The organism is Stenotrophomonas sp. CFBP 13718 (assembly GCF_014842145.1).
In the GTDB taxonomy this organism is placed as follows: Bacteria; Pseudomonadota; Gammaproteobacteria; order Xanthomonadales; family Xanthomonadaceae; genus Stenotrophomonas.
Genome location: NZ_JACYVC010000008.1, coordinates 1 through 57,671, shown reverse-complemented (window position 1 = coordinate 57,671; position 57,671 = coordinate 1). Strand labels below are relative to the sequence as shown.

The 57,671-nt window shown below is 66.5% G+C and carries 43 protein-coding genes and 2 pseudogenes; 23 read left to right on the top strand and 22 right to left on the bottom strand.

Annotation, left to right across the window (positions count from 1 at the left end):
• Window positions 1–46 precede the first annotated feature (46 nt).
• The 3 genes from recF to dnaA all read right to left on the bottom strand — a co-directional run bounded on the left by recF (window position 47) and on the right by dnaA (window position 4,659).
• Window positions 47–1,141: a DNA replication/repair protein RecF gene (gene recF, locus IFT58_RS13395; RefSeq protein WP_192095456.1), complete on the bottom strand. Its 1,095-nt coding sequence runs from the start codon at window positions 1,139–1,141 to the stop codon at window positions 47–49.
• Between the two features lie 786 nt (window positions 1,142–1,927).
• Window positions 1,928–3,028, bottom strand: a complete 1,101-nt coding sequence (gene dnaN / locus IFT58_RS13390) for a DNA polymerase III subunit beta (protein WP_192081942.1) — start codon at window positions 3,026–3,028, stop codon at window positions 1,928–1,930.
• A gap of 275 nt (window positions 3,029–3,303) precedes the next feature.
• Window positions 3,304–4,659 (bottom strand): chromosomal replication initiator protein DnaA, encoded by a 1,356-nt coding sequence (gene dnaA / locus IFT58_RS13385; protein ID WP_188325542.1) that lies wholly within the window; start codon window positions 4,657–4,659, stop codon window positions 3,304–3,306.
• 254 nt (window positions 4,660–4,913) lie between these two features.
• On the opposite strand from dnaA, the gene rpmH reads away from it, so the two are divergent.
• The 6 genes from rpmH (at window position 4,914) to IFT58_RS13355 (ending at window position 11,080) form a co-directional block, all read left to right on the top strand.
• Window positions 4,914–5,054: a 50S ribosomal protein L34 gene (rpmH, locus tag IFT58_RS13380; RefSeq protein ID WP_006404565.1), complete on the top strand. Its 141-nt coding sequence runs from the start codon at window positions 4,914–4,916 to the stop codon at window positions 5,052–5,054.
• A gap of 5 nt (window positions 5,055–5,059) precedes the next feature.
• Entirely contained in the window at window positions 5,060–5,554 is a 495-nt protein-coding gene (gene rnpA, locus IFT58_RS13375; protein WP_188325541.1) for a ribonuclease P protein component, read from the top strand.
• The gene (gene yidC / locus IFT58_RS13370) at window positions 5,554–7,257 is read left to right on the top strand and encodes a membrane protein insertase YidC (protein WP_188325540.1); all 1,704 of its coding nucleotides are present in this window, start codon (window positions 5,554–5,556) and stop codon (window positions 7,255–7,257) included. The genes rnpA and yidC overlap by 1 nt, the downstream gene beginning before the upstream one ends.
• Window positions 7,258–7,332: 75 nt before the next feature.
• A complete protein-coding gene (gene mnmE, locus IFT58_RS13365; protein WP_192081941.1) occupies window positions 7,333–8,679 on the top strand; it encodes a tRNA uridine-5-carboxymethylaminomethyl(34) synthesis GTPase MnmE in 1,347 nt (448 codons plus the stop codon).
• Window positions 8,680–8,871: 192 nt separating this feature from the next.
• Window positions 8,872–9,921, top strand: a complete 1,050-nt coding sequence (locus IFT58_RS13360; RefSeq protein ID WP_192095454.1) for a PDDEXK nuclease domain-containing protein — start codon at window positions 8,872–8,874, stop codon at window positions 9,919–9,921.
• Window positions 9,922–9,988: 67 nt separating this feature from the next.
• Entirely contained in the window at window positions 9,989–11,080 is a 1,092-nt protein-coding gene (locus IFT58_RS13355) for a glycerophosphodiester phosphodiesterase (RefSeq protein ID WP_192095451.1), read from the top strand.
• Between the two features lie 96 nt (window positions 11,081–11,176).
• Here the strand turns inward: IFT58_RS13355 and IFT58_RS13350 are convergent, their stop codons facing one another.
• Both IFT58_RS13350 and IFT58_RS13345 read right to left on the bottom strand, forming a co-directional pair.
• Window positions 11,177–11,956 carry a rhomboid family intramembrane serine protease gene (locus tag IFT58_RS13350; protein ID WP_192095449.1) on the bottom strand — a complete coding sequence of 260 codons (780 nt, stop codon included), beginning with the start codon at window positions 11,954–11,956 and terminating at the stop codon, window positions 11,177–11,179.
• 136 nt (window positions 11,957–12,092) lie between these two features.
• Complete coding sequence (locus IFT58_RS13345; protein WP_188325535.1) at window positions 12,093–13,049, bottom strand: TerC family protein; 957 nt, start codon at window positions 13,047–13,049, stop codon at window positions 12,093–12,095.
• 319 nt (window positions 13,050–13,368) lie between these two features.
• Here IFT58_RS13345 and IFT58_RS13340 point away from each other — a divergent pair, with 319 nt between their 5' ends.
• Window positions 13,369–14,535: a class I SAM-dependent rRNA methyltransferase gene (locus IFT58_RS13340; protein ID WP_192081937.1), complete on the top strand. Its 1,167-nt coding sequence runs from the start codon at window positions 13,369–13,371 to the stop codon at window positions 14,533–14,535.
• A 146-nt stretch (window positions 14,536–14,681) separates the two neighbouring features.
• Entirely contained in the window at window positions 14,682–15,911 is a 1,230-nt protein-coding gene (locus IFT58_RS13335) for a dipeptidase (protein ID WP_192095447.1), read from the top strand.
• Window positions 15,912–15,971: 60 nt separating this feature from the next.
• On the opposite strand, the gene IFT58_RS13330 is transcribed toward IFT58_RS13335, so the two are convergent.
• From IFT58_RS13330 to IFT58_RS13320, 3 genes are all read right to left on the bottom strand, one after another.
• Window positions 15,972–17,399 (bottom strand): amino acid permease, encoded by a 1,428-nt coding sequence (locus tag IFT58_RS13330; protein ID WP_188325532.1) that lies wholly within the window; start codon window positions 17,397–17,399, stop codon window positions 15,972–15,974.
• Between the two features lie 140 nt (window positions 17,400–17,539).
• Window positions 17,540–18,172, bottom strand: coding sequence for a leucine efflux protein LeuE (gene leuE / locus IFT58_RS13325; RefSeq protein ID WP_192081935.1), 633 nt, complete (start codon window positions 18,170–18,172; stop codon window positions 17,540–17,542).
• 191 nt (window positions 18,173–18,363) lie between these two features.
• Window positions 18,364–19,284, bottom strand: a complete 921-nt coding sequence (locus IFT58_RS13320; protein WP_192095577.1) for a LysR substrate-binding domain-containing protein — start codon at window positions 19,282–19,284, stop codon at window positions 18,364–18,366.
• A 94-nt stretch (window positions 19,285–19,378) separates the two neighbouring features.
• Between IFT58_RS13320 and IFT58_RS13315 the strand changes: the two genes are divergently transcribed.
• From IFT58_RS13315 to IFT58_RS13300, 4 genes are all read left to right on the top strand, one after another.
• On the top strand, window positions 19,379–20,386 hold the full coding sequence (locus tag IFT58_RS13315) for a zinc-binding alcohol dehydrogenase family protein (protein WP_188325530.1): 1,008 nt from the start codon (window positions 19,379–19,381) through the stop codon (window positions 20,384–20,386).
• A 259-nt stretch (window positions 20,387–20,645) separates the two neighbouring features.
• Window positions 20,646–22,208 (top strand): DNA recombination protein RmuC, encoded by a 1,563-nt coding sequence (rmuC, locus tag IFT58_RS13310; RefSeq protein ID WP_192095445.1) that lies wholly within the window; start codon window positions 20,646–20,648, stop codon window positions 22,206–22,208.
• Between the two features lie 55 nt (window positions 22,209–22,263).
• The gene (locus IFT58_RS13305) at window positions 22,264–22,626 is read left to right on the top strand and encodes a hypothetical protein (protein ID WP_192081932.1); all 363 of its coding nucleotides are present in this window, start codon (window positions 22,264–22,266) and stop codon (window positions 22,624–22,626) included.
• 52 nt (window positions 22,627–22,678) lie between these two features.
• Window positions 22,679–23,221, top strand: a complete 543-nt coding sequence (locus IFT58_RS13300) for a glutathione peroxidase (protein ID WP_192095443.1) — start codon at window positions 22,679–22,681, stop codon at window positions 23,219–23,221.
• A gap of 155 nt (window positions 23,222–23,376) precedes the next feature.
• Here IFT58_RS13300 and IFT58_RS13295 read toward each other — a convergent pair whose 3' ends face one another.
• The 6 genes and pseudogenes from IFT58_RS13295 to IFT58_RS13270 all read right to left on the bottom strand — a co-directional run bounded on the left by IFT58_RS13295 (window position 23,377) and on the right by IFT58_RS13270 (window position 27,536).
• Window positions 23,377–24,387: a VacJ family lipoprotein gene (locus IFT58_RS13295; RefSeq protein WP_192095442.1), complete on the bottom strand. Its 1,011-nt coding sequence runs from the start codon at window positions 24,385–24,387 to the stop codon at window positions 23,377–23,379.
• 1 nt (window position 24,388) lies between these two features.
• Window positions 24,389–24,718, bottom strand: a complete 330-nt coding sequence (locus tag IFT58_RS13290; protein ID WP_188325525.1) for an STAS domain-containing protein — start codon at window positions 24,716–24,718, stop codon at window positions 24,389–24,391.
• Window positions 24,708–25,370, bottom strand: a complete 663-nt coding sequence (locus IFT58_RS13285; protein ID WP_192081928.1) for an ABC transporter substrate-binding protein — start codon at window positions 25,368–25,370, stop codon at window positions 24,708–24,710. Before IFT58_RS13285 ends, IFT58_RS13290 begins: the two co-directional genes overlap by 11 nt.
• A 56-nt stretch (window positions 25,371–25,426) precedes the next feature.
• Window positions 25,427–25,900, bottom strand: a pseudogene (gene mlaD / locus IFT58_RS13280) (outer membrane lipid asymmetry maintenance protein MlaD); the annotation flags it as partial.
• Window positions 25,901–25,998: 98 nt separating this feature from the next.
• Window positions 25,999–26,748: an MlaE family lipid ABC transporter permease subunit gene (locus IFT58_RS13275; RefSeq protein ID WP_188325522.1), complete on the bottom strand. Its 750-nt coding sequence runs from the start codon at window positions 26,746–26,748 to the stop codon at window positions 25,999–26,001.
• Window positions 26,748–27,536 carry an ATP-binding cassette domain-containing protein gene (locus IFT58_RS13270; RefSeq protein WP_188325521.1) on the bottom strand — a complete coding sequence of 263 codons (789 nt, stop codon included), beginning with the start codon at window positions 27,534–27,536 and terminating at the stop codon, window positions 26,748–26,750. Before IFT58_RS13270 ends, IFT58_RS13275 begins: the two co-directional genes overlap by 1 nt.
• A gap of 236 nt (window positions 27,537–27,772) precedes the next feature.
• On the opposite strand from IFT58_RS13270, the gene recC reads away from it, so the two are divergent.
• Genes recC through recD form a run of 3 tightly spaced genes read left to right on the top strand, consistent with a single transcriptional unit; the run spans window position 27,773 to window position 36,611 of the window.
• Entirely contained in the window at window positions 27,773–31,120 is a 3,348-nt protein-coding gene (gene recC / locus IFT58_RS13265; RefSeq protein WP_192095440.1) for an exodeoxyribonuclease V subunit gamma, read from the top strand.
• A complete protein-coding gene (locus IFT58_RS13260) occupies window positions 31,117–34,767 on the top strand; it encodes an exodeoxyribonuclease V subunit beta (protein WP_192095438.1) in 3,651 nt (1,216 codons plus the stop codon). The genes recC and IFT58_RS13260 overlap by 4 nt, the downstream gene beginning before the upstream one ends.
• A complete protein-coding gene (gene recD / locus IFT58_RS13255) occupies window positions 34,764–36,611 on the top strand; it encodes an exodeoxyribonuclease V subunit alpha (protein ID WP_192095436.1) in 1,848 nt (615 codons plus the stop codon). Before IFT58_RS13260 ends, recD begins: the two co-directional genes overlap by 4 nt.
• 330 nt (window positions 36,612–36,941) lie before the next feature.
• On the opposite strand, the gene IFT58_RS13250 is transcribed toward recD, so the two are convergent.
• The 6 genes from IFT58_RS13250 to IFT58_RS13225 form a co-directional block, all read right to left on the bottom strand.
• The gene (locus IFT58_RS13250; protein ID WP_188325517.1) at window positions 36,942–37,340 is read right to left on the bottom strand and encodes a hypothetical protein; all 399 of its coding nucleotides are present in this window, start codon (window positions 37,338–37,340) and stop codon (window positions 36,942–36,944) included.
• Between the two features lie 98 nt (window positions 37,341–37,438).
• Window positions 37,439–39,481, bottom strand: a complete 2,043-nt coding sequence (locus IFT58_RS13245; RefSeq protein ID WP_192095434.1) for an FUSC family protein — start codon at window positions 39,479–39,481, stop codon at window positions 37,439–37,441.
• Window positions 39,482–39,486: 5 nt separating this feature from the next.
• Window positions 39,487–40,953, bottom strand: a complete 1,467-nt coding sequence (locus IFT58_RS13240; protein WP_192095432.1) for an efflux transporter outer membrane subunit — start codon at window positions 40,951–40,953, stop codon at window positions 39,487–39,489.
• Window positions 40,954–40,958: 5 nt separating this feature from the next.
• Window positions 40,959–41,873 (bottom strand): efflux RND transporter periplasmic adaptor subunit, encoded by a 915-nt coding sequence (locus tag IFT58_RS13235; RefSeq protein WP_192095431.1) that lies wholly within the window; start codon window positions 41,871–41,873, stop codon window positions 40,959–40,961.
• Window positions 41,870–42,079 carry a DUF1656 domain-containing protein gene (locus IFT58_RS13230; RefSeq protein WP_188325513.1) on the bottom strand — a complete coding sequence of 70 codons (210 nt, stop codon included), beginning with the start codon at window positions 42,077–42,079 and terminating at the stop codon, window positions 41,870–41,872. Before IFT58_RS13230 ends, IFT58_RS13235 begins: the two co-directional genes overlap by 4 nt.
• 100 nt (window positions 42,080–42,179) lie before the next feature.
• Complete coding sequence (locus tag IFT58_RS13225; protein WP_192081919.1) at window positions 42,180–42,635, bottom strand: MarR family transcriptional regulator; 456 nt, start codon at window positions 42,633–42,635, stop codon at window positions 42,180–42,182.
• Between the two features lie 160 nt (window positions 42,636–42,795).
• Here IFT58_RS13225 and folE point away from each other — a divergent pair, with 160 nt between their 5' ends.
• From folE to IFT58_RS13205, 4 genes and pseudogenes are all read left to right on the top strand, one after another.
• Window positions 42,796–43,407, top strand: a complete 612-nt coding sequence (gene folE, locus IFT58_RS13220) for a GTP cyclohydrolase I FolE (RefSeq protein WP_188325511.1) — start codon at window positions 42,796–42,798, stop codon at window positions 43,405–43,407.
• A gap of 94 nt (window positions 43,408–43,501) precedes the next feature.
• Complete coding sequence (locus IFT58_RS13215) at window positions 43,502–44,971, top strand: DUF3375 domain-containing protein (RefSeq protein ID WP_188325510.1); 1,470 nt, start codon at window positions 43,502–43,504, stop codon at window positions 44,969–44,971.
• 97 nt (window positions 44,972–45,068) lie between these two features.
• Window positions 45,069–45,659: pseudogene (locus IFT58_RS13210) on the top strand (DUF4194 domain-containing protein); the annotation flags it as partial.
• Window positions 45,660–45,675: 16 nt separating this feature from the next.
• Window positions 45,676–49,050, top strand: coding sequence for an SbcC/MukB-like Walker B domain-containing protein (locus tag IFT58_RS13205; RefSeq protein WP_192095429.1), 3,375 nt, complete (start codon window positions 45,676–45,678; stop codon window positions 49,048–49,050).
• Between the two features lie 1,140 nt (window positions 49,051–50,190).
• Here the strand turns inward: IFT58_RS13205 and IFT58_RS13200 are convergent.
• Entirely contained in the window at window positions 50,191–50,964 is a 774-nt protein-coding gene (locus IFT58_RS13200) for a TSUP family transporter (protein WP_188325507.1), read from the bottom strand.
• Between the two features lie 91 nt (window positions 50,965–51,055).
• Here IFT58_RS13200 and IFT58_RS13195 point away from each other — a divergent pair, with 91 nt between their 5' ends.
• The 4 genes from IFT58_RS13195 to IFT58_RS13180 all read left to right on the top strand — a co-directional run bounded on the left by IFT58_RS13195 (window position 51,056) and on the right by IFT58_RS13180 (window position 56,020).
• Window positions 51,056–51,445, top strand: a complete 390-nt coding sequence (locus IFT58_RS13195; RefSeq protein ID WP_192095427.1) for a YchJ family metal-binding protein — start codon at window positions 51,056–51,058, stop codon at window positions 51,443–51,445.
• A gap of 129 nt (window positions 51,446–51,574) precedes the next feature.
• Window positions 51,575–52,813 (top strand): ergothioneine biosynthesis protein EgtB, encoded by a 1,239-nt coding sequence (egtB, locus tag IFT58_RS13190; protein ID WP_192095575.1) that lies wholly within the window; start codon window positions 51,575–51,577, stop codon window positions 52,811–52,813.
• A 10-nt stretch (window positions 52,814–52,823) separates the two neighbouring features.
• The gene (gene egtD, locus IFT58_RS13185; protein WP_192095425.1) at window positions 52,824–53,804 is read left to right on the top strand and encodes an L-histidine N(alpha)-methyltransferase; all 981 of its coding nucleotides are present in this window, start codon (window positions 52,824–52,826) and stop codon (window positions 53,802–53,804) included.
• 101 nt (window positions 53,805–53,905) lie between these two features.
• The gene (locus IFT58_RS13180) at window positions 53,906–56,020 is read left to right on the top strand and encodes a lytic murein transglycosylase (protein WP_192095574.1); all 2,115 of its coding nucleotides are present in this window, start codon (window positions 53,906–53,908) and stop codon (window positions 56,018–56,020) included.
• A gap of 191 nt (window positions 56,021–56,211) precedes the next feature.
• On the opposite strand, the gene IFT58_RS13175 is transcribed toward IFT58_RS13180, so the two are convergent.
• Complete coding sequence (locus IFT58_RS13175) at window positions 56,212–57,396, bottom strand: benzoate/H(+) symporter BenE family transporter (protein ID WP_192095423.1); 1,185 nt, start codon at window positions 57,394–57,396, stop codon at window positions 56,212–56,214.
• Window positions 57,397–57,671: the final 275 nt, after the last annotated feature.

Genomic DNA, 57,671 nt, shown 5'->3' with positions numbered 1-57,671 from the left:
ATACAACCTGAATTATACCAGCCGGGCAGGTCTACCCCGTGGACCACTATGGCACACCGGTCACTTGGCCATGTTCCACGTGGAACCGCGCGATATCGGTACGATCCAGCAGTGGTGATGGGGTTTCGGTGGCGGTGATGAATATCTGCGCCGGGCCAGCCAGTAGTCGGTCCAGCACCCGGCCTTGATGGTTGCGATCCAGCTCTGATCCCAGGTCATCCAGTGCAATAACCGGCCAGTGCCCGCGTTGCACCGCGTAGTCTTCGGCTTGGGCCAACAGGCAGGTGAGGGCAGTCAGCTTGGCCTGTCCACGCGACAGTGCGTCGCGCCCCGGGATGCTGCCGAAGCCAACCGTCCAATCCGCACGGTGCGGTCCCACCGAGGTATAGCCCGCCTGCCGGTCTCGTTCGCGCGCAAGCAGCAACGCATCGGCGAGGGACACCTCGTGGCGGCGCCAGCCAGGGCTGAGCGTCATTGACTGCACGTCCAGTTGTGGCGCCAGTTCGGCGGCCAGTTCCACGGCTCGGGCCTGCAGGCGCTCCAGGTAATGAAAACGCCGACTGGTTAGCGGTTCTCCCGCCTCCGAGAGCTCATGATCCCATGTATCCAGCATTCGCGGCGCTCCCCCTTGCTTCAGCAGGGCATTGCGCTGTTTCAGCGCCCGGGAGTAGCGCCGCCACAGGGAGAGAAAGTCTGGTTCCACGTGGAACAGACCCCAATCCAGGAATCGACGCCTGGGCTCGCCGCCCCCGCTCACCAGTGCGTGGCTGCCGGGCTCAAAGGTCACCACGGCCAAGGCTGCGCACAGGTTTCCCAGCTGCGCGACATCTTCTCCGTCCAGCCGGCCTTTCCAGTCCTGTCCAGAATGACGAAGACCCGCGCGACGCCGGATTTCCCTGCCTTCGGCGTTGGATTCGTCCCATTCCACGAAAACGTCCAACGATTCCTGGCCTTGACGGATCAAACCGTCCCGCACGCGGCCGCGGAAGCTGCGCCCGTAGGCCATCAGGTGCAGCGCTTCGAGCACGCTGGTCTTTCCGGCGCCGTTGTCGCCCGTCAGCAGGTTGATACCCGGCTGTGGCAACAGGTCTGCCGACTCGAATCGACGTACGTGCTGAAGGGAAAGGCGGCGGATCTGCATGAAGGGAGGTTGCCGGAATCGACGGCGCGGGAGGGTGAGCGATCTACCAGCTTACTGCATCGGTCAAGGGCATCGACTGGCCACGGAGATCGGGCAGCGATGCAGCTCAATTGGCTCAAATCCGCTGCGTTCTGTGGTCTCGCTGGTCGCGCCAACCGTCAGATTTCAAGAATCTGCGCCCTTCGCGGGTCGCGGTTCCACGTGAAAGGCGTCGAATCCTTGAATTCTGCTGGGTCCCAACCCGCGCGCCCCATCAGATTTCAAGAAATTCACGGCGTAGCCGGAGCCGTCTTGAAACCCTTGGGATTACTTATACACAACCTCTGCGCAAGCTGTGGATAAAAAAGCGGTTTTACCAAGGCTCGAAATCTATCCACAGGTATTCCCCCAGCCCACCCCCCACTTGGAAGGGGGGTTTCAAGGCTAATAAACGTATATAAATCATACAGATAGGCCAGTTATACATGAAATCTGGCCCTACCATCACCACCATGCTTTAGATTTATACCCAGATTTAAAAGCTTGGCAGCCCCTCCGATCGGGTCCCACCGGGATGTGGATAATCGAAAACAGGGAAGTGCGACGGACATGGCAAACCATCGTGATCTGGCCCGCCGCACCAGGGCAGCTGACGAACGGCGGGCCAACAAACACCGCACCGAAGACCCCATCGGTCCATCGGGCGATTCAGTGGCACGACGTTGCACCCGCTACGGATGATCCACGTGGAACAAAAAAAAACGCCCGAACATGCCGGGCGCTTCTTGTTCCACGTGGAACCGGATGTCAGAGACGCAGCGGCATCACCACGTGGCGAGACTTCTCGCTGCTGGCTTCGCGGACCAGTGCGGAGGAGTTCGAATCACGCAGCTGCACGATGATGAACTCGTCGCGCAGCGCTGACAGGGCATCCAGCACGTAATTCACGTTGAACCCGATCGCCAGATCGGAGACCGTGGTCTCGGCTTCGATTTCTTCCTGGGCTTCTTCTTGTTCCGGGTTGTGCGCGCTGATCTTCAAATTGCCCGGCGAGACTTCGACGCGGATGCCGCGGTACTTCTCGTTGGACAGGATCGCCGCACGCTGCAGAGAGGCGCGCAGTGCTTCGCGGTCCACTTTGACCTCACGGTCGGCGCCAATCGGAATCACGGCCTCGTAATCCGGGAACCGGCCGTCGATCAGCTTCGAAGTGAAGGTGACATCGTCGCGCTTGACGCGGACATGGCTGCGGCCCACTTCCAGCTCGATCTCGCGATCACCGCTTTCCAGCAGACGCTGAAGCTCGGTGACGCCCTTGCGCGGCACGATGATCTGGCGCTTGGAACCGCTGGGCTTGGCCAGGTCGGTCTCGCACAGGGCCAGACGGTGTCCGTCAGTGGCCACCGTGCGAAGCGTATCGCCACGCAGGTCAAACAGCAGACCGTTGAGGTAATACCGCACGTCCTGCTGGGCCATCGCAAACGCGGTGCGCTCGATCAGCTCCTTCAGCGTGGCTTCGCCGATCACCACACGCTCGGTGGCCTCGACCTCGTCGACCGACGGGAAATCATTGGCGGGCAGGGTAGCGAGCGTGAACCGGCTGCGGCCGGCCTGCACGGTGATCTTGTCGCCGGTCTGCGAGACCGTGATCCGGCTGCCGTCAGGCAGGGCCCGGATGATCTCGAACAACTTACGGGCCGGAATGGTTGTCTCGCCGTCCTGAGCATCTTCAACCGCGATCCGCGACACCATTTCAACTTCCAGATCCGTACCGGTCAGCGAAAGCTGCCCGTCTTTGACCTGGACGAGGAAATTTGCCAGAACCGGCAGGGTCTGGCGGCGTTCGACCACGTTGACGACCTGTGCCAACGGCTTGAGAAAGGCTTCGCGCTGCAGTGTGAAACGCATGTGGTTCCGTGCCCCTATGCTTTAAAAGATGTGGAATAAATCAAAAGCTTGGTGGTGATGGTAGAGCCAGAATTAAGGGAAAACACATCTAAGTATTTGTTTCCAAACAATATTTCATGCTCGAAACCCTCTGGAATACCGCCCCTCAAGGGGTGGGGAAAGCTGTGGATAAAATCCGAGGCGTCTACAGCAGGCTTTTTATCCACAACATGCCCCACGCTTGCCCCCGGATTCTGCACCGTTTTGTGCGATGACGCCTCAATGGCGTCCGTGCATTATTCGCTCAGCTTGCGGATCAGCTTGTCCCAGTCTTCCCGCAGCTTGCCGTCGGTTTCCATCAACGTCCGGATCTGGCGGCAGCCATGCAGCACCGTGGTGTGGTCACGTCCGGCGAAGGCGTCTCCGATCTCGGGCAAGCTGTGCTCGGTCAGTTCCTTGGTCAGCGCCATCGCCACCTGGCGTGGCCGGGCCAGTGAACGGGTCCGCCGCTTGGACAGCAGATCCTTGATCTGCAGCCCGTAGTAGTCGGCGACGGTTTTCTGGATGTTGGGAATGCTGATGGCCTGCTGCTGGGCCCGAAGCAGGTCGCGCAGGGTTTCCTGGGCGAAGTCGGTAGTGATCGCACGGCCAGTGAAATTGGCCCGGGCGGTCAGGGTATTCAGCGCGCCCTCGAGGTCGCGCACATTGGAGCGCATCTTCTTGGCAATCAGGAACGCAACATCGTCGGGGATTTCAGTACCGCGCTCGCGTGCCTTGGCCAGCACGATCGCCGCGCGCGTTTCGAAGTCCGGCGGCTCGATGGCGACCGACAGGCCCCAGGCAAGCCGCGACTTCAGGCGCGCTTCCAGGCCCTCGACTTCGCGCGGATACCGATCGCAGGTCAGGATGATCTGCTGCTTGCCGTCGAAGAGCGCGTTGAACGTATGGAAGAATTCTTCCTGCGTCCGGTCTTTGCCGGCAAAGAACTGGATGTCATCGATCAACAGCGCGTCCACCTGCTGGAACTGGCGCTTGAACTGATCCATGGTCTTTTCCTGCAGGGCCCGGATCATCGCGCTGAAGAACTGTTCCGAGCGCAGGTAGAGCACCTTGGCATGCGGATTGGCTTCGCGCATCGCATTGCCGGCGGCAAACATCAGGTGGGTCTTGCCCAGACCGGTGCCGCCGTACAACAGGAGCGGATTGTGCGCACGATCACCCGGCTTCTGCGCGGCCTGGAAAGCGGCGGCCAGACCCAGCTGGTTGCTCCGGCCTTCGACGAAATTGGCGAAGGTGTAGTGCGAATCCATGTTGCCGGCGAACGGCACCACCGGCTCACTGGCCAGCGGTGGCGCAGCGGGCGAGGCACCGCCGGTGAACAGCCCCGGATTCGGCGCGATCTGCGTCTCCATGGGCCGCGGACGCGAGCCGATTTCAAGAAAAACGTCGCCAAACCCTGCGAAATGGGTCAGCAGCTCGCGGATGCGTGGCAGGTACAGGGCGCGTACCTGGTCCACGATGAAGGCATTCGGAGCGAAGAGGATCAAGGCGTCAGCGCGCAGATCGGCCTGCAGCGGCTTCAGCCAGGTGTGAACATCCTCGGGCGGGAATTCCGCCTCAAGGCGTTCGAGACAACGGGACCAGGCATCCATCGGCAATAATCATCTTGGGCCGGGGGGAGGGCGCAGGAAAGCACCGTCCCGACTGGCCGGAAAGGGGGAAAAGGATGACTCAGACTACCACCGCGCGGCAGGCTCTGGAATGGTTGTCCCCCAGTTATTCACAAAATCATCCACAGCTATTGCACAGCCCCATGAAATAACGTAGTCACAAGGGCTTGACTTGAGGGGGGTATGACCTCCAGAATTGCCGGTTCTTTCCGTCCATTTCATACGAGAGGCCCAACATGGCCACCAAGCGCACTTTCCAGCCCAGCAACCTCAAGCGTAAGCGCGACCACGGTTTTCGTGCCCGTATGAAGACCGCAGACGGCCGCAAGATCCTGTCGCGTCGCCGCGCCAAGGGCCGCAAAGTCCTGAGCGCCTGATTGCCATGCCGCTTCCCGCGGCAGACGCAATCCTTCCGATAGTGAGTAATGCCGACCCGCGCAAGCGATTCCCTCGCTCTGCGCGTGTTCGCACGCGTGCCGAATATTCTACGGTCTTCAACGGCGCCCGCCGGGTGTCCGAACCGCTGATGACCCTTCACTGGCTGCCGGGAGACCGGCCGGCCAGAATGGGTCTGGCCGTTTCACGCAAGGTGGATCCGCACGCCGTAGGGCGTAACCGGATCAAGCGCGTCCTGCGCGACGCCATGCGTCATTGCCGTGCCGATCTGCAGCCAGGCGATGTTGTCGTCGTGGCCCGCAGTGCGGCGCGCGCAGCCAGCAACGACGAGATCCGTCAGGCCTTCCTGCGCCTGTTGCGTCGCCTTGGTGCATTGCCCGCTCCGGTCCTGGACGGCACAATGCCGCCTCCCGACGGCGTCGCATCGCCTTCTTCGAATGAGCCGGCACCACGTCCCGGCAACGCAGAGCCTGTCCGCTGATGAACCAGACCCGTATTTTCCTGATTTTTGCCTGGCTGATGGTAGCCGTGCTGCTGTGGATGGAGTGGGGCCGTGAAAAGGCTGCCCCGCCGGTCACCGCCGCCACGACGTCGGCCCCGGCAACCCAGCAGGCTGTGCCGGGTACCACCCCGGGCGGCGTGCCCGGCGCGCAGGTCCCCGGCGCCAATGGTGCCCCGGCTGCCGCCACGGCACAGGCCACGGCCGCGCCGGCCAGCCAGCGCATCACCATCACCACCGACGTCCTGCGTCTGGTGCTGGATGGTGGCCGCGTACTGGATGCCGAGCTGCTGCAGTTCCCGCAGACCAAGGACGACAACAGCCCGCCGGTGCGGCTGCTGACCGAAGATGCCGTTCACCCGTACAGCGCCGTCAGTGGCTGGGCCAGCGAAGACAAGAGCGTGCCGGTGCCGGGCGCAGAAGGCTTCAAGCTGGTGGGCGAGCAGCGCGACTTCGTGCTGGCCGACGGCCAGAACGAGCTGCAGGTCCCGTTTGTCTGGAATGGCCCGAATGGCGTGGTCATCGATCGCACCCTGACGCTGTCGCGGAACCATTACGCCGTGCAGGTGAAGGACGTGGTCCGCAACAATGGCGCGGCGCCGTGGAGCGGCTATGTCTACCGGACGCTGGACCGCAGCCCGACCATCCTGTCGCGCAGCATGACCAACCCGGACTCCTTCAGCTTCAACGGTGCCACCTGGTACGACAACGACAAGAAGTACCAGCGTCGTGCGTTCAAGGATTACCTGGACGATGGCGCGCTGAACCAGAACATCACCGGCGGCTGGCTGGCGATGCTGCAGCACCACTTCTTCACCGCGTGGATCCCGCAGAAGGATCAGGTCGCCCACTACGTGCTGTCCCAGCATGACGGTCGTGACCAGATCGAAGCCCGCGGCCCGGCCTTCAACGTCGCACCTGGCCAGCAGGTCAGCAGCGAAGCACGTCTGTGGGTCGGCCCGAAGCTGGTCAGCCAGATCGCCAAGGAAGACGTGCCCGGCCTGGACCGTGTCGTCGATTACAGCCGCTTCTCGCTGATGGCCGTGATCGGCCAGGGCCTGTTCTGGGTGTTGAACCAGGTGCACAAGCTGGTCAACAACTGGGGCTGGGCGATTGTCGGCCTGGTGGTGCTGCTGAAGATGGTGCTGTATCCGTTGTCGGCGGTGCAGTACAAGAGCGGTGCGAAAATGCGTCGCTTCCAGCCGCGCATCGCGCAGTTGAAGGAACGCTACGGCGATGACCGCCAGAAGTTCCAGACCGCGATGATGGAGCTGTACAAGAAGGAAAAGATCAACCCGATGGGCGGTTGCCTGCCGATCCTCATCCAGATGCCGATCTTCTTCGCGCTGTACTGGGTGCTGGTCGAATCGGTGGAACTGCGCCAGGCCCCTTGGCTGGGCTGGATCCAGGACCTGACCGCGCGTGACCCGTACTTCATCCTGCCGGTGATCAACGTGGCGGTGATGTGGGCGACGCAGAAGCTGACGCCGGCACCGGGCATGGACCCGATGCAGCAGAAGATGATGCAGATGATGCCGATCGTGTTCGGCGTCATGATGGCCTTCATGCCGTCCGGCCTGGTGCTGTACTGGGTGGTCAACGGTGGCCTGGGCCTGCTGCAGCAGTGGTGGATGACCAAGCGCCATGGCGGCGACCCGGTCCCCGCCGTCGCGACCAAGAAGTAAGCCACACAGGAACCCGCCGAAAGGCGGGTTTCCTGCTTCTGGCTCCCCGTGAAGCAACGCCGCACAATGCACGCCATGGATACCACTGCAACCGACACCATAGTTGCCATCGCCACCGCTGCCGGTGCCGGCGGCGTGGGCATGCTGCGCCTTTCCGGGCCGCGCTCGGCGACCATCGCCCACCTGCTCGGCGCGCCGGTGCTGCGGCCGCGCCATGCGCACTACGCGCGCCTGCGCGATGCGCACAACGACGTGATCGACGATGGCATCGTGCTGTGGTTCCCTGCACCGAACAGCTTCACCGGCGAAGAAGTGGTGGAACTGCAGGGACATGGCAGCCCCGTGGTGCTGCAGCAACTGGTTGCACGTTGCATCGCACTCGGTGCGCGCCAGGCGCGACCGGGCGAGTTCAGCGAACGCGCGTTCTTGAACGGCAAGCTGGACCTGGCCCAGGCCGAAGCCATCGCCGACCTGATCGCGGCCGGCGACCATCGTGCCGCGCGCGCCGCGCGCCGTTCCCTGGATGGCGTGTTTTCGCGCCGCGTAGATGAGGTGGCCGAGCAGTTGGTGAGGCTGCGCATCCATGTGGAGGCGGCCATTGATTTTGCCGACGAACCGCTGGATACGCTGGGCGGTGAGCAGGTGCGGCGTGGCCTGCTGCAGGCACGTGAAACGCTGTCGCTGCTGCGCCGCGATGCCGAACGTGGGCGCCGCCTGCGCGACGGCCTGCATGCGGTGCTGATCGGCCCGCCGAATGCCGGCAAGAGCTCGCTGCTCAACGCGCTGGCCGGTAGCGAACGGGCGATTGTCACCGACATTGCCGGCACCACCCGCGACACCCTGCGCGAGACGATCCGCCTGGACGGGCTGGAGCTCACGTTGGTCGATACGGCTGGCCTGCGCGATGGCGGCGATGCGATCGAGCGTGAAGGCATGCGACGCGCACGCGCCGAAATCGAACGCACCGATCTTGCGTTGATCGTGCTGGACGCGCGCGATCCCGCCGCGGGCGAAGCGGCCATCGGTGCGTCGTTGCAAGGCGTGCCGCACAAGGTCTACATCCATAACAAGTCCGATCTGTTGCCGCCGGGTTCTGGCAGCAACGATGCGGACCGCGTCTTCGTTTCAGCGGCCACCGGTGCCGGTCTGGACGAGCTGCACGCACGACTGCGTTCGATCGCCAGCGCCGGTGCGGGCGAACAGGTGGACGGCGAGTTCTCCGCGCGTACCCGCCATGTCGATGCCATCGAGCGCGCGCAGGAACATGCGCTGCAGGCCGATGGCGAGCTGGCACACGAGCATCTGGAACTGGCGGCAGAAGAGCTGCGTCTGGCACACGACGCCCTGGGCGAGATCACCGGCGCGATGAGCGCGGACGATCTGCTGGGCCGCATCTTCTCCAGCTTCTGCATCGGCAAGTAGGCCGCCAGGTTGAGCCACCTGGTAGAGCCGACTTCAGTCGGCTGCCTTCCAACGGCACCACGACATTCGACGATAAGCGGACGACAGGAATTCGTCCGCAATCCTCAGTAAGAACGATGATCAGTTGAAGATAAACGCATGGTCTGACCCTTCCTCGCATCACACGCTGGTGTGACCGCCGGAAGCCCGCCCATGACCCCATATCCCGTTTCCCTCATTGCCCCACCAGAAGGCTATGCCGATTGGCTGGACGAGCTGAAACACCGCATCAACTCTGCCCAGCAACGTGCCGCGCTGGCCGTAAACCGCGAGCTCGTCCTGCTCTACTGGGAGATGGGACGTGACATTCTTGTTCGGCAAGCCGAGCAGCGTTGGGGTAGCAAAGTCATTGACCGTCTTGGCCATGACCTTCGCCTGGCCTTTCCGCAGGCAAAGGGCTTCTCGCCGCGAAACCTGAAATACATGCGTGCCTTTGCCGAGGCATGGCCGGACCCTGCATTTGTGCAACAGGTGGTTGCACAATTGCCTTGGGGCCATCAACTCATGTTGCTGGACAAGCTATCGACGTCTTCGGAACGTATCTGGTACGCGAACCAGGCCATACAGCACAACTGGTCGCGGAGCGTGCTGGTGCTGAACATAGAAGGAAAACTGCTCGAACGCACCGGCTCTGCCGTCACCAACTTCGAGCTGCGCCTTCCCAAGGCACATTCAGACCTCGCCCGCGAAACACTCAAAGACCCCTATCGATTCGACTTTCTCGCGGTAGGACGCGAGGCCAGCGAGCGCGAGTTGGAAGACGGCCTGGTCCGGCACGCCACTGATTTTCTCCTGGAGCTGGGTGCCGGCTTCGCATTCGTAGGCAGGCAGGTGCTCATCGAAGTGGCGGGGGAAGAGTTCTTCATCGATCTACTGTTTTACCACCTGCACCTTCGCTGCTATGTCGTCGTAGAGCTGAAGGCGGGCAAGTTCAAACCCGAGCATCTGGGGCAGCTGGGCTTCTATCTGACGGCCGTGAACCAGCAGAAAAAGCGGGCCGATGACAATCCGACCCTCGGATTGCTGTTGTGCAAGGAGCGCAATAAAGTCGTGGCGGAGTACGCTTTGAGTGAGAACGTGCAACCGATGGGTGTTGCCGAATACAAGGTGCTGGGACCGCTGCCCGAACCGCTGCAGACAAGCCTGCCCAGCATCGAACAGCTCGAGAAAGAGCTTGCAGACGGTCCGACCAAAGCCGGGTGACGCGCAACCTCCCCCTGTCATATTGCCGACGCATACTCGCCGCATTCATCACCCAAGGGGAAAGTCTGTGAAGTCGTGGGGTTGTGCGTTGCTCCTCTCGCTGGCCGTGGCACCATCGGTGGCCATGAGCGCCGAAACTTCTTCAGCTGCACCGGGCAAGGCATCTGTCTATGCCCACCGCGGGGCCAGTGCCTTGCTGCCCGAGCACACGTTGGCCGCGTATGCGCAGGCCATCAGCGATGGCGCCGACTACATAGAGCCCGACCTGGTCATGACCAGGGACGGTGTGCTGGTGGCGCGCCACGAGAACGAGATCGGCGGTACGACCGACGTCGCGTCGCGCAAAGAGTTCGCTGACCGCCGCACCAGCAAGACGATCGATGGCCAGCAGGTGGATGGCTGGTTCAGCGAGGACTTCACCCTGGCCGAGCTGAAGACGCTGTACGTGCGCGAGCGCCTGCCGGCCCTGCGCAGTACCGCGTTCGATGGTCAGTTCCGCATCGCCACCTTCGACGAGATCCTGGCCTTCCTGGTGCAGCAGGCCGGGCGCGCGAACAAGGGCATCGGTCTGGTACCGGAGATCAAGCACCCCAGCTACTTCCAGTCCATCGGCCTGCCGATGGAGGACAAGGTGCTGGCCGCGCTGCAGGCCAACCCCTACACCAAGGTAGGGCCGGTCACGCTGCAGTCGTTCGAGACCGCCAACCTGCGCTACCTGCGCGGGAAAATCGGACGTGGCAGCAACATCCGTCTGCTGCAGTTGACCTGGAAAGGCGATGCGCAGCCCGCGGACATCGCCAGGGCCGGTGGCACGCTGACCTATGCGCAGATGCTGACCCCGGCCGGCCTGAAAGAGATCGCCACCTACGCCGACGGCATTGGTCCGGAACTGCGCTCGATCATTCCGTTGGACGCAAAGGGAGCGCTGGGTGCGCCGACCACGCTGGTGCGCGACGCGCACGCGGCGGGGCTGATGGTGATCCCCTATACCTTCCGGCCAGAGAACTCGTTCATTGCCGCGAATCTGCGCACCGGTGAGCCGAACGCCCGCAACAACGAGGGCTCCGTCGCGGAGATGCGGGCCTATCTGGCCACCGGCATCGATGCGTTCTTCACCGATGATCCAGCACTGGGCCGTAAGGCCGTCGACGGCCCCTGACGTCGCACAGTAGCGCCGGGCCACGCTCGGCGGAATCCATCGGAACGCGTGCAAAGCTCCCGGCGAGCACGCCTCGGCGCTACCCCAGGAGCAGGGTCAGTCCTGGCGCGCGTCGTCCTGGCCCGGGCGGCGGAACGGCAGCACCACGTAGTCTTTCCCCTCGCGCGGCTGCCACAGCACCGGCACCTGGCGCGGTGAGGGGGGCTCCAGTTCGTCATCGGGCAGGGCTTCGATGGACTCTTCTTCGTCTTCCCAGCTGTAGCGTGGCCGTACGGCCATCGGGTCGCTGTGGCGGAACAGCAACGCCGCGATGATGCCGGCGAATGCTCCGCCCATGTGCGACTGCCACGACACCCCCGGCGTATGCGGCAGCACCGTCATCAACATGCCGCCGTAGAACAGCATGCCGATCAGGCCGGTGGCGATGGCGGCACGGTCGCGACGCAGCAGGCCCAGGCTGGCCAGCAGGAACATCAAGCCATGGGTAACGCCACTTGCGCCCAAGTGCAGGCTGCCGGGGTCGCCCAGCAACCAAGCGCCAATGCCCGAGCCGATCCACAGCAGCGGCAGCGCGCGCAGTGTCGCCTTCGGGTACACGCTGCCGGCCAGCGTGCCCAGGATCAGCAGCGCCACGCTGTTGGCGGCCACGTGTTCCACAGAGCCGTGCAGCAGCGGCGCACCCAGCAGACCCAGCAGGCCGGCGATGTCGAGTGGCGCGACGGCCCAGGGCCGCCAATCGAAGTAGCTCTGCAGGGCGAAGATCGCCACCAGCAGCACGACCGTTCCCAGGCTCAGGTTGAAGGCGCGCAGGATGCGCAGGCGTTCAGGAGGCGGGGCCGGGGTCTTGCCGGCTGGCACGGGTGCGTTGGCGTTCATATCCAAGCAATGGCGGTGGCCGGGGCGAAACCAACCCCGGCAGGGTGGGAAAGTAAAACGGGCCGGCGGGACAATCCCCGCCGACCCGTCAGAACAGCGCGCGCTGCCGGCCCCGCAGGACCGGCGACGCGGGGGATCACACCTTGTCGTGCTTGGGCGGGATCTTCAGGCTCAGCACCACGGTGATGGCGATGATCAGCGCGACCACGCCCAGCGAGATCGGGGTCGGGATCTTGAACAGGTCAATGATCATCATCTTGATGCCGATGAAGCCCAGCACCAGCGCCAAGCCGTACGGCAACAGGTGGAAGCGATCGGCCATGCCGGCCAGCAGGAAGAACATCGCGCGCAGGCCCAGCACCGCGAACACGTTCGAGGTGAGCACGATGAACGGGTCGGTGGTGATGGCGAAGATCGCCGGGATGCTGTCCACCGCGAAGATGACGTCGGTGACCGCGATCAGGATCAGCACCGCGAACAACGGGGTGTACCACCGCTTGCCGTCACGCATGACGCTCATGGCGTTGCCGGCATAGTCCGGCAGCAGGCGCAGGTGCTTGCGCATCCAGCGCAGGGCAGGATTGCTTTCCAGGTCGGGCTCCTGGCCCGCAGAGAACCACATCTTCCAACCCGTGAACAGCAGGAAGGCGCCGAACACGTAGAGCAGCCAATGGAACTGGGTGATCAGCACGCTACCGGCGAAGATCATGATCGTTCGCAGCACGATCGCGCCCAGGATGCCGATGATCAGCACCTTCTGTCGCTGTTCTTCGGGCACCGCGAAGTAGCCCATGATCATCAGGAAGACGAAGATGTTGTCGACTGCCAGCGCCTTTTCGACCAGGTAACCGGTCAGGAACTCGAGGCCGACCTTGTTGGCCACCACTTGGCCCGCGGTCTCATTGAGGTAGTACCAAAGGCCGCCGTTGAAGGCCAGGGCGAGCAGCACCCAGCCGATCGACCACCACAGGGCTTCCTTGAAGGTGACCTTGTGCGGGCCGCCGTGGCGCATCAATACGAGGTCGACGAGCAGCGCGATGATCACCACCGCGCCGAAGCCAAGCCATAACCACAAATTGCCGATCGTCTGCATGGGTTTGTCCGTTAAGAAAAGGAAACATCTCAAGCCGGACGGCGAGGGTCTGCAACGGAGGATCGGGAGGGGATCCAGGGACAGAGCTTCGCCAGTACGGCGAAGGTCTCGCTCGCAGCCCCGGTGTACTGGGACTGCCGTTGCACCGGAGCCTGCGGGCTCGAATTGACGGCGACAACGTTGGGAGCTACTCCCCTTCTGCGGCCGATTCTGCGGGCATAACGGCGCTGCGTCAATCAACCGCAGGTGAAGGCTGCTGGGCCAGCGGCCATCACTACCCGACTGCGGCCGCCCCTGCCGCAGCGATTACAATGGACCGATGAATACCTCTGCCCCCTTTGTCCGTCTCAAGAATGCCTGGCGCTCCAGCCACCCGTGGATCTTCCAGAAACTGGTCGAAAAGCCGGCCGTCCGGCCCAAGCCCGGGACCATCGTCGATGTCTTCGGCGTGGAGGGTGACTTCATCGGGCGCGGCTTCTACAACGGCCATTCGCGCATCGCGGTGCGCATCCTGGAAACCGACGAACGCGTGCCGGTCGACGCGGGCTGGTTCTCGCGCAAGATCGCCCAGGCTGTGGAACTGCGCCGCGATGTGCTGAAGCTGGATGCGGTCAGCGATGCCTGGCGCGTGGTGCACAGCGAAGGCGACGGCCTGTCCGGCCTGGTGGTGGACCGCTATGGCGATCTGGTGGTGGTGGAGTTCTTCGCCGCCGGCATGTTCCGCCATCGCGAGTGGATCTACGAAGCCCTGAGCGAACAGTTCCCGGGCTGCCGCTTCCACAGCTTCGCCGACGAGCACGTGCAGAAGCAGGAAAGCTTCGACTTCCACGGCAACACCACCACCGAAGCCTCGGTGATCACCGAGTACGGCGTGAAGTTCCGCGCCGATCCGGCCGGCGCGCACAAGACCGGCTTCTTCGCCGACCAGCGCGACAACCGCGAGTGGCTGAGCCAGCAGGTCGAAGGCAAGACCGTGCTCGATCTGTGCTGCAACACCGGTGGGTTTGCGGTGTACGCCGCCGCGCGCGGTGCCAGTGAAGTGGTGGGCATCGACATCGACGAGGACGTGATCCAGATCGCCAAGGGCAACGCCAAGCTCAACAACGTGCGGCCGAAGTTCGTGCAGTCCGACATCTTCCCGTGGCTGCGTGATGCCGCCAACCGCGGCGAGCAGTACGACGTGGTGATCCTGGACCCGGCGAAGATGACCCGCGACCGCGACCAGGTGATCAGCGCACTCAAGAAGTACCTGGACATGAACAAGCTGGCGCTGGGGGTGGTGAAGCCCGGTGGCCTGCTCGCCACGTTCTCGTGCACCGGGCTGGTGGCTGAAGATCAGTTCCTGGACATGCTGCGCCGCGCGGCGTTCTACTCCGGCCGCACGATCCAGATCCTGAAGGTGTCCGGCGCCGGCCCCGACCACCCGTTCATGGCGCACGTGCAGGAATCACGCTACCTGAAGGCGGTGTTCTGCCGGGTGCTGTAACCGCGGGTCCAAGCGGTTGGTAGCGCCGAGCCATGCTCGGCGGACGGTATCCAGGGGCACGGGAGGTGCAGCCGACTGAAGTCGGCTCTACCGGTGTTGTCACGCGCAGGCTACTGTCGGGTTTTCCCGTTCCCGGTGAGACCCGCATGATCCTGCGTCGCCTGTCCCTGTTGCTCGCCTTGGCGCTCAGCGTGCCGCTGTCCGCCCAGGCCATCGACTTCAGCACGGCGGAGCTGCAGCGCGCGAAAGCCCTGCAGCAGCGCCTGCTCACGCTCGACAGCCATCTGGATACGCCGGCCAACTTCGCCCGCGATGGCTTCGACATCGTTAACCGCCACGATCACAATGCCCTGTCGCAGGTGGATTACCCGCGCATGGTCGATGGTGCGCTGGATGGGGGGTTCTGGGCGATCTACACCGGTCAGGGCGACCGCACCGCCGCGGCCCATCTGCGCGACCGCGATGCGGGCCTGCAGCGCCTGCTGGAGATCCGCACCATGGTGGCGGCCAACGCTGACCGTTTCGAACTGGCCCTCACCCCGGCCGACGCACGGCGGATCAAGGCCGATGGCAAGCGCGTGGTGTTCATCAGCATGGAAAACGCCAGCCCGCTGGTGGCCGATCCCTCACTGCTGCGCTTCTACCACCAGGCCGGACTGCGCATGCTCAGCACCGTGCACTTCGCCAACAACGAATTCGCCGACTCGGCCACCAATCCGCAGGGCCCGGAGTGGAACGGACTGAGCGCGGCGGGCAAGGCGTTGGTGCTGGATGCAGTGAAGCAGGGCATCGTGATCGATCAGTCGCACGCCTCCGACGCGGTATTCGACCAGCTGATCGCGATGATGCCGGTGCCGTTCGTGCTGTCGCACAGTGCGTCGAAAGCGACCCATGACCACCCGCGCAACCTCGACGACACGCGCCTGCGGCAGCTGGCCAAAGCGGGCGGGGTGATACAGGTCAACGCCTACGGGGGTTATCTGGTGGATCCCGGCAAGAGCCCGCAGCGCAAGGCCGCCGAAGACGCGCTCAGCAAGCGCCTTGGCGGTTGGGAAGCGATGAGCATCGCACAGGGCGCTGAACTGCAGCGCGGCGAAGACGCCCTGGATGCGAAGTACCCGGTGCGCCACGCCACCCTGGATGACTTCTTCGCCCACATGGGCCACATCCTGGAGGTCGTCGGGCCTGAGCACGTGGGCATCGGCCTGGACTGGGACGGTGGCGGTGGATTGACCGACCTGCGCGATGTCAGCGACCTGCCGAAGATCACCGCTTGGCTGCTGCGCCGTGGCTATGACGAAAAGCAGATTGCCGGCATCTGGGGCGGCAACCTGCTGCGGGTGATGCAGCAGGCTCAGGACCACGCCGAACGCTGACGGACCAGACGGGAGTGACGGCTGCTGGCCGTCACTCCGATTGACGGCCAGCGGCCGTCACTACCTGCCCAGCAGCGCGTGCCGACGGCTGTACAGGAAGTAGACCGCCAGACCGATCACGTTCCAGATCAGGAAGTACAGCTGGGTGCTCTGCGGCAGGCTGAAGAACAGATAGACGCAACCCAGTGCGGCGGCCGGACCGACCACGTAAGCCAGCGGCGTGCGGAACTTGCGCTCGCGGTTGGGTTCACGGCGGCGCAGCACCACCAGGCAGATGCCCACCGCGGTGAAGGCGGCCAGCGTGCCGGCGTTGGCCAGCGCGGCGATTTCATCCAGCCGCGCCACACCGGCCAGCGCCGATACCAGCAGGGCACTGAACAGCGTGGTCGCCACCGGCGTACCGGTGCGCTTGCTCACGTTGGACAGGCTGCGCGGCAGCATGCCGTCGCGGCCCATGACGAAGAACACCCGGCTCTGGCCGAACATGAAAGCCAGCAGCACGGTGGGCAGCGCGATGATGGCCACCACGCCGATAAGCAGTGCGGCCGTCGGGTGGCCCAGCTGGCGCATGATCAGGGCCAGCGGTTCGGCACTGCTGCCAAACACCGCGTAGCTCATGGCACCGATGGCTGCCAGCGCCACCAGCATGTAGATGATGGTGCAGCCGATCATCGAGCCGATGATGCCGATGGACAGGTCACGCCCCGGGTTCTTTGTTTCTTCGGCCGCCGTGGCGATCGCATCGAAGCCATAGAACGCGAAGAAGATGATCGCGGCAGCCGCCATCACACCACGCTCCAGCCCGTCCGGGCCCAGCGACTTGGCGAAGCCGTACGGCATGAATGGCTGCAGGTTGGCCGTATCGAAGGCGGGCAATGCAACCGCAACGAACACTGCCAGCGCGATGATCTTCAAGACCACCAGTACGGCGTTGAGCGTGGCGCTTTCCTTGGTGCCCAACATCAGGCCACCGGCCACGACCCAGGTGATCAGCACCGCAGGCAGGTTGAACATGCCGCCTTCCACGTGCGGACCGGCCGACAGCGCCAGCGGCAGGCGGATGTCGATGCCCATCTGGGTATGCACCCATTCCAGGAAGCCGACGAAGTAGCCGGACCAGCCGACCGCCACCGTACTCACCACCAGCGAGTACTCCAGGATCAGGCTCCAGCCCACCACCCAGGCGAAGATCTCCCCCAATGCGGCATAGCTGTAGGTGTAGGCGCTGCCCGAGGCCGGCATCATCGTGGCCAGCTCGGCGTACGCCAGCGCAGCACAGGCACAGACGGCCCCGGCGATGGCGAAGGAGATCAACACGGCCGGGCCGGCCAGATTGGCGCCCACGCCGATCAGCGTGTAGATGCCGGTGCCCACGATGGCCCCGATACCCAACGCGATCAGATGGGGCCAACTCAGGGTACGGACCAACTGCCTTCCGGCTTCGTGGACGGTGACGGTATCCAGGGATTTACGCCGGAGCAAAGACATGCAGGCCTCGTGGTGACTGGGAACGACAAGTGCCCGAGTGTGAACGAACGCGGCGCAGCATTACCACTGCCAAGCGCTCACCTGCAGCGCGATAGAGGTTGTCCGCGACGCGTGTTGCCGGAATCGGCACAATCGGTCGATCAGCCGTTCAAGCCCAGGCGAATGCCGAAGCCGATCAGGAATACGCCGGCCACGCGACGAAGGACATCGCTGACGCGGGGATGCTGGATCAGCCGGCGCCGCGCCAGGTTGCCGGCGCCGATCAGCAGGGAGCAGTAGGCGATGCTGACCACGAAGATGATGCCGGCAAGCGCGGCGAAGGTTGCCAGACCCTGGTGCTGGCCTGGGTCGATGAACAATGGCAGGAAGGCCATGTAGAACAGGATCGCCTTCGGATTGAGCAGGCTGACCAGGATCGCCTGGCGGAAGTAATGCCCGGGCGCCAGGCGAATCGTGCCGGGCGTGTCGGTGCCGTCACCCTTGGGCGTACGCAACAGGCTGATGCCGACCCATACCAGATACGCCGCGCCGAGATACTGCACGGCATGGAAGACGGTGGGATTGGCTTTCAGCAGGGCGGCCACACCGGCCAGCGCCAGCCACATCAGGATCTGGTCGCCCACCAGCAACCCGGCCAGTGCCGTATAGCCACCGCGCACACCTCCCCGACCGGTGGCCGTGAGCAGGGTGAAGGTACCCGGGCCTGGCAATGCCAGGAACACCAGCACGGCGACCAGGAAGGTCCACAGGTCCTGGATGCCCATCCACGGCATGGCGGCTTACTCATTCAACGCAGGGGGCTGCCATTGTAGTGGCGCGGCGCTGATCCAGCCCGGTTGCCGCGATGTGGCCGGGCGCTTGCGATCCCGTAGCGCCGAGCCACGCTCGGCGAGCGCAGCGGCAGCCCCGAGACGACCAACGGTCATCACCGACAAAGCAAAGAGCTGACGGCCAGCGGCCCTCACTATCGGGCGATGGGCAACCCTTCCAGCAACGGCGCCAGCCGCTCGCCCAGGAACCCATGCAACTGCCGCACCGCCGGCGAGAACTGCTTGCGATGTGGGCACACCAGGTTCAACGGCAGCGGCTCGCCACTGCCGCCCAGCAGCACCTGCAGCCGCCCGGCACGTACGTCGTCGCCCACATCGAGCCATGATTTGTAGGCGATACCCTCACCCGCCACCGCCCACCGTCGCACCACATCGGCGTCATCGCACAGCAGTGCGCCACGCACCACCACCACGCTACGCCGTCCATCGTGTTCAAAGTTCCAGCGATCGTGCGTGCGCCCGCCCAGTTGGTACAGCAGGCAGGCATGGTCCTTCAGGGCATCCATGCTGCCTGGCGTGCCGTGTGCCTGCACATAGCCGGGAGAGGCCACCAGCACGCGACGGTTGTCCGGCAGCAGCGACAGGGCGACGTAGCTGGCGTCGTCGAACCGACCCAGGCGAAAGGCGATGTCGACCGGATCGCGGAATACATCCGTCACCTGGTCGGACAACTGCAGATGCAACTGCAGGCGCGGATGTGCGCGACGGAAGGCGGTCAGCCACGGCAGCAGCACGTTGCGGCCAAGATCCGAGGGCGCGGCCACCTGCAGCGTGCCGGCCAGCTCGGCATCCTCGCCCTGCACCCGGGCTCGACCCTCGCGCAACGCCGCCAGCACGTCGTGTGCATACGGCAGGTACACCGCGCCCTCGGCGGTCAGCCGAAGGCTGCGGGTAGTACGAACGAACAGGCGCAGGTCCAGCTCGCGCTCCAGCCGGGCAATCGCCGCCGCGACCTGCCCCGGCAGCAGATCCGCCTCGCGCGCTGCCGTGCTGAAGCTGCCGAGCGCCGCAGTGCGGGCGTACAACTGCAGGTCATCGAAGCGGATCATTTTCACCACGAGAGAGAAAGTGATGTTGGATTCTGCGCCTTTCCAGCGGCCCCCGCAGCGTCCATGCTGGCGTGAATCCCCCTTTGCTGCGGAGTTCCCCATGCGCGCTGTTGCCTATACCCGTGCCGGCCTGTCCATCGATGATCCGAAGGCCCTGGTTGATCTGGAGATGGACATCCCCACCCCGGGTCCACGGGACCTGCGGGTCGCGGTGACCGCAGTGGCGGTGAACCCGGTCGATGCCAAGGTGCGCCGCAGCGCCGCCACCGAGACCCCGCGCGTGCTTGGATTCGATGCGGTCGGCGTGGTGGATGCCGTGGGCAGTGAGGTCACCCTGTTCCAGCCCGGCGACGCGGTGTACTACGCCGGTGCCATCGACCGGGCGGGCAGCAATGCCGAATACCAACTGGTAGACGAGCGCATTGTCGGCCGCAAGCCCGCCAGTCTGGATGACGCCAGCGCCGCGGCACTGCCGTTGACCGCGATCACCGCATGGGAGCTGCTGTTTGATCGCCTGCGCATCGCCGAAGGCGGTGGCGAAGGCCAGACCCTGCTGGTGATCGGCGCAGCCGGTGGCGTCGGCTCGATCCTGGTGCAGCTGGCCCGCCAGCTGACCAAGCTGACCGTGGTAGGCACCGCATCGCGACCGGAAACCCAGGACTGGGTGTACGCGCTGGGCGCCCATCACGTGATAGACCACAGCCTGCCGCTGACCGAGGGCCTGTCGCGGCTGGGCATCCAGCAGGTGGAGCACGTGGCCAGCCTGACCCACACCGACCAGCACTACGCACAGATCATCGAGGTGCTGGCGCCGCAGGGCCAGCTGGGTCTGATCGACGATCCCGGCCAGCTGGATGTCATGGCCCTCAAGCGCAAGTGCGCCTCGCTGCATTGGGAGTTCATGTTCGCCCGCCCGCTGCACCAGACCGCTGACATGCAGCAGCAGCACGTCCTGTTGAACCGCGTGGCCGGCCTGATCGATGCCGGCGTCCTGCGCACCACCCTGGGCGAGAATCTCGGCCGCATCAACGCAGCCAACCTGCGCCGCGCCCACGCCCTGATCGAAAGCCAGAAAGCCAAGGGCAAGATCGTCCTGGAAGGCTGGTAAGCCCGCTTTTCTCTTCCTTCTTTTTTCAACGCGGCAGACAGCACACGGAACCCGTCAGCGGGTCGGGCGGGTGGGCCAGGCAGGACGCTGAGCCGCATGGATGCGGCGATGCAGCCTCCATGGACGGATTCACGGCGTGTCCTGCCTGGCCCACCCGCCCGACCCGCTCAGATGCAGCACGGCGTCGGCCGCGAGGGGGCCCAGCCCGTTCGACCACCCCGACGCAGCGCATGAGACAGCACCCGCCTAAACTAGGCGGATGGAAACCCAGACCCTTGTACTCCTGGCCGTGCTGCTGCTCGCCATCATCCTCGTGCTGCTGGTGGTGGTGCTGCGCCGCTCCAGTGGCGGCACCGACACCCACGAACTCGACGCGCTGCGCCACACGCTGAGCGAAGAACGCGAGCGCAGCCTGGCCGCCCAGGTCGACGCCGGCCAGCTGCGCGGACGTCTGCAGGCCCTGCAGGACGACATCGAAGGCGAACGCCGCCGCGCGCAGGATGCCCAGCAGGCACTCAGCGCCGCGCAGGGCCGCATAGAACGCGACGCCGCCCTGGCCAGCGAGCGTGACACCCGCCTGGTGGAACGAGGCAACGCCCTGCAGCAGATGCAGGAACAACTGGTCGACCTGCAGCAGCAACTGCACGCCCAGCGCGAAACCTACCAGCAGCTGCACGGTGACCACACCCGCCTGCAGGCCAACCTGCAGCACCAGCAGCAGGCCAGCGCCGAGCTGCGCGTCTATCTGGATACGGCGAAGGAAAAGCTCAGCGGCGCCTTCGCTGAACTGGCCGGCAAGGTGTTCGAGGAGCGTGGCCAGCAGTTCGAGAAGAACGTGCGCCAGGCGACCGGGCAGTCGCGGCTGGACATCGAAAACATGCTCAAGCCCTTCACCGAGCGCCTGCAGGAGTTCCGCGGCCGCGTCGACGTGCTGTACGCCGAAGAGGCACGCGAACGTGCCAGCCTGCTCGGAGCCGTGGGTGAACTGAAGACCCTCAACCAGGACATGGCCTCGCAGGCTGCCGCGCTCACCAATGCCCTGAAAGGCAACGCGAAGGTGCGTGGCGACTGGGGCGAGCTGATGCTGGAAACGGTGCTGCGCAGTTCCGGGCTGGAAGAGGGCGTGCACTACAAGCGCCAGCAGCACGTGGTGGACGACGAAGGCGAACGCCTGCGTCCGGACGTGGTGGTGAACTTCCCGGACCAGCGCAGCATCGTGGTCGACAGCAAGGTCAATCTGGTGGCATGGCAGGAAGCCATGAACGCCGATACGCCCGATGCCGGCAACGAAGCGCTGCTGCGCCATGCCACGGCGTTGCGCGCGCATGTGCGCGATCTCGGCGTGCGCAACTACCCCAAGGCCATGGGCGAAGAACAGACGCTGGATGTGACCATCGCGTTCGTGCCGATCGAAGGCGCCCTGTCGGCAGCACTGTCCATCGACCCCTCGCTGCAGACCTACGCCTTCGACAACAAGGTCGTGTTTGCTTCGCCGAACACGTTGATGGCGCTGCTGCGCGTGGCAGAACGTCTGTGGACGCGCGACAAGGTGCAGAAACAGGCGCTGCAGATCAGCGATGCCGGCGGACTGGTGCTGGATGCACTGGTCGCTTTCCTGGCCGACTTCAACAACGTCGGCAAGAAGCTGGAAGACGCCACGACGGCGTTCTCCAACGCACGCAACCGCCTGCAGGATTCGCGCAATTCGGCGATCAGCCGCGCGCGTCGCCTGGCCGAGCTGGGCAGCAAAGCGAAGAAGGCGCTGCCGCCTGAACTGCAACCCGAAGTGGTTCAGCAGCTGGCGGGACCTGACGAAGAATAGACATACCGCTTGGGTATCCTCGTTGGTCTACCTGCACACCTCATGGATGCCACCGATGCGCTTGCCCCTGCTGACCAGCCTGCTGTTGACCCTCACCCTTGCCGGCTGCGCCTTCGGCGGCAGCCGCGCACCGCTGGACACGGCAGCGTCCCTGCCGGAAGTAGAGGCCTGCACCGCGAAGGGCGGCGAGCTGCGTCCCCTGGGGCGCCTGCAGCGGGTGCAGTGCGTGGTGCCCAATGCCGATGCCGGCAAGACCTGCACCACCAAGTCCGACTGCAGTGGCCAGTGCCTGGCGATCGGTGAAGTCGTTGCCGGCGCACCGGCATCCGGTGTCTGCCAGCGCGACGCCAGCGAGAACTTCGGCTGCCGCCAGCGCATCGACGGTGGCGTGGCCCAGGGCACGATCTGCGTCGACTGAGCGCGCGCTGCATTCCCGATTTTCCCTTTCCCGTTCCAGACAGGATCCCGTCATGACCGCACCCATCCAGCAGATCTCCATCAACACCATCGAAGGCCAGCCCGCATCGCTGGCGGACTATCAGGGCAAAGTCCTGCTGGTGGTCAATGTCGCCTCCAAGTGCGGCCTTACCCCGCAGTACGAAGGCCTGCAGACGCTGTATCTGGAAAAGCAGGCAAAGGGGCTGGAAGTGCTGGGTTTCCCGGCCAACAACTTCCTCGGGCAGGAGCCTGACAGCGAAGCGGACATCCAGCAGTTCTGCCAGCTCACCTACGATGTCAGCTTCCCGATGTTCGCCAAGATCAGCGTCGCCGGTGACGACGTGCATCCGCTGTACCAGCAGCTGATCGCCGCCCAGCCGGAGGCCATCGGCGAAGGTCCGATGCGCGAGCGCCTGGCGGCGAAGGACCTCGCCCAGCCGGCACCGGGCATCCTGTGGAACTTCGAGAAGTTCCTGATCGGCCGCGACGGCAAGGTCATCGCCCGCTTCGCCCCGGACGTAGCGGCCGACGACGCGCGCCTCCGCGACGCCGTGGACACCGCACTCGCCGCCTGACCAGCACACGCTGATGCGGGAACGCCGAGCCATGCTCGGCGACGCTTGATCGCGGTGCCTGACCGATCCCGCCGACCATGGGTCGGCGCTACCACCGCGGCGACCACAAAAAAAACCCCGCCGAAGCGGGGTTTTTTTTCATCCAGCAGCGGCGATCAGTTGCCCCACTGCGGCATCGGCATCGCATCCACCGGGATGGCCGAATCCAGATCGTCCTTGCCACGTGCATGCTTGCCGCGCAGGTCATTCTCGATCTGGTACGTACGGCGCTGCAGCCAGGCATCGCGCACCAGGGCGTATTCGTCCACGGCGCTGGAGCGGATGTCATCGGCCGCCAGCAGTTGCGAACGGGCGTCCACCAGCTGCAGGCCCTGCAGGCCGATGCGCACCTTGTCTTCTTCGATCTGGCGGATCGGCGAGAGCGGGATGTCACCGGCCAGGCCGAACACATCACGCACCGTACGCGGGCCGAAGAACGGCAGCTCGACGTAGCGCGACGGGCGCCAGCCCCACGCGCCGAGCGTCTGGCCGAAATCTTCCTTGCGGTTGGCGATCATCGCCTTGCTGGCCGGATCGAACAGACCGCCGACACCCAGCGTGCTGTTCATCAGGAAGCGGCCCAAGGTGTCCCATGCATCATCCGGGCGTCCCTGCAGGACCTGGTTGACGATGGTCACCGGCGAACGGATGTTGCTGAAGAAGTTGCTGACGCCGGTGCGTGCGAAGCGCGGCACGACGTTGGTGTACGCCGTTGCCAGCGGACGCGCCACGGCGTTGTCCACCACCACGTTGAAACGATGCACGCGGCGGTTGAAGGGTTCCCACGGATCGTAGACCGCAGACGAGCCGCCGCTGACACCATCGCTGCCATACAGGGCGGTGAAATCGTCTTCGGCCGGATCCGGGACGCCATCACCGTCGGCATCCACGGGTGCCGACGCAGGCGGTGCAGCAGCCACTGCCGACGCCGCAGAGGCATCGACGGCCGGGCCCGTGGCGACGGCGGCGGTATCGACATCCGTCGACGCCGACGTATCGCTGACCGGCGCATCGGCGGCGGGCACTACGGTATCCGCAACCGGTGCGGCATCACGGGCGGGCTTGGCGGCGCAGGCACTGAGCGCGGCGGCCAACACGAAGAGGGGGAGAATGCGTACGACGTTCATGTCAGCTCGCGGCAGTAGGGGCAGTGAAATCAAGGTCTGCAGACAGCCGATAGGCGGCCTCCAGTTCGGTCAGGCCCGCGGGTGTGCCCTGGATGGCCAACACGCGACCCTCGGTGCGTACCCGGGCAGCCAGTTCGGCCAGCAGCGCAACGCCGGCACTGTCCACGCGCGGCACATCGGTCAGGTCGAGCGCTTGTGCGCCCTTGACCATGCCCTGCAGCTGCGGCCACAGCGCGATCACCGCGCTGCGGTCCAGTGCGCCGGTCACCCGCAGCGTGCCCTGGTCCAGGCGGACCTGGGCCTGCTGCGTGGGGGCAGGATTACTTGCCATTGCTGCCCGGTGCCGCCTGCATGGCGCCGCTGCGCAGATCAGTGGCCACCTGCTTGATGCCCTTCTGGCGCAGCGGGGCATCGAACTGGTTGCGGAAGGTCTGCACGTAGGAGATGCCTTCGATGTTGACGTCGAAGATCTTCCACTGGCCGCCGCTGTTGCGCATCAGGTATTCCACCGGAGTCGGCTGGTCGCCCGAGCGCACCAGTTCGGTGGCCACGCGTACGCCGCGATTGCCCGGCAGGGGGGTCTCGCCCTTCAGGCGGAAGGTCGGCTTGCCCTGGATGTTCAGCAGCGCAGAACCGTAGCGCTGCATCAGGTTGTCGGCCATGGCATCGGCGAACAGCTTGATGTCGGCGTCGGAAGCACCGCGCGAATGCGCGCCCAGCACCAGCCGTGCGGCGTAGTCACGGTCAAAGGTGCGGTTGAGCTCGCTGTTGATGAAGTTGCGCAGTGCGGCCGGGTCCTTGCTGAACTCGGCCTTGCGCTGCTGCAGCGTGGTCATGATGCGCGTGCTGGCATCGATGACGGTTTTGCCGGCCTGGCCCTGGGCAGCCGGCGCCGCGGCGGGAGCCGTCTGGGCAGATGCCAGCAGCGGGGTGGCGGCGAACAGGCTGGAGGCCAGCAGGAGCGGAAGAAGCTTGATTTTCATGGTTGCGGTTCCGTTGCGGGCGCGGCAGCGCCGTCATGGGATTCAGTGGACTGGGCTGCGTCGCCACCGGCGCCGCCACCCCCGAACATGTACTTGCCGACCAGCTGGATCAGGTCTACAGCGGGCTGGGTGAACACGATTTCATCGCCGGCCTTCAGCACGTCCGGATCTCCGCCCGGCTGCAGACCGATATAACTCTCGCCGAGCAGTCCGCTGGTGAAGATGCCGGCGGAGGTATCGGCCGGCAGGTCCTTGAACTTGCCGTCCATCTTGATGGTGACGATGGAATCGAACTTCACCGGGTCCAGGTCGATGGCGGCGACCTGACCGACGTTGACCCCGCCGATCTTCACCGGCGCCTGCTTGCGCAGCTGGCCGATCTGCGAGAAACGGGCCTTGAGCTCATAGCCGCCACCGCCGAGCCCCCAGCGCTGGTTGGTTGAAGCGACGGCCAGCACCATCAGCGAAGCCAATGCCAGCAACAGGAAGGCGCCGACGGAAAATTCCAGTCTGGGACCGCGGATGGCCATGTTCGTTTCACCATTTTTGACAGGTGCCCCGGCCGATGCCGAAGCGGGAGTTTCAGATCATCCCCGCGCTGCAAAGCGCAGGAACCAGGAATCCATCGTTACTGGAACAGCATCGCCGACAGCACGAAGTTGAACATGAGCACCAGCAGCGACGCGTTCACCACCGCGCGCGTGGTGGCCACCGAGGTGCCTTCGATGGTCGGTTCCGCATGGAAGCCGACGTACGAGGCGACCAGGGCAGCGGTGCCACCGAAGATGGCGGACTTCAGCATTGCCACGCCGAAGTCGTTCCAGAAGTCCACGCTGTTGCGCAGCGCCGACCAGAACACGCCGTTATCCAGCCCGAGCAGGTGGACCGCTTCGAAGTAACTGGCTGAAATGGCCAGCGAGCAGAACACCCCGGTCAGCAGGGGCACCGTCAGCACCGCCGCCCAGAAGCGCGGTGCCACGGCCTTGGCGATCGGATCGATGGCCATCAGTTCCAGCGCCTTGATCTGGTCGGTGGCCCGCATCAGGCCCAGTTCGGCGGCGATCGAGCTGCCGGCGCGGCCGATGAACAGCAGCGCGGTCAGCACCGGGGCCAGCTCGCGGTACAGCGACAGGCCCAAGAGCGTGGACAGCGCATCGGCGGCGCCGAAGGTGGTCAACGTGCGGTAGCCCTGCAGGGTCAGCACAAGACCAACGAATGCGCCGCCAACGGCGATGATCGGTAGGGAACGCGCGCCGATCTTGTAGATTTCGCGGGTCAGCTCGGCCAGGAAGTCCGCCGTCGGAAGCGATCCGCGCAGCACGGTGAGCGAAAACAGGCCGGCGCGTCCCAGCGCGCGGGTTCCGGCAACAAAGGGCATCAGGCAGTCCTCGTGCGGGGCGCGGCGTCAAAGGGGATCGGCCCGTCCGGACGACCATGCAGGAACTGCTGCAGCAGCGGATCCTGGCTGGACTCCAGCGCGGCCGGGCTGCCCTGGAACACCACGCCCCCGTTGGCGATGGCGATCACCTGGTCGCAGATCGGCAGGGTCTCGTGCACGTGGTGGCTGACGATGATGCTGGTCAGCCCCAGGCTGTGGTTGAGGCGCTGGATCAGGCTCATGATCACCCCGGAGGCAATCGGGTCCAGCCCGGTCAGCGGCTCGTCGTAGATCATCAGCGGCGGGTCAAGGGCCAGCGCACGCGCAAGGGCTACCCGTCGCGCCATGCCACCTGACAGCTCGCGCGGCCAGGTGTCTCCGGCAGCCAGCAGGCCCACCGCGTGCAGCTTCATCTGCACCAGGCGTTCGCGCACCGGCACCGGCAGCTTGGTATGGGTGCGCAGGGGCAGCGCCACGTTCTCGGCAACGCTGAGGTCGGTCAGCAACCCATTGCCCTGCAGCAGCACGCCGACACTTTTGCGCATCTCCAACAGGTCGCGGTTGCCGGTAGGGATCGGCTTGCCGAACAGGGTGACTTCACCCTGCACCGGACGCAGTTCGCCGGTGAGTGCAGCCAGAAGCGTGGACTTGCCACTGCCGGACGGCCCCAGCACGGCGGTGATGCTGCCCCGCGGCACCTGCAGCGAAACGTCGCGCAGGATTGTCCGACCGCCGCGATCGATGCGGACGTTGGACAACTGCACCAAGGGGGTGGCTGAAGCCTGCATGGGCACCGTGAACGATTTTCCAACGTTGAAGAATCAGCAGCTGCGCCTGAACATAAGCGTACTGGACCGTCCAGTATTGTCGCACGCGCTGCCGGAGCTGGGGCGGCAGCACGGTGGGACAGTCAGGAAGGGCACCGGAACAATCGGTTGTCTGCCTTGCACGGTGGCGAACGCGACAGCCGCGCGCTGCACCCCCCGGCATTCATTTATCGCCGCGCTGCGGCACACTGTCTGCGATGAGCGACCCTGCCGGCGATTTCCGCCTCTACCATTCCAATTCCCTCGATGTGCTCGCCGCGCTCCTGGCCCGGCACGTCCGCGCGCCGATGCCCGGCCAGCCCCTGCTGGCACCGGAAGTGGTGCTGATTCCGCAGGTGGCGATGCGGCGCTGGCTGCAATCCACGTTGGCCGCCGAATATGGCGTGGCCGCCAACCTGGAGTTCCTCACCCCGGGCGAATTCGTCGCGCGTGCGCTGAATGCCAATGTGCCCGGTGAAACCGACGATCTGGACGCGGCCGCCTTGCGCTGGCGCCTGTACGCCGCGCTGGGCGATGCAGACCTGATCGCCCGGCCACCGATGCGCGCGCTGCAGGCGTACCTGTCCGGCGGCGATCCACTGAAACCGTGGGCGCTGGCCGGCGAGCTGGCCAGCGTGTTCGAGAAATACCAGGCATGGCGCCGTGACTGGCTGCTGCGCTGGGAGGCCGGCGCCGATCCGCAGGATCCGCAGGCGATCCTGTGGCGGGCCATCGCCGAGGGGCGAGGCTATCGCGCGCGCCGCATCCAGGCCTACCTGGATCAGTTCGAAGGCGCCGGAAAACCGTTGCCACAGGGCCTTCCGCCGCGCCTTTCGGCGTTTGCCACCCTGAACATCTCCCCTGATGTGCTGCGGGTGATGGCCACCCAGGCACGCGTCGGCGAACTGCACTTCTACCTGCCTACGCCGGTGCAGGCCTATTGGGGAGACCTGCAGACGCTGGCGGAAAAGCTGCGCAGCGGGGCACCGGATCCGTTCGGCGAATCCGCAGGTGAGAACCGTCTGCTGGAAGCCTGGGGTGCAGCCGGGCGCGACTTCATGGCGGTACTCGGCAGCTACGAAGTCGTGCACCCCGCCGGCGAGATCGCCGCGTATGTCGATCCCGAAGAGGATGCCGGCCCCACGTTGGACGAGGGCGGATTGTCCGACAGCCTGCTGCACCGCCTGCAGCGCGACCTGTTCCATCGCCGCGGACTGCCCGCTGGTGCTCTCCGCCCCACGCTGCGGCTGGATGACCCCAGCCTGCAGGTGCATGCCTGCCACACGCGCCTGCGCGAACTGCAGGTGCTGCATGACCAGCTGCGCGGGCTGCTGCAGGATCCGCGATTCGATCCGCCCCTGCAGGCGCGTGACATCGCGGTGCTGGCGCCGGACATCGATCCCTACGTGCCCTATCTGGAAGCGGTGTTCGGCGGCCGCAGCGGCGGTGATGACCACATTCCCTATGCGCTGGCCGACACCAGTCCACTGGCCGGTGAACCGCTGGCCGATGTGTTCGTGCACCTGCTCGGCCTGCCCGTCGCGCGCTTCGGCTTGAACGAAGTGCTGGACCTGCTGGCCAGTGCGCCGTTGGCGGAAGCGGCCGGCCTGGACGCGGCCGCCTTCGATCGATTGCACGATTGGCTGCAGCTGGCCGGCGTGCGCTGGGGCCTGAACGCCGATCACCGGCGCCAGCATCAGGCACCGGCCGACGATGCCTTTACCTGGCAGTTCGCATTGGACCGCCTGTTGTTGGGGCACGCCAGCGGCAGCGAAGGCGACATCGCCGGCGTCGCGCCGTGGCCGGAACTGGAAGGCAGCGCGCTGGATGCGCTGGATCGGCTGATCCGACTGCTGCGCGTGCTGGCGGTGTACCAGCAACGGCTGGGTGAGCGTCTGCCGCCTGACCAGTGGCGGCAGCGCCTGTTGGGCCTGCTGGATGCGGTGCTGCCGACGCCGCCTTCCTCGCCCAACAGCCAGCGCGCGCTGGAGCGGTTGCGCCGACTGATCAACCAGTTCGCCGAGGACGCGTCGAAGGCCGGATCTGATGCGGCGGTGCCGGCAGAGGTGATCCGTTCCCACTTCGCCGCGGCGCTGGCCGAGGCCGATACGCGGGCACCGCTGCTCACCGGTGGCATCAGTTTTGGCCGGATGGTGCCGATGCGCCTGCTGCCGTTCCGGGTGATCTGCATCCTGGGCCTGAACGATGGCGACTTCCCGCGCCGGGACCCCGCCGCCGGCCTCAATCAGCTGACCGCAGAGCTGGACTCGCCGCGCCGTCGCCCGGGCGATCGCTCACTGCGCGAAGACGATCGCTTCCTGTTCCTGCAGCTGTTCGCCGCCGCACAGGATGCGTTCTACCTGAGTTACCTGGGGGCTGATCCGCGCGATGGCACCGCACGCGAACCGTCCGTACTGGTCAGCGAGTTGATCGATGCGGCGATGAAGTACCACGTCGACCCCGTGGACGCCGGCAAAGGCTTCGTGGTGCGGCATGCGCTGCAGCCGTTTTCACCGGCGGCCTTCGGTGGCGGGGATCCACGCCGTTTCAGCTACCGGCGGCAATGGCATCCCGCCGCGGGGAGCGTGGGCGGTGCGCGCGCCGCGTTGCCACCGTGGTGCACGACGGCGCTGCCGGTCCTGGCGGGCGCCACGGACCGCGCCGAAGACACCCTGTCGCTGGACGAACTGCGCCGCTTCCTGATCGATCCGGCAGGCCAGTTCCTGGCGCTGTCACTGGGCCTGCGCCTGCCCGGTGACGTGGAAGAGACCGATGACATCGAACCGCTGGTGCTGGATGACCGCAGCCCCGCCGCCCGCAGCGTGCAACTGGCCGTCGTGCAGGCGACGTTGACCGAGGTCGACGCACCGCTGTATCCGCGGCTGCGCGCACGTGCGCTGCTGCCGTCCGGGGCGCTGGGCGAGCGCGGCTTCGATGCCTTGCAGGCACAGACAAGGCCCTATGCCGATGCCCTGCGTGCGTGGTTGCGCGCCGAGCCGTTGCAGAGCCGCCGCTACGAAGTGCAGATCGATGGCGTGCGCCTGCACGGCCGTGTGCGAGACCGCCATCCGGATGGGCTGGTGCGCCTGCGTACCGGCAGCCTCAACGGACCGGCCGCCATCCGCCACGGTCTGGACTGGTTGCTCGCCAATGCGGCCGGCGACGCGCTGCCGCTGGTGCAGTTCCACGATGACGGGGAAGCGGGCATCGGGCCGCATGTGCAGCCGGCGCTCTCCGTGGCGCAGGCCAGCGACGCGCTGCGTGCGCTGCTCCGGCTGCGCCAGCGCGGCCTGCGCGAACCGCTGCGTTTCGGCCCGTACACCGGCTGGGCCATCCACACCGCCAGCGCGGAGAAGCAGCGCGCTGAAGGCGCCAAGCGCTGGCACGGATCGGACCGCAGCTGGGGCGAATCACGCAGTGAAGCCCTGCAGCTGACGTTGCGCGGACAGGACCCGTTCGTCGACGACACCCACTATGCCGAGCTGCTGCACATCAGCCGGTTGATATTCACGGCGGTGCGCGAAGGCCGTGCGCTGGCCGATTTCCCGCAGGACGACACGGTATGAGCCACATCGCCACGCCCTTGCACCACGACCCGTACCTGGCCTTGCCGCTGCAGGGCGTGCAGCTGATCGAGGCCAGCGCGGGTACCGGCAAGACGTTCACCCTGGCGACGCTGTTCACCCGCCTGGTGGTGGAGCAGGGCCTGCGCATCGGCCAGATCCTCGCCGTGACCTTCACCGATGCGGCAACGCAGGAGCTGCGCAAGCGCATCCGCGAGCGTCTGGCATTGGCGGCGCAGCTGGTGGACAGCGCGCCGCAGGAGGGCGAATCGCCGGATGTGGCGTTGACCCGCTTCGTGCTGCAACGCCATCTGCAGGGCGGCCAGGAACGTGCCAGCGCCCTGCAGCGGCGGTTGCAGGTAGCGGCCGATGAAATCGACCTGGCGTCGATCTTCACCATCCACGGCTTCTGCACCCGCGTACTGCGCGAACATGCGCTGGAGAGCGGGCACACGTTCGACCCGCCCGAACTGCTGGCCAGCGAGCGGAGTCTGCTGGAAGAACTGGCGGCGGACCTGTGGCGCGTGCATGCCAGCGACCCGGCCGCGATCGATCCACTGACATGGCTGTGGAAAAGCCCCGATGCGCTGGCGTCGGATCTTCCCGCGTTGTTGAAGTCGTTGCCCCTGCTGCCTGCGCCGGGCCCGATCGGATCGGATCCGATCGACGCGTTGCAGCAGACCACCCGCGCGCTGGCGCAGGCCGTACGCGAGCACGGTGATGCCTTCTTCCAGGCCCTGTGCGATGCCGTGGATGCCAAGTGGTTGAACGGCACCTCGTACAAGCTGACCTGGGTGCAGCCGGTCTGCAGCGCACTGCGCGACTGGGCGCTGCGCGGGGATGAAACCGCGCCGCTGGACAGCGAGCGGCTGCCGGCTTTCCTGCCCGAGGCATTGGCGGCCAAGACGAATTCCAAATTCGCCGGCCGCGCACCGGTGTCGCCGTTGCAGGCGCCGCTGCAGGACTACCTGCATGCGCGCGATGCACGACAGGCGTGGCTGCGCCTGCAGGCCATCAACTTCCTGCACGCCGTACGCGAAGAGGCACGGCAGCGCCTGGCCACTCTGAAACAGGTGCGGCGGGTGCAGAGCTACGATGACCTCATCGAGGGGGTTGCCGATGCCCTGGACGGACCGCACCGTCGCACCCTGGTGCGCCACCTGCGTGCGCAGTACCGCATCGCGCTGGTGGACGAGTTCCAGGACACCGATGATCGCCAATGGAGCATTTTCGACAGCGTGTTCGGCGACTCCGCGGAAAACCGCGATGATGACCTGCCACCTGCGCTGTTCCTGATCGGCGATCCGAAGCAGGCGATCTACGGCTTCCGTGGCGGTGATATCCACACCTATCTGAACGCCCGGCGCGAGGCGCAGGTCGCGCCGGCACTGGACCGCAACTTCCGTTCCCGCCCGGCCGTGCTGCGCGCGCTGCAGACGTTGTACGCCAGCGCCGGCGCTGATGCGTTCCTGGACCCGGCCATCCAGTTCGAGCCGGTAGCGGCTGGTGGCGTACGCCGCGACGACGACTACCTGCGCAACGGAGTCCCCGCCCACGGGCTCACGCTGCGCGTGCTGCGCAACGAAGGAGGCAAGCCTTTCAACGCGGAGCCGTCGCGCGAGATGGCGTGCCGGGCCTGCGTCGCTGACATCCACCGCGTGTTGCTGGAGGCGCGCAGCGGCCTTGCCGTGTTGCGCGATCGACCCGTGGCGCCCGGCGACATCGCCGTGCTGGTGCGCTCGCACCGCGAAGCCACCCTGGTGCAGACGGGCCTTGCGGCCGTGGGCATCCCCGCCGTGGCGGCGGGCAAGCAGAGTCTGTTCGCCAGCGCCGAAGCGCAGGACCTGCGCGCGCTGCTGATGGCCTTGCTGCAGCCGGCCGATGAAGGGCGCCTGCGTGCGGCGCTGGCCACCGTGCTGCTGGGACAGGATGCGGCCGCCATCGCCAGCATGGAACGCGAGGGCGATGTGCAGCGCGGCTTCCAGTCGCAGCTGCTGCAGTGGCGGGAGCGCTGGACCCGTGGCGGGCCGTTCGCGGTCATCGCCGATGCGTGTGCTGGCCAGGCCGAGCGCCTGCTGGCGCTGATCGACGGCGAGCGACGGCTGACCAATTACCTGCAGCTGGGCGAACTCCTGCAGGAAGCGTCCGCGCAGGCGTTGGGCATGCATGGCCTGCTGGACTGGCTGCAGGGGCAGATGGCGCACGCCGACCAGAACGATGAGCAGCAGTTGCTGCGACTGGAGTCGGACGCGCGTCGTGTACAGATCATCACCCTGCACAAGAGCAAGGGCCTGGAATATCCCTTGGTCTACCTGCCCTTCGTCGGCATCGAGGGCGGGGCGCCGAACACGGCCAGCCATTGCACCGTGCACGCTGACGATCGCCGGGAACTGCACTGGAAGCTGGACAAGGACGCGGCGTGGGACAACGCAACGGCACTGCGTGACCAGGAGCAGCGAGCCGAAGATGCGCGACTGCTGTATGTCGGCCTGACCCGTGCAGAGCATGCCCTGTGGATTGCCGTGGGCGACCTGGCCGGCCTGTCGAAGACCCGCCTGGCGCCCATGCTGGCCGACGCGGCGGCGTTGGCGGCAGACCCGGATATCGTGGTCGATGACAGCGGCCCGCCGTTGCGCCCGCCGCAGCTTGCGCTGGAAAGCGAAGGGGCTTTGCCACCGGTTCGCCGCATCGACCGTCGCGTGCCGCATGACTGGTGGGTCTACAGCTTCACCCAGCTGGCCAACGCCGATGCAGGCCATGATGTGGACGCGGCAGCAACCGAGGTACCCGCGCCGGCCGCCGACGAACCGGCGGGTCCGGAACTGCCGCTGGAGCCGGCGCTGCCTGCCGGTGCAGAGCCCGACGCGGTGCCGGTGGATCCCCGCTTCATGGGCAGCCGCTTCGGCAACGTGCTGCACGATGCGCTGGAGAACACCGACTTTGCGGCGTGGGGCCTCTGGCAGCCTGGCGAACCTGCACCGGAAGGACAGGACGCGGTGCTTCGAAAGGCGCTGCGCGAAGAAGGCTACGCCGATGCAGACCTGGACGAGGGCGTCGCCGTGCTGACCCCGCTGGTCGGCCACACGCTCACCGTTGAATTGCCGGAAGGCGGTGCCCTGTACAGCCTGCCATCCGACGAGCGCCGCGCCGAAATCGAGTTCCACTTCGCCATGCAGCCGACGGCCGTACCCGCCCTGCTGCAGGTGCTGCATCGCTTCGGCATCGTGCCGGCCCGCCGCGGCTTCGGCCTGCGTCGCCAGCTGGAAGGGTTGATGACCGGCAAGATCGATCTGACCTATGTACGCGACGGCCGCTGGTACGTGCTCGACTACAAATCGAACCGCCTTCCCGGCTACGCCCCGGCGTTGCTGCAGGTGGCCATGCAGCACAGCGAATACGATCTGCAGGCGCTGATCTATACCGTTGCGCTGCATCGCTGGCTGCGTTTCCGGCTGGGCAACCAGTATGACTACGCGCGCGACATGGGCGGTATCCGCTACCTGTTCTGTCGCGGCCTGGAGGTGCCGGGCCACGGTGTACACGCGGCGCGCTTCGATGTGGCACTGGTCGATGCCCTGGATGCGCTGTTTGCCGGGGGCGAAACCGCCCAGGCCGCGCTGGTGTCCCGCGTGCTGGGAGGCGTCGCATGAACCTGTTGACCGCATTGAAGCAGGGTGGCCAGCTGCGCACCTTGGACCATGCCCTGGCGCTCAGCCTGGGGCGTCTGCGTGCGGATACTCCGCAGGCGGTACTGGTGGCCGCTGCGCTGGCCTCACTGGCGGTATCGCAGGGCCACGCCGGTTTCGATCCGGCGCAGCCACAGCGGCTGGTGGAAGGCGATTTCACCTGGCCCTTGGCGGCAGACTGGGCGGACCAGCTGCGCGCCTCGCCTTGGGTGGCCACGCCGGCCACGGCGGATGCGGTCAGTGATGACGCACCGCTGGTGCTGGAAAACGGGTTGCTGTATCTGCGCCGCTACCGCGAATACGAACGCACGCTGGCCGAGGGGCTGCAACGGATAGGGCGTTTCTCCCTGCCTGACGCAGGCCTGGAACCGCTCGCCCCGTTGTTCGCGCAGTTGTTTCCACACGCCGCAGAACGCGCGGACCAGCAGGCTCGCGCGGCGGCGGTGACGCTGCGTCACCCCCTCGCTTTGGTGACCGGTGGCCCAGGCACGGGCAAGACCACCACCATCGCCCGCCTGCTGTTGCTGCTGATCGCGCAGGCGGCGCAGGCAGGCCGCGCCGTCCCCCGGATGGCATTGGCGGCCCCGACCGGGCGCGCCGCCGAGCGCATGGCGGAAAGCCTGCGGCTGGCGATGCAGCGGTTGCAGGGCGAGGGCATCGAGGCTGCGCTGTGCGACGGCCTGCCCAGCAGTGGAACCACGCTGCACCGCCTGCTGGGGGTGATTCCGGATTCGCCGCGGTTCCGCCACCATGCGGACAATCCCCTGCCATTCGATGTGGTGGTGGTGGACGAGGCCTCCATGATCGACCTGCCGCTGATGGCCAAGCTGGTGGAGGCGATCAGCGAGGGCACGCGGCTGATCCTGCTGGGTGACCCGGACCAGCTTCCGTCGGTGGAGGCTGGCGATGTGCTCAGCGCCATCCTGCGTGCCAGCGGCGACGGGCAGGGCACGCGTGCCGATGACGCACGCGCGCTGAAGCCGCTGCTGGCACCGGCATCGTTGCTGCCCGAGGCGCCGCCCAGCGCCTTCGCCGGCCGCCGGGTGCAGCTGCAGCGGGGCTACCGGCAGACAGCCACCCTGGACCTTGCGCCGTTGGCTACCGCGGTGCGTCGCGGTGACAGCGACGGCGCGCTGCGCTTGTTGCGGGATCAGTCACTGGCAGGCGTCGGCTTCCACGAAGATGTGCTGGACCCGTTGTCGGTGCAGCGCGAGCATCTGCTCGGGCACTGGCAGGCCTTGGGCGAGACGGCAGATCCCGCGCAGGCACTGGCGCAGGCGAGCCGCCTGCGCGTGCTGACGGCACTGCGCGAGGGCCCGCAGGGCGCGCGCGGCCTGAACCATCGCATTGAAACGCTGCTGGCCGGTGCCAATGCAGGCTACTTCCACGGCAGATTGCTGCTGGTGACTGAAAACAGCTACCGCCATCGTCTGTTCAACGGTGATATCGGCATCTGCCTGCGCGACGCAACGGGCGCGATCGTGGCCTGGTTTGCAGGCGATGACCTGGCCCAGCCGCGTGCATTCCACCCGGCCGCACTGCCGGCCCATGAAAGTGCGTTCGCAATGACCGTGCACAAGGCGCAGGGTTCGGAATTCGACGAAGTGTGGTTGCAGCTTCCGCGGCACGATGCACGCGTACTGTCGCGGGAACTGGTCTACACCGGACTGACCCGCGCGCGGCAGCGGCTGCACCTGGCCGGTCCGGCCGAGGTGCTGGAAAAAGCCCTGCACCGCCACGCCAGCCGGATGTCCGGGCTGGCGTGGCGCCTGGGCGCCGAACCGGTGCAGGCCTCGCTGTTCGGCTGATGCCGGACAGCAGCGTCGGTACAACCCACCCTGGTCGCGCCACCGCCTTGGTAGAGCCGACTTCAGTCGGCTGACCGGCAGAGCCCTTGGTAGAGCCGACTTCAGTCGGCTGACGTCCTCCGCAGCCGACTGAAGTCGGATCTACCAAAGCAGCCAAACCAGAGCAGCCAAACCAAAGCAGCCAAACCAGAGCAGCCAAACCAGAGCAGCCAAACCAAAGCAGCCAAACCAAAGCAGTCAAACCAAAGCAGTCAAACCAAAGCAGTCAAACCAAAGCAGTCAAACCAAAGCGGTCAAACCAAAGCGGTCAAACCACGGTGCTCCATCCGCTTACTCCAGCACCAGCACCGTGCCGTCCGGGTACACGATCGCCGCTTCATCACTGCTCGCATCGAAGAAGCCCAGCCCGTGCTGGTGTGCCAGCACCTGGAACATTTCATGCGCGCGCTCGGCGACGGCGTCGTCGAAGGAGCCATAGATCACGCTCGCGGCGATGCTGTAATCGGTGACTTCATCGCGGTCGTCCTCATCGTCGGACAGCGGGCCGCTCATCGGCGGGAAATGCTCGGCCATTTCGGCAAACCAGGCCTGCAGTGCCGGGGTGGTGACCTTGGGATCATCGTGGTCATGATCTTCGTTCCAGTCGGTCTGCTTCTCATACCAAGCGATGAAGGCAGCCGCTTCGCGCGGTGCCACGGCGGGGTCGAACACCATCATGTCGTAGCTCATCGGATCTTCCTGTTGACGTTGCGCAGCAAGCGCGGACGCGCAGGGTAGCGCGACCGTGCTTGCGGGGGGATGACTACCGTCGGAAAAGGACCGGCGGGTTACGAGGCAGGAAGCGCGGCGCTGCCTTCGCGCGCCGGCAGGTCTGCGGGGAACAGCGCGAAGCGCAGGCCGACCAGCCCCATCAGGGCTTCATCGCGGGCCTTGCCGGCCGCCACGCTGCCCACCCGCGCCAGCGAGGCGTCCAGCCGCTCGCGCAGCGCAGCCTCGCCCGGTACCGGCCGACGGGCGGCAACCTGGCGGCGGTAGTGCGTCGCGATGTCGGCCAGGATGTGCTCCACCGCCTCCCGGCTGCGCTCGGGCAGGTCCAGCCGGGCGCGCCGCAGCTGCAGGATGTTCAGCCCCACGCGGGCCTCGGTCAGCATGTCCACCGAGGCGATGTCGCTGCCCTCCGGCGTGGCGGCCAGCCGGGGCGCCAGCAAGCCCAGCAGGTCCAGCATGCGCGCAGCGAAGCGTTCGCGGTCCTGCTGGCCACGCCCTTCGGCGGCTTCGGCCAGCGTGCCCCAGCCCTGACGCACCAATCGCCGCGCGCTCCACTCGGCGCCCACCGAGCGGAACAACCGGGTCATCACCACCGCGAACCCGATGCCGATGAACATGGCCACGGCCGAGTTCACGAAGCCCTGGATGTTGCCGCTGTACGTGTTCTGCACGCTGAGCAGGGCCACCAGGTTCACCGTCAACGGCAGGGCGAACAGCATCGTCTTCGGGTTGTGCAGCAGCAGGCCCAGCGGCAGGAACACCACGGCCAGCAGCAGCACCAGCAGGCCGAAATCGTGCACCGCCGGAAAGATGCCGAACTGGTAGATGCCGGCCACGATGCTCGCCACGACCGCCCATATCAGAAAAGACATCATGCTCGGTGCGGGATCGTCCTGTGCGGCGAAGAACGCCGCGGCCACGGCGGCCATCATCGCGCCGTTGCCACCGCCTTCCCAACCGAGCCCGATCCACAGCACGCAGTAGCTCATCAGCGCGATACCGGCACTGAGCGCGGAAAACAGCGCCATGCCGTAATCCACGTGGCGGGCGTCGGTCACCGCGCGCGCGCGGATGCGGTAACGCGGCGTTTCGCGCGGCGCCGTGCCGTGCTCGATGGCCTGGTGCAGCATGCGGCAGTCCTGCCACAGGTCCACCAGCTCCTCCAGGCGCAGCAACAGGGTGGCCAGCTGCAGGCGCTGCAGGTCAGCGTCCACCTGCGGTTTCAATGCGCTGATGCGTGCCCGCAGCGACGTGTACAGGCCAGCGGCAGCGGTGGCATCGTCAGCCACCAGCCATTCGCGGGTGTCGTCCACGACGGACTGCAGATCCTCAGGCAGCGCCTTGTCGTGACCACGCAGCGCCTCCAGCCGATCTGCAATCGAAGACAGCACGGGCAGCAACAGCAGCATGCGTTCGCGCAGGCGGGCCATCGACACGGCCGCGCCGGCATGGCGTGGATCATCGCGGCGCAGGAACTCGATCAGCGCCTCGAACTGCACCAGGTCAGCGGCAAGCCGGTTGCGCGGTACGTGCGCGCGGCCACCTTCCAGGATCTGCCGACACCATTGCGCCGCGTCGTCCATCCAGCGACTGATGCGGCCACTCAGCATCGGCCGCACCGAGGCCGGGAACACCAGTGCAGCGAACAACACCGCCACGACCGTGCCGAGGATGATCTCTTCGCTGCGCGCCACCACGGTGTCGAAGATCATCTCCGGCGAGGTGACCGCAGGAAAGCCGATGAAGGCGGTGGTGTAGCCGGCCAGCAGGAAGGCGTAGCCCCGGGGGCCGCGGTTCAACAGCGCCAGGAACAGGCAGCCGGCCAGCCACAGCGACATCGCCGCACTGAGCAGCAGCGGGGTCTCCACCAGATGGGGCAGCATGATCAGCGTGGCCACGCCGGCCAGCAGCGTACCCAGGATCCGGTACACGCCTTTGGCCCGCGTGGGCCCCAGCAGCGGCTGGCTGACGATGTACACCGTGGCCATCGCCCAGTAAGGCCGCGACAGGTTGCCAGCCAGCCCGATGTACAGCGCCGTGATCGACGCCAGGAAGGTCTTGATCGAGAACAGCCAGCCTTGGCGGTCCAGCAGCACGGACATCGGGTCTACCTCGCCGCTGTCGGTGCGGCGGCGGGCGCGGCATCGGCGCCGGCATCCCAGCCACCGCCCAAGGCGAGGAACAGATGGATCTGGTCACGCGATACCTGTGCCTGCGCCTCGGCCAGCGTGGCGTCGGCGGTGGCCAGGCTGCGGTCGGCGTCCAGGCTGGACAGGTACGGCGTGCGGCCCCCCTGGTACAACCGGCGGTTCTGCGCGGCGGCCAGCGTGGCCTGCTGCTGCGCCACCTGCAGCGACTGCAGCCGACGCAGATCCTGCGCATAGCGGTCCAGCGCGGTCTGTGTTTCGCGCAACGCCTGCAGCACGGTGTGGTCGAACTCGGCCAGCGCGGCGTCAGCGCCGGCTTCGGTGGCATGGATGCGGGCCCGTGTACCGGAAGAGGGCAGGGTCCACGAGATCAGTGGGCCGAGCGACCACTGCTGGGTGAGCGGCTCGCCGAAGTCGGCCAGCAGGCCAGCGGCACCGACCGATGCGCCCAGGCGGATATCCGGATACAGCGCTGCAGTCGCCACGCCGATGCGCGCGGTCGCGGCGGCCAGCTTGCGTTCTGCCTGACGCACATCGGGACGGCGCGCCAGCAGCGCGCGGCCATCGCCGACCGGCAAGGGCTGCTGCAGTGCTGGCGCATGGGCGCAGTCCAGCACGCCTGGCGGCAATTGCCCCGGGGTCTGCCCCAACAGCGCCGCCAGCGAATACGCCGCCGCTTGGCGCTTGGCCTGCAGCGGCGGCAGCGCGGCTTCCAGCAGCGCCACCTGGGCATTTGCGCGCGCCAGTTCCGGGGCGGTACCGCGACCGGCGGCGATCAGGCGCTCGGTGACCTCCCGGCCGCGCTGCTGCAATTGCAGCGAATGCGCGGCCACCTGCAGCTCATGATTGGCGTGGCAGATGTCCAGGTAGTTGTCGGCGACCTCAGCCACCACGGTGATGCGGGCGATATCGCGCGCTGCGGCGACCGACTGTTCGTCCGCGCGCGCCGCTTCCGCGCCACGCCTGAGCTTGCCGAACAGATCGAATTGATAGCTCACTGCGAACTTGCCGTCGGCCAGGTTGATCGGCGGCAGCTCGTGCTCCAGCAGGAACGATTCGGCAGACAGCTGGGCCCGGCTGACACCGGCTTCTGCTTCGTACTCGAATCCCCCTGCATCCATCGCCTGCTCGTACAGGGCAGCGGCGCGCCGCAGATGCGCGTCGGCGGCCTTCAGTTCGACGTTGTCCCGCAGCGCCTGTTCAACCAGACCGTCCAGCGTGGGGTCCTGATACAACGACCACCAGCGCGAGGGCAGGTCGGCACTCGCGGCCACCTCGGGGTTGCCGGTATCGATGAAAGCATCGTTGGCCTGCGGCCGATGGAAGGCCGAGGCCTCGGGCACGGCGTAATCCGGGCCCACCGTGCGGCACGCCGCCAGGCCGGTCAGCGCGACGACCAGCGCCACGCGGCGCAGCGTATGCACCATCGCGCTCACAGCGCGGCCCGCGCCGGCACCGTGGCAGCGGTGTCCTTCGTGTGGCCCTTCACGTTGACGGTCACCGTGGCAGTGCGGCCGGAAATCAGCTGCACGCCATCGGGTACGGCATCGATTCGGATGCGTACCGGAATACGCTGGGCCAGACGCACCCAGTCGAAGGCCGGGTTCACGTTCGGCAGCAGGCTGTTTCCCGCCGTGCGGTACCGGTCTTCGATGCCGGCGGCGATGCTCTCGACATGGCCGACCAGCGCCACGTCTTCACCCATCAGCCGGATATCCACAGGCTGGCCGGGCGCTACGCCGCGCAGCCGCGTCTCTTCGAAATAGCCATCCACGCGGAACGAGGTGGTGTCCAGCAGGGCCAGCACCGGCTTGCCGGCCGTCACGTAGTCACCGACGCGCACGGTGCGGTCATTGATCTGGCCATCGGCCGGCGCCCGCACTTCGGTCCGCGCAAGGTTGAGCTCGGCCAGGTCCACCGCGGCCTGCGCCGTGGCCAGCGCGGCCTGTGCAGCCTGCAGCTTGGCCCGGCGCACTTCGGCATCTTCGCCGGCGACCAGATCCTGCAGGCTGCGGTCGCGCGCGATCTCCCGGCGCAGCTGCGCCACCGCGGCCTGGCGTTCGGCCAATGACGCCCGCGCCAACTCCACGGCGATGCGATAACGCGCCCGGTCCACCACGAACAGCAGCGCGCCTTTCTTCACTGCCTGGTTGTCGGCCACGTCCACTGCTTCAACCAGTCCGGATACATCCGGGGCCACCTGCACGACGTCCGCGCCGATATGCGCATCGCGGGTCCACGGCTCGTCCATGTAGTAGACCCACAGTTGCCGCAGCACCAGCAGCGCGACGATCACGGCCAGCACGGTCAGCACCGGCGGCAGGGCTTTCTTGACGATCTTGTTCACGATTGCATCCAACGCAGGAGGTGGAACAACCCGCCCAGCACGATGCCGTACAGGGCCAGGTTGAAGAGGGCGGGGTGCCAGACGAGCCGATAGGCGCCACTGCGCTGCAGCAGCACGCGCAGGCCGCTGTTGAGCACATAGGCCACCAGCATCAGCCCGAGCAGGGTCGGGACAAACACGCCATGGAGACTGAATTCACCGGGCATCGGCAGGGATCTGGCTTCTATACGGGGGAGGGACATCAACAGCAACGGGCGAAAGCCACTGGCGTCTGCACGGCAGCGGCGTCGCCCGGGAGTGCAGCACTTACGTAATGCGATCGACGGCGGCGGCCAGCAGGTGCCACACCTTCAACACCGCGCGCAGTTCTTCCATGGACAGCTCGCCGAACACGTCTTGGCGCAGCCCGATCAGCTTCTCTTCCAGCTCGCTGACCAGCGCTTGGCCGGCATCGGTCAGCCACAGCAGGTTGGCGCGACGGTCGCTGGCATCGCATTCACGGCGCACCAGCCCGCTGGCCGACAGCTTGTCCAGCAGGCGCACCAGCGAGGGGCCTTCCAGGCCCAACTGCTGGGCCAGGGTGACCTGGCGGATGCCACCGCCCGAGCGGCCGATCATCAGCAGCGGCATGGTGCAGGCGGTGGAAATGCCATAGCTGCCCAGCGTGCCATCGGCCAAGCGCTGCCATTGCCGCCCTGACTGAAGCAGGCCGGAGCTGAGCTGCATCTGCAGCCGGGTACGTTCGTCGAGGGAATCATTCATGGCAGATAGATAGGATACTACTAATTTCATGCCTATCAATAGGACAGCGCCGCTTTCTGTTCATGCCACCGCTTTCTTCCTGCATGAAAAGCAACGGGATCCCGGACGATCCGCCTTCCGGTCGGCTACCATGCTCGCCCCATCCGGGAAGCCGTCCGCAATGAGCAACGACAAGAATTCCAAGGCGCCGCAAGGCGATGTCAGCCAGACGCAGGCCGAAGAGGCCGTGCGCACCCTGCTGCGCTGGGCCGGTGAAGACCCGACCCGTGAAGGCCTGCTGGACACCCCGCGACGGGTGGCCGAAGCCTATGGCGACTGGTTCAGTGGCTACCGCGATGATCCGCGCGCCTACATGGAGCGGACCTTCGAAGAGGTCGCCGGCTACGACGAGCTGATCGTGCTGCGCGACATCGAATATGAAAGCCACTGCGAGCACCACATGGCGCCGATCATCGGCCGGGTGCACGTCGGCTACCTGCCGGCCGGCAAAGTAGTGGGCATCAGCAAGCTGGCACGCGTGGTGGAAGCCTACGCGCGCCGCTTCCAGGTGCAGGAAAAGATGACCGCGCAGATCGCCCAGTGCATCCAGGACGTGCTGCAGCCGATCGGTGTCGGCGTCGTCGTGGAAGGCGCGCACGAGTGCATGACCACCCGCGGCATCCATAAGCGGGGCGTCAGCATGGTCACCTCGAAGATGCTGGGCAGCTTCCGCGAAGATGCCCGCACCCGCGCCGAGTTCCTGCGCTTCATCGAAGTCGGCGGCAAGCGCTGAGCAGGTCGCCGGCCCGGTGCCTGCCGTCATGGCGGGCACCGTTCCAGCTGCACACCTGGCTGCCGCTGACCGTCTTTCCGGATCCTCCTGCTGCATGAAGCACCGCGATCGCATCATCCGTTACCGTCACCTGCGCGAGCAGCCACAGTGGAAGCTGCTGGCTGCCGCCCACGCCCCGGAGATCATCGGCCTGCTGCAGGCCCTGTTGATGGACGGCGAGCGCACCCTGCCGGCCGCCGTCCTGCACGAGCGGCTGCAGCGTGCGCTGGACCAGCTCAATGGGGAAGAATTGTCCCGTGAGCTGCCGCGCACCGCGCAGGCGTATGTGGCGCACTGGCTCGCCCAGGGCTGGCTGGAGCGCCGCTTGCCCGAAGGCGCCGACCAGGAACAGTACGAACTGTCCACCCAGGCCCTGCAGGCGATCCGCTTTGCCGACAGCCTGGAGCAGAGCCGCGTCGCCGCCACCGAAAGCCGCCTGGCGCTGGTGATCAACCAGTTGTCCCAGTTGGCCGCGCAGACTGAAGCCGATCCCGATGCGCGGTTGTCCGCGCTGCGCGACGAACGCGATCGCATCGACGCGGAAATCGCGCGGGTCGGCGAGGGCCGTGTCGCTGCGCTGGACGGCAAGCGCGCGCTGGAGCGGGCCCGCCAGATCATCGGCCTGGCCGACGAACTGACTGAAGATTTCCGCCGCGTCCGCGATGACTTCGAGCGCCTGAACCGCGAGTTCCGCGAGCGCATCATCGACGACGAGGGTGAGCGTGGCGACGTGCTGTCCAAGCTGTTCGAGGGCGTGGATGTGATCGGTGACAGTGACGCCGGGCGCAGCTTCCAGGCCTTCTGGCGACTGCTGAACGACGCAGAGCAGAGTGCGCAGCTCGACGCCGCGCTGGAGAGCGTGCTCGCGCGTGGCTTCGCGCGTCGGCTGGACCGCCAGGAACGTGCCTTCCTGCGCGGGTTCACCGGCACCATGCTCGAGCGCGGTGGCCAGGTGCACGACGTGCTGCAGCACTTCGCGCGCAGCCTGCGCGGGTTCGTGCAGAGCCGCGGCTACCTGGAGCAGCGCCGCCTCAACCAGTTGCTCAAGCAGGCCCAGGGTGAGGCGCTGGCGCTGCGCGATGAATTCCCCGCACAGCGCGCCATCGGCCGCGACCTGCAGCTGACCACCACCCGCCTGCGTTCGTGGTCGCAGTGGAAGCTGCACGATCCGCGCAGCGCGCAGGTCGATGGCAGCGTGCAACGCAACGACATCGCGGCGATCAGCCTGGAAAGCGTCGGCGACCTGGTGGCTTCCTCGGAAATCGACTTCCGCACCCTCCGCCGCGACCTGCACGACCTGCTGGGCATGCAGCCGCAGCTGAGTATTGCCCAGGCCCTGTCTCAGCGCGAAGCGCCGCAGGGGCTGGGCAGCGTCATCGGTTATCTGTCGCTGGGTACGCGCTTCGGCCGCGTCGTCGAGGGCGAGCAGGAGCTCGCGCATTGGCGCGGTGGTGACGGTCACTGGCGGCGCGCCCGCATCCCGCTGGTTTGGTTCACCCAGGAGAAACGCCATGAGCTGGAATGAAGATCCGATCGACACCGCAGGCCTGGGGCGGGACGAAGAACCGCACGACGCCGAGCCGGTGGTGGTGACTCCGCTGCCGCGCCGTGGCAACGACGTGCTGTATCTGGGCGACACCGGCCGTCTGCCGGTGGATGCGCGCCGCGCGCTGTGCCAGCTGCTGATCGGGCCGAGCATCGACCAGCAGCGCCATGCCAAGTTGTGGCCGGCGCTGCTGCGCAACGAAGCCGCCCTGCGCACCGCGTTGGCCGACCTGTTCCTGGAGCTGGTGCTTGACCGCGAAAGCGGCGTCGCCTTCACCCGCCAGGCCGATACCGAAGATCTGGATACGCCGGTCCTGCTGCGCACCTCGCCGTTGACCTTCATCGACTCGGTGCTGCTGCTGTACCTGCGGCAGCAGCTGGGTGAGGCCGATGCGCGCGGCAATCGCGCGGTCGTCGCCGACGCCGAGATGGCCGAAGCGCTGGCGGTCTACGAGAAGAACCTGTCCACCGACCGCGCCGGCTTCAACCGCCGCGTCGCCAGTGCCGTGCAGAAGATGAAAGACAACCACATCCTGACCCGCCTTGCCGGCCAGGAAGACCGCCACGAAGTGTCGCCGGCCTTGAAGCTGCTGTTCTCGGCCGAGGACGTTTCGGCGTTGTCGGCGGTGTACCGCCAGCTGCGCGAGACCCCGGCCGCCGAAGCCTGAACCACGGAAGCACGCCATGGCCATTTCCAAGCACACCCCCGCCCTGTTCACCGAAGGCCAGCCCGACGCGCGCCAGCAGCAGTTCCGCATGCGCCGCCTGCAGGTGCACAACTGGGGCACCTTCAACGGCCTCACCGAAGTGCCGATCGCCGAGCGCGGTTTCCTGTTCGTCGGCCGTTCCGGCTCGGGCAAGTCCACGCTGCTCGACGCGATGTCGGCGCTGTTGGTGCCGCCGGCGATCGTCGACTTCAACGCGGCGGCGCGCGAAGCCGAACGCAGTGGCCGCGACCGCAACCTGGTGTCGTACGTGCGCGGCGCATGGGCCGACCAGCAGGACCGCGGCACTGGTGAGATCGCCACCCAGTACCTGCGCAAGGGCGCTACCTGGACGGCCGTGGTGCTGGAGTATCGCAGTGGCGATGGCCGTGTGGTCAGCCTGGTGCGCCTGTTCTGGATCGCCGGCAACGGCACCACGGCCGCCGATGTACGCAAGCACTACATGGTGGCCGAACGTCCGTTCGATGTGGCCAAGGACCTGGGCGGCTTTGACCTGGACCTGCGCAAGCTGAAGCAGAAGCTCGCCGACGTGCATCACTTCGACAGCTTCGCCGGCTATGCCGAGCGTTTCCGCCACCTGCTGGGCATCGACAACGAGATGGCCCTGCGCTTGCTGCACAAGACCCAGTCAGCGAAGAACCTGGGTGACCTCAACGTCTTCCTGCGCGACTTCATGCTGGACACGCCGAAGACCTTCGACGCGGCCGAGCGGCTGGTCAACGACTTCGCCGAACTGGACGGCGCGCACCAGGCCGTGGTCACAGCCCGTCGCCAGGTCGAAACCCTGTCGCCGGCGCGCGCGCATTACAACGAACTGAAGGCCATGAACCGTCGGCGCGCCGACGATGAGACGCTCAAGCTGGGCATCGACAGCTTCCGTGAGACCCGTCGGCAGCAGCTGATCGATGCGCGCCTGCGCGAGCTGGATACCCGTGACCGCGGCCTGCTGGGTGAGGAATCGCAGCGGCGCGCGGCACTGGACAACCACCAGGCCAAACTCGGTGAGCTGGAACTGCAGCGCCGCCAGCAGGGTGGCGAACGCATCGAGGAGCTGGAACGCGAGCAGGGGCGTGCGGAAGCCGAGCGTGACCGCCGCGATGCGAAGCTGGCCCAGGCCCGCGAGGCGGCAGCGCAGTTGCAGAAAGCCCTGCCCGACGATGCCCACGGCTTTGCCGAGCTGGTCGAGCACGCATCGAACGAGCTGCTGGACCGCAAGCGCGCCTCATCGGCGCTGGACGATGCGATCAGCGAACGGCTGGGGGGGCGGCGCGACGACGAGCGTCGCTTCGGCGATGTGCGTGCCGAACTCGATGCCATGCAGCGCAACACCTCCAGCATTCCTGCGCCGCTGCAGAAACTGCGTGCGCGACTGGTCGAAGAGACCGGGTTGCCGGAAGCGGCGTTGCCCTTCGTGGGCGAACTGATCCAGATAGGGCAGGACGACCTCGCCTGGCAGGGTGCGATCGAGCGCGTCCTGTTCGGTTTCGCGCAGTCGCTGCTGGTCGATGACAAGCATTACAACGAAGTCGCCGACTGGGTGAACCGTACCCACCTCGGCATGCGCTTCACGTATTACCGCGTGCGCCGCAACGACGAGGCGTTTGCCCGCGATCCGTCGCCGCGCTCGCTGCTGCACAAGCTGGAGCTGCGCGACCACGTCTTCGAAGGCTGGCTGCGCCGCGAGTTGGGCAAGCGCTTCGACTACGAGTGCGTGGATGCCCGACAGCTGCGCAACGTGGAACGCGGCATCACCCGCGAAGGCCAGGTCAAGCACCCGGGCGACCGCTTCGAGAAGGATGACCGCAGCGCCGTCACCGACCGCCGCCGCTGGCTGCTGGGCTTCAACAACCGCGACAAGCTGGCGGTGTACGAGAAGGAAGCGCAGGAGCTTGCCCTGCGCATCGCGGGCTGTGACGAGGACGTCGCCCGCCTGCGTGCGCAGCGCGACCTCGACAACGATCGCCGCCTGGCGTGCCACCAACTGGTGGGCATGAGCTGGAACGAGATCGACATCGCGACCCCGCAGCAGCGCCTGGCCGACATCGAAGCCACCCTGCGCGACCTGCGTGAAGGCAATGCCGATCTGGAAAAGCTGGCCCGCCAGATCGACGCCGCGCGCGCGGATATCGAACAGTCACGCCGCACCTACGAAGACACCCGGGTGGAGCGCGGCCAACTGGTCAAGGAGCGCGACCGGCTGGACCGTGCCCGCCAGCAGAGTCGCGCCTTGATACTGCCCGCCCTGGGCAGCACACAGGAAGCCGGCCTGCAGGCACGGCTGGATGCACTGGGCCCACTGAGCCTGGAGACGCTCGAAGCGCACATGCGCCAGGTCAGCAATTCACTGAACGAAGCGCTGTCGTCGTCGCAGCAGGACGTCAATCGCGTGGAAAACCAGCTGCTCGGCTGCTTCCGCCGCTTCGTGCAGGGCTGGCCGGAGGAATCCGGTGACTTCACGGTGTCGGTGGCGTCGGCAGACGATTTCCTCGCGCGCCTGGAGCGGCTGGAGCGCGACGGCCTGCCGCAGCATGAGGAACGCTTCTTCGACCTGCTGCAGAACCAGAGCAAGAACAATCTGCTTGCGCTGCAGCGACACAGTGCCGAAGCCCGCAAGTCGATCGGCCAGCGTCTGGACGAGGTCAACGCCAGCCTGGAACAGGTGCCGTTCAACCGCGGTACCTTGTTGACCATCGAACTCAGCGACCGTCGCCTGCCCGAAGTGCTGGAGTTCCATCATCAGCTGCGTGAAGTGTTGACCCAGCAGCAGACCGAACAGCGCGAGCTGGCCGAAGCCCAGTTCGCCGTGCTGCGCGTGCTGGTCAACCGCCTGGGTTCGCAGGAAGGCGAGGACAAGCGCTGGCGCGAGCTGGTGCTGGATGTGCGCATGCATGTCGAGTTCATCGGTGTGGAACTGGACGCGGCGACGCGCCAGCAGGTCGAGATCTACCGCAGCGGTGCCGGCAAGTCCGGCGGTCAGCGGCAGAAGCTGGCCACCACCTGCCTGGCGGCGGCCCTGCGCTACCAGCTGGGCGGTGCCGACGGGCAATTGCCCAGCTATGCCGCGGTGGTGCTCGACGAGGCCTTCGACAAGGCCGACAACGAGTTCACCGCACTGGCGATGAACATCTTCGACAACTTCGGCTTCCAGATGGTGGTGGCCACGCCGCTGAAATCGGTGATGACGCTGGAGCCCTTCATCGGCGGTGCCTGCTTCGTCGAAATCAGCGGCCGCCACGACTCCGGCGTGCTGCTGATCGAGTACGACGAAGACGGCAAGCGCCTGAAGCTGCCCGAACGCAGCCGCCAACAGGCCAGCGAACCGGAACCCGCCTGAGCCACAGGCCGCGCTGCATGACCCCCGACCGACCTCGCGGCCCTGACACAGGCCGCGCTGCATGATGCCCAGGTAGAGCCGACTTCAGTCGGCTGCCCTTGGCCATGCGCCCCGACCGACCTCGCGGCCGCCGACACAGGCCGCGCTGCGCGCTCGCCGAGCACGGCTCGGCGCTACCGGCTCGACGTCCGCGATGTATGACGACCAGGTAGAGCCGACTTCAGTCGGCTGCTCTTGGCCATGCGCCCCGACCGACCTCGCGGCCCCGACACAGGCCGCGCTGCGCGCTCGCCGAGCACGGCTCGGCGCTACCGGCTCGTCGTCCACGATGCATGATGCCCAGGTAGAGCCGACTTCAGTCGGCTGCTCTTGGCCACGCCCCGGCCGACCTCGCGGCCGCCGACACAGGCCGCGCTGCGCGCTCGCCGAGCACGGGTCGGCGCTACCGGCTCGTCGTCCGCGCTGCATGACGCCCAGGTAGAGCCGACTTCAGTCGGCTGCTCTTGGCCACGCCCCGGCCGACCTCGCGGCCGCCGACACAGGCCGCGCTGCGCGCTCGCCGAGCACGGGTCGGCGCTACCGGCTCGTCGTCCGCGCTGCATGACGCCCAGGTAGAGCCGACTTCAGTCGGCTGCTCTTGGCCACGCCCCGGCCGACCTCGCGGCCGCCGACACAGGCCGCGCTGCGCGCTCGCCGAGCACGGGTCGGCGCTACCGGCTCGTCGTCCGCGCTGCATGACGCCCAGGTAGAGCCGACTTCAGTCGGCTGCTCTTGGCCACGCCCCGGCCGACCTCGCGGCCGCCGACACAGGCCGCGCTGCGCGCTCGCCGAGCACGGGTCGGCGCTACCGGCTCGTCGTCCGCGCTGCATGACGCCCAGGTAGAGCCGACTTCAGTCGGCTGCTCTTGGCCACGCCCCGGCCGACCTCGCGGCCGCCGACACAGGCCGCGCTGCGCGCTCGCCGAGCACGGGTCGGCGCTACCGGCTCGTCGTCCGCGCTGCATGACGCCCAGGTAGAGCCGACTTCAGTCGGCTGCTCTTGGCCACGCCCCGGCCGACCTCGCGGCCGCCGACACAGACCGCGCTGCGCGCTCGCCGAGCACGGCTCGGCGCTACCGGTGTCGGCTTACCTCAACGGGATCAGGCGAACGTATCCCAGCCCATCCGCGCGATCAGCACCACCACCAGTCCCACGAACAGCTTGCGGATCAACGGCGTCCCGCCGCGCAACGCCAGCCGTGTTCCCACCACCGATCCCACGATGTTGGCCACCGCCATCGGCAGGGCGAAGATCAGCAGCACGTTACCGGTGGGGACAAAGAAGGACAGCGCGGCCACGTTGGTCGACACGTTGACCACCTTGGATGCCGCAGACGCGCGCAGGAAATCCAGCCCGAAGAAGCGCACGAACAGGAAAATCAGAAAGCTGCCGGTGCCGGGACCGAAGAAGCCGTCATAGAAGCCGATCGCCGCGCCGATCGCCAACGCGATCCACAGTTCGCGACGCCCCACGTCACGGGGTCGGTGCAGCGCGCCGAAATCCTTCTTCCACAGCGTATAGCCCAGCATGGCGATCAACAGCACCAGCACCAGCGGTCGCACGGCGTCCTTCGGCAGCAGGCTGACCGCCGTCGCTCCCAGGAACGAAAACACGAAGGCCGTCGCCGCCGCGAACAGGACCGGGCGCCACGGAAAGCGCACATTGCGCGCATAGCGCCACGCTGCGGCGCCCGTACCAAAGGCCGAACTGAATTTGTTGGTACCGAACAGCATCGCCGGCGTGTGCTGCGGCAGTACCGTGAACAAGCCCGGCAACTGCACCAGGCCGCCGCCACCGACGGCGGCATCGACCAGGCCGGCGATGAACGCGATGGCCACCAGCCACCAGAGCTCGGGGGGGATCAGTTCCAGCACGGGTCACAGCCTGCAGAGCGGGGCGACAGGATACGCCCACTGCCCCGTGTCCAGCAGCGCGGCCGCGGCCCGGCCGTGCAAAAATAGCGAAATGACCCAGAATGCGCCCGCCCCCTGCCCCTGCGACCTCGGCCAAGCCTACAAGGACTGCTGCGGCCGCTACCACGCCGGCACGCCCGCCCCGGATGCCGCCAGCCTGATGCGTTCGCGCTACAGCGCCTATGTGTTGCAGCGGGCGGACTACCTGTTGGAGAGCTGGGCAACGGATACGCGCCCGACCGAGTTGTCGGTTCAGGATGCCCCCGGCCAGCGAACCCAATGGCTGGGCCTGACCGTGCATGCGCACACCCACGAGGGGGACACCGCCCAGGTGCGTTTCACCGCACGCTATCGGATCGGCGGCGGCAGCGCGGTAAAGATGACCGAGCACAGCCGCTTCCTTCGCCGCGACGGACGTTGGTTCTACCTCGACGCGATCTGATGGGCGCCACACGGCGGTCGACACCCTGACGAAACGAGCCGATGACGTCATCCTCACCCCGGCTCCCCGAAGCTTGCGGGGGTGAACAGATCGCTCGCTACCGTCCCCTCCGCCTCGTCCCGCCACGCCATGCTGGCAGACCATTTCGCCCACGTGCGCCAACGCAGCCTCGCCCTGGCCGCGCCGCTGAGCGCCGAGGATGCGATGGTGCAGAGCATGGCCGATGCCAGCCCGACCAAGTGGCATCTTGCCCACACCACCTGGTTCTTCGAACGCTTCGTGCTCGGTACGCAGCCCGGCTACCAGCCGCTGCAGCCGGAATGGCATTTCCTGTTCAACAGTTACTACGAGACCATCGGCCCGGCGCATGCGCGGCCGCAGCGCGGCCTGCTGTCGCGGCCCAGTCTCGACCAAGTGGGCCGGTACCGCGCGCATATCGACGAGCAGGTGCTCAACCTGCTGCGCCGCGAAGTCCTGGACGACGAAACGCTGGATCATCTGCAGCTGGGGCTGCAGCACGAGCAGCAGCACCAGGAGTTGCTGCTGACCGATATCAAGCACGCGCTGTGGAGCAACCCGCTGCAGCCGGCATATCGCGAGGACTTGGCGGTAACCACCGGCAGCCTGCAGCCGTTGCAGTGGATCGAGAGCCCTGAGCGCATTGCGTGGATCGGCGCGCCGGCGTGGCCGGACAACGCTGCATTCGCGTATGACAACGAGTCACCCCCGCACCGCGTCATCGTGCCCGCCCACGCACTGGCCAGCCGCCCGGTCAACAACGCGGAGTTCGCTGCATTCGTCGCCGACGGTGGCTACCGCCAGGTCCAGCTTTGGATGAGCGAGGGTTGGACCTTGAACCAGGCCGAAGGCTGGCAGCACCCGCTTTACTGGGATGACGCGCTGGAGCGCGAGTACACGCTGGGCGGTTGGCGCGCACTGGATCCGAATGCCCCGGTGTGCCATATCAGTTACTACGAGGCTGACGCCTATGCGCGGTGGGCCGGTGCACGTCTGCCCACCGAGTTCGAATGGGAAGCGGCGGCGCCTGAGCAGGCGACGGACGGACATTTCGCTGACGATGGCCGTCTGCATCCCAGTGCGGCCGCCTCGCCTGACGGCGGGCTGCAGCAGATGCACGGGGATGTGTGGGAATGGACCAGCAGTGCGTATGGCCCCTATCCGGGCTTCCGGACCTTCCCTGGAAGCCTGGGCGAGTACAACGGCAAGTTCATGTCCGGCCAGTGGATCCTGCGCGGCGGCTCCTGCGCCACGCCAAGGGGCCACGTCCGCGCCAGTTACCGCAACTTCTTCAATCCTTCCGCGCGCTGGCAGTTTGCCGGTGTGCGGTTGGCCCGCGACCTTCAGTGAGTAACGTTCAATGAGTACCGTACATGCGGCGCGGCAGGCGCTTACCGACCTGACCCCCAGCCGCGAGCGCGTGCTGGAGGATGCACTCCGTGGCCTGTCCAGCCAGCCACGGCGGCTGCCTTCGAAGTATTTCTACGATGCCGCCGGCTCTGCGCTGTTCGAGCAGATCACCCGCACCCCGGAGTACTACCCCACGCGCACCGAGCTTGCCCTGTTGGCCCGGTGCCTGCCGGACATCGCCCGCGCAGTCGGCGAAAAGGCGCATGTCGTGGAGCTGGGCAGCGGCAGTGGCCGCAAGACCGCGCTGCTGCTGGAGGCCTTGCGGGAACCGGTGGCCTATACCCCCATCGAAATATCCCGTGCAGCGCTGCTGTCCAGCATCGACCATCTGGCGCCTGCCTTGCCGGCGATCGAGATGCTGCCGGTCTGCGCCGACTTCACCCACCCGGTGGAGGTGCCGGAACCAGAAGAAGAGCCGCGCCGTCGGCTGATGTTTTTTCCCGGTTCCACGCTGGGCAACTTCGAGCAGGCCGAAGCCATCACCCTGCTGCGTGCCATGCACCAGACCATGGGACGCGAGGGGATGGCCTTGATCGGCATCGACCTGCACAAGGACACTGCGACCGTCGAGGCCGCCTACAACGATGCCGCCGGAATCACCGCAGCGTTCACCCTGAACCTGCTGCGGCGGCTCAACCAACAGATCGGCAGCGACTTCGACCTGCAGGCCTTCCATCACCGCGCACGCTACAGCGTGCCGAACCTGCGGATTGAAACCCAGCTCGTCAGTGACCGCGAGCAGGAGGTCACCGTGGCGGGCCAGCAGTTCCACTTCGCGCCCGGCGACGCCATCCAGGTGGAATACAGCCACAAATACACCGAGGCGAGCTTCCAGCAGTTGCTTGACGCGGCGGATCTGCAGATCGTCGGCCGGTGGGATTCGGTTGCACCCGAGCCGGCATTCGGCCTGCGCCTGCTGCAACGCCGCTGAGTCGGCACCGCTGCCGCTATGATGACCGGGCCATGGCGGCACGGAGGATATCCATGTTCAAGCGCTCCCTGATCCTGCTGGTCGCGGTGGCGGCAAGTCCGATGGCCTATGCCCAGCAGGTCGATCCCGCCTTCGCGACCTGCCTGTCCACCCTGCAGGGCGCTGCGCTGAAGCAGGGCATCCCGGCAGAGCGCTTCACCGCGATGATGTCGCCGGTGCAACCGGATCCGACCGTGCTTGACCTGCTTGATGCGCAACCGGAGTTCACCACGCCGATCTGGGATTACCTGGCCGCCCTGGTGGATGACCAGCGGGTGGAAGAGGGACGGGCCATGCTGGCGCAGCACGCCGCGTTGCTGCAGCGCGTGTCCGCCGAGTACGGTGTCGATCCGGCGACCATCGTGGCCGTATGGGGCGTCGAGAGCGATTACGGACGCGTGTTCGGCAAGCGGCCCCTGCTGCAGTCACTCGCCACGTTGAGTTGCGCCGGGCGACGCCAGGCCTTCTTCCGCGGCGAACTGCTGGCGCTGCTGAAACTGATCCACCAAGGTGACCTGCAGGGTGAAGGGCTGGTGGGATCGTGGGCCGGTGCGTTCGGCCATACCCAGTTCATGCCCAGCACGTATGCCCGTATTGCAGTGGACGGGGACGGTGATGGACGTCGCGACCTGGTGGCAAGCATTCCGGACGCGCTGGCGTCCACCGCCAATTATCTCAAGCGTGCCGGTTGGCGGACCGGTGAACCCTGGGGCATGGAAGTACGCGTGCCGGCAGGATTCGCCGTCAACCAGGCCGGCCGCACCCAGCGCCGCCCCCTGTCCGAATGGAAGGCGCTTGGCGTGACCACGCTGGAGGGCGATGCCATCGCGCCGGCGGGGTTGCCCAGCGATGTGCGCGCCGCGCTGCTGCTGCCGGCGGGGATCAAGGGACCGGCAATGCTGGTGTTCCGCAACTACGATGCGATCTACAGCTACAACGCCGCCGAAAGCTATGCCCTGGCGATCGCGACCCTGGCTGACCGGCTGCGCGGCGGGGCAGGGCTGGCCACCGCGTGGCCGACCGATGACCCTGGCCTGGGCCGCCGTGAGCGCCGCCAGTTGCAGACCCTGTTGGCCGCCCGCGGCCATGACGTCGGACCGGTCGACGGCATGATCGGGACGGCCAGCCGCCGCGCCATCCAGGCCGAACAGCAACGACTGGGCTGGCCGACGCCGGACGGTCGCGCCGGGCGGCGGATCCTGCAGGCGCTGCAGGCCGAGCCCACCGCGGCCCCTGCGGCCACCCGTTTCACCCTTCCGTCCAACTACACCGCGCTGGCCCAGTCGCCGGCGCTGCGGAGTGCTTCCAACGTGCAGCAGATCAAAGGCGTCACCAGTGGCCAGTTCCAGGGACTCGATGCCTGGCTGGTCGAAACCCCACAGTCCACCGCGGCGATCAGCGTATTCGGTGGCCAACTGCTGTCCTTCGTCCCGAAAGGGGGACAGGACGTGATGTGGCTGTCGCCGCGCCGCGCGGAGTTGCCCACCCCCATCCGCGGCGGCAGCCCGGTGTGCTGGCCGTACTTCGGTCGGCAGGGGCAGGGCATCGACGTCCCGTCACACGGCTTCGTACGGACCCTGCCATGGGAGCTGAAGCAGGCGCGCACGCTGCCAGACGGCCGTATCGAACTCACCCTCGCACCGCCTGTGCTGGACACCTTGGCGTTGCGGTTGCAGATGGTGCTGGTGATCGGCGCGACCCTGGAGCAGACCCTGGTCACCGAGAACACCGGCAGCAGCGCGGCCAGCATCACCCAGGCCCTGCATAACTATTTCCGCGTCGGTGACGCCACGCGCGTGGACGTGGAGGGCGTGGACGGGCTGGACTATCTCGACAAGTATGAGAACTACGCCCAGCCGCGACGCCAGCAGGGCCCCTGGAACCTGCGCGACCCGCGCGATCCCGGGCGTAGCGACCGCATCTATACAGAGGCGGGGGGCCGCTACGTACTGCGTGATCCCGTCATGAAGCGCCGGATCACCCTCGAAACCCAGGGCAGCCGCGCGCTGGTGGCGTGGAACCCCGGCGCGGAGGCCGCGGCGAAGATGGCCGACGTCGGCGACGGCTGGCGTGACTATGTCTGCCTGGAAGCCGCCAACGCCGGCCCGGATGTGGTCACGGTCCCCGCCGGCGGCCGCCATGTGCTGAAGCAGACCCTGACCGTGCAGTCACTGTAGACGGTAGAGCCGACTTCAGTCGGCTGGACCAGGACGGTAGAGCCGACTTCAGTCGGCTTCGCAACGCAGCAAGGTAGAGCCGACTTCAGTCGGCTTAGCAACGCAGCAAGGTAGAGCCGACTTCAGTCGGCTTAGCAATAACGGTGCCGACTGAAGTCGGCACTACCCAGTCGGCTCTATCCGCCCGGGCATCAAGCCGCCCGCGGTCGAAGCACGATCAGCGTCAAGCCACCGGCCACCAGCCCCCAGAACGCCGACCCGATTCCCCCCAATGCCAATCCGGAAGCGGTCACCAGGAAGGTGACCAGCGCCGCCTCGCGATCCCGCTCCACGGCTAGTGCACTGGCAAGACTGTTGCCGATGGTGCCGAACAGCGCGATCCCCGCCACGCACGCAATCAGCTCCCTGGGGAAGGCGGCGAACACCGCCGCAACCGTTGCGCCGAACAGACCCACCAGCAGGTAGAACCCGCCAGCCGCCATCGCCGCGGTATAACGACGCGCAGGATCCTCATGCGCCTCCCGCCCCATGCAGATCGCGGCGGTGATCGCCGCCAGGTTCAGCGCGAACGCACCGAAAGGAGCGAGTGCCGCATTGACGACGCCGATCCAACCGATCACCGGCGAGATAGGTGCCTGATAGCCAGATGCGCGGATCACCGCGACACCGGGAATATTCTGGGAGGCCATGGTGACCACGAACAAGGGCAGGGCCACACTGGCCACCGCCGCCCAGCTCAGCTGCGGCGTGGTCCACACCGGCACGGCCAACTGCAGGGTCACGCCCTGCAGGTGAAGCTGTCCCTGCGCCACCGCGACGGCAATGCCGACCGCCAGGGTAAGGATCACCGCATAGCGGGGCAGCCAGCGCCGACCGACCAGCCAGGTCGCGAACATCGCCACGCCCATGCCGAACTGGGACCCCATGGAGACGAACACATCCAGCCCGAACCGCAGCAGGACGCCAGCCAGCATGCCGGCCGCCAATGCCATCGGCACACGCTGCATCACCTTGGCGAATATGCCGGAGAAGCCGAGGAGCGCACCGAGGACAGCCGCGAGCAGGAAGGCACCGATCGCCTCGGCCAGACTGACGCCACCCGCACCCACCACCAGCATCGCGGCACCGGGGGTGGACCATGCAGTGACGACCGGAATCCGATAGCGCAGTGAAAGGCCGATACAGGTAACGCCCATGCCGAGGCCAAGCGCCCACATCCATGAAGCGATCTCACGCTGATCGGCACCGACGGCCTGGGCCGCCTGGAAGACGATCACCGCTGAACTGGCAAAGCCCACCAGAACGGTGATGAAGCCGGCCACTAGAGCGGGCAGCGAGAGATCGCGCCACCACGGGCGGCGTACGAGCGCATCCATTGTTGTGTGTTCCCTGCAAGACCTCTCCATTGATACCCGCTGTGCTGCCGTGCGCGCAACGCGCGCGCGGCAGCACAGCGCCGGCGCCAGCACCCCCGCCGACACCACGCAGCACAGCGAGTGTCATCAAATTGAAAAAAGGTGTTGACGAATCCTGCAGGATCTCTACAATTCGCTCCCTCGCTGCAACGCAACGCTTTCTTCGGAAAACAGAGCGGAAACAGCACGCCACCACCGCCGAACGATTTAATCGAACGAAGGTGTTGACGGACTCG

What these genes read in the sequence shown, in the direction of transcription:
- recF (WP_192095456.1), bottom strand. Translation starts at nt 1,141, where the DNA reads ATGCAGATCCGCCGCCTTTCCCTTCAGCACGTACGTCGATTCGAGTCG.
- dnaN (WP_192081942.1), bottom strand. Translation starts at nt 3,028, where the DNA reads ATGCGTTTCACACTGCAGCGCGAAGCCTTTCTCAAGCCGTTGGCACAG.
- dnaA (WP_188325542.1), bottom strand. Translation starts at nt 4,659, where the DNA reads ATGGATGCCTGGTCCCGTTGTCTCGAACGCCTTGAGGCGGAATTCCCG.
- rpmH (WP_006404565.1), top strand. Translation starts at nt 4,914, where the DNA reads ATGGCCACCAAGCGCACTTTCCAGCCCAGCAACCTCAAGCGTAAGCGC.
- rnpA (WP_188325541.1), top strand. Translation starts at nt 5,060, where the DNA reads ATGCCGCTTCCCGCGGCAGACGCAATCCTTCCGATAGTGAGTAATGCC.
- yidC (WP_188325540.1), top strand. Translation starts at nt 5,554, where the DNA reads ATGAACCAGACCCGTATTTTCCTGATTTTTGCCTGGCTGATGGTAGCC.
- mnmE (WP_192081941.1), top strand. Translation starts at nt 7,333, where the DNA reads ATGGATACCACTGCAACCGACACCATAGTTGCCATCGCCACCGCTGCC.
- IFT58_RS13360 (WP_192095454.1), top strand. Translation starts at nt 8,872, where the DNA reads ATGACCCCATATCCCGTTTCCCTCATTGCCCCACCAGAAGGCTATGCC.
- IFT58_RS13350 (WP_192095449.1), bottom strand. Translation starts at nt 11,956, where the DNA reads ATGAACGCCAACGCACCCGTGCCAGCCGGCAAGACCCCGGCCCCGCCT.
- IFT58_RS13345 (WP_188325535.1), bottom strand. Translation starts at nt 13,049, where the DNA reads ATGCAGACGATCGGCAATTTGTGGTTATGGCTTGGCTTCGGCGCGGTG.
- IFT58_RS13340 (WP_192081937.1), top strand. Translation starts at nt 13,369, where the DNA reads ATGAATACCTCTGCCCCCTTTGTCCGTCTCAAGAATGCCTGGCGCTCC.
- IFT58_RS13335 (WP_192095447.1), top strand. Translation starts at nt 14,682, where the DNA reads ATGATCCTGCGTCGCCTGTCCCTGTTGCTCGCCTTGGCGCTCAGCGTG.
- IFT58_RS13330 (WP_188325532.1), bottom strand. Translation starts at nt 17,399, where the DNA reads ATGTCTTTGCTCCGGCGTAAATCCCTGGATACCGTCACCGTCCACGAA.
- leuE (WP_192081935.1), bottom strand. Translation starts at nt 18,172, where the DNA reads ATGCCGTGGATGGGCATCCAGGACCTGTGGACCTTCCTGGTCGCCGTG.
- IFT58_RS13315 (WP_188325530.1), top strand. Translation starts at nt 19,379, where the DNA reads ATGCGCGCTGTTGCCTATACCCGTGCCGGCCTGTCCATCGATGATCCG.
- rmuC (WP_192095445.1), top strand. Translation starts at nt 20,646, where the DNA reads ATGGAAACCCAGACCCTTGTACTCCTGGCCGTGCTGCTGCTCGCCATC.
- IFT58_RS13305 (WP_192081932.1), top strand. Translation starts at nt 22,264, where the DNA reads ATGCGCTTGCCCCTGCTGACCAGCCTGCTGTTGACCCTCACCCTTGCC.
- IFT58_RS13300 (WP_192095443.1), top strand. Translation starts at nt 22,679, where the DNA reads ATGACCGCACCCATCCAGCAGATCTCCATCAACACCATCGAAGGCCAG.
- IFT58_RS13295 (WP_192095442.1), bottom strand. Translation starts at nt 24,387, where the DNA reads ATGAACGTCGTACGCATTCTCCCCCTCTTCGTGTTGGCCGCCGCGCTC.
- IFT58_RS13290 (WP_188325525.1), bottom strand. Translation starts at nt 24,718, where the DNA reads ATGGCAAGTAATCCTGCCCCCACGCAGCAGGCCCAGGTCCGCCTGGAC.
- IFT58_RS13285 (WP_192081928.1), bottom strand. Translation starts at nt 25,370, where the DNA reads ATGAAAATCAAGCTTCTTCCGCTCCTGCTGGCCTCCAGCCTGTTCGCC.
- IFT58_RS13275 (WP_188325522.1), bottom strand. Translation starts at nt 26,748, where the DNA reads ATGCCCTTTGTTGCCGGAACCCGCGCGCTGGGACGCGCCGGCCTGTTT.
- IFT58_RS13270 (WP_188325521.1), bottom strand. Translation starts at nt 27,536, where the DNA reads ATGCAGGCTTCAGCCACCCCCTTGGTGCAGTTGTCCAACGTCCGCATC.
- recC (WP_192095440.1), top strand. Translation starts at nt 27,773, where the DNA reads ATGAGCGACCCTGCCGGCGATTTCCGCCTCTACCATTCCAATTCCCTC.
- IFT58_RS13260 (WP_192095438.1), top strand. Translation starts at nt 31,117, where the DNA reads ATGAGCCACATCGCCACGCCCTTGCACCACGACCCGTACCTGGCCTTG.
- recD (WP_192095436.1), top strand. Translation starts at nt 34,764, where the DNA reads ATGAACCTGTTGACCGCATTGAAGCAGGGTGGCCAGCTGCGCACCTTG.
- IFT58_RS13250 (WP_188325517.1), bottom strand. Translation starts at nt 37,340, where the DNA reads ATGAGCTACGACATGATGGTGTTCGACCCCGCCGTGGCACCGCGCGAA.
- IFT58_RS13245 (WP_192095434.1), bottom strand. Translation starts at nt 39,481, where the DNA reads ATGTCCGTGCTGCTGGACCGCCAAGGCTGGCTGTTCTCGATCAAGACC.
- IFT58_RS13240 (WP_192095432.1), bottom strand. Translation starts at nt 40,953, where the DNA reads ATGGTGCATACGCTGCGCCGCGTGGCGCTGGTCGTCGCGCTGACCGGC.
- IFT58_RS13230 (WP_188325513.1), bottom strand. Translation starts at nt 42,079, where the DNA reads ATGCCCGGTGAATTCAGTCTCCATGGCGTGTTTGTCCCGACCCTGCTC.
- IFT58_RS13225 (WP_192081919.1), bottom strand. Translation starts at nt 42,635, where the DNA reads ATGAATGATTCCCTCGACGAACGTACCCGGCTGCAGATGCAGCTCAGC.
- folE (WP_188325511.1), top strand. Translation starts at nt 42,796, where the DNA reads ATGAGCAACGACAAGAATTCCAAGGCGCCGCAAGGCGATGTCAGCCAG.
- IFT58_RS13215 (WP_188325510.1), top strand. Translation starts at nt 43,502, where the DNA reads ATGAAGCACCGCGATCGCATCATCCGTTACCGTCACCTGCGCGAGCAG.
- IFT58_RS13205 (WP_192095429.1), top strand. Translation starts at nt 45,676, where the DNA reads ATGGCCATTTCCAAGCACACCCCCGCCCTGTTCACCGAAGGCCAGCCC.
- IFT58_RS13195 (WP_192095427.1), top strand. Translation starts at nt 51,056, where the DNA reads ATGACCCAGAATGCGCCCGCCCCCTGCCCCTGCGACCTCGGCCAAGCC.
- egtB (WP_192095575.1), top strand. Translation starts at nt 51,575, where the DNA reads ATGCTGGCAGACCATTTCGCCCACGTGCGCCAACGCAGCCTCGCCCTG.
- egtD (WP_192095425.1), top strand. Translation starts at nt 52,824, where the DNA reads ATGAGTACCGTACATGCGGCGCGGCAGGCGCTTACCGACCTGACCCCC.
- IFT58_RS13180 (WP_192095574.1), top strand. Translation starts at nt 53,906, where the DNA reads ATGGCCTATGCCCAGCAGGTCGATCCCGCCTTCGCGACCTGCCTGTCC.
- IFT58_RS13175 (WP_192095423.1), bottom strand. Translation starts at nt 57,396, where the DNA reads ATGGATGCGCTCGTACGCCGCCCGTGGTGGCGCGATCTCTCGCTGCCC.